The sequence below is a fragment of the Capnocytophaga sp. H2931 genome (assembly GCF_002302535.1).
In the GTDB taxonomy this organism is placed as follows: Bacteria; Bacteroidota; Bacteroidia; order Flavobacteriales; family Flavobacteriaceae; genus Capnocytophaga; species Capnocytophaga canis.
This window is the reverse complement of record NZ_CP022381.1, coordinates 628185-685855: the sequence shown is the minus strand read 5'-3', so window position 1 is coordinate 685855 and position 57671 is coordinate 628185. Positions and strand designations below refer to the sequence as shown.

The following is a 57671-nucleotide window of genomic DNA, read 5'->3' as shown; positions in this document are numbered from 1 at the left end:
TCGTTTTCTCTCCTAATTCGGTTTTTATCCGTTTAAAAATTGACTTTATTTCGCTGAAATGTTCTTCCGATAGTTGAATGTGAGGTTGCATATAAATATTATTGAATAACAGTCCGTTACACGCCACCTCTTCCTTATGGTATTCAATACAATAAAAATCGCCATGGAACTGCAACACTTCAACTTCTCCGGGTATTTCTTTCAAAAATTCTATTTTTTGATAGGGTGATAAGAACAAAATCGTATGTCCATTATATTCAAAATGAACTGAATTTACAGAAAAAGCACCGCTACCTACAAACAAAAAAATACAATAATTTTCTACGCTAAACCCTTCTCTGAGTTGTTGTGTGATATTATTTTTTATTGATATATTCATACGCAATAAAATTTCGTTGAACAAAAATAGTTTTTTTTAGGATTTTGGCAAAATTTTTGAATGAAATATACTTTGATTTTGAAAATGAATACTTTTTTAATTCTTTGTCTATGTAGCTAGGAATATAAACATATAACGGAGATAAACATCAAAAAAAAGATCTCAATTTCAAAAATGAACCCCCAACAAAAAGAAGTTTATACAGATTTTCCTGAAAACGATTGAATTATATTACTAAAAATAGTCATAGAACTAAAAAAATATATACCTTTGCAAAAATATTTTAATTATATCAATAAAAAAATACAATGAATACTCAAAAATCTTTATTAATGATTGCAACAGCTTTCGTTTTAGCGAGTTGCAGTTCTGTGTCTAAGGTGAGCAAATCTTCCCTTGATGTGGCTCCAAGTTCCTATACATCTGTAGGGAAACTAGCTGATGACAATTTAAAAACATGGCCTCATGAAAGTTATTCGGCCAACTTACCGGGGATGAACTTGGGTGGGGCTTATGATTTGTTGAAAAAAATGAAGCCAAAGCAAAAAGTGATTGTTGGGGTGATTGATTCTGGAATTGACATTAATCACGAAGATTTGAGAAATGTGGTATGGACAAATCCAAATGAAATTGCAAACAATGGCATTGACGACGACAAGAATGGCTACGTAGACGATATCCATGGATGGAACTTCTTGGGAGATGTTAACCATGAAAATTTAGAGTATGTTCGTATCTATAAAACCAAGGACAAAAACAATCCTTTGTTCGAAAAGGCAAAGAAAATGTACGAAAAAGAACATAACGAGACTTTAGAAGAAAAAGCTTACATGGAACAATTGTATCAGATGATTTTATCAGCTGATGAAGTGTTAGCTAAGGAGTTGAAAAAAACGAACTATACCAAATCTGACCTTGCTCAACTAAAGACATCGGACGATACTATTGCTCAATATGTTGAATTTATGCAACAAATGTTTAATCGTGTACATGATGTAAATGTTTTAAAATCAGATTTTAATAATGCTGCTAAATACTACGACTCAAAGTTAAAGCATCATTTGAATTTGAATTTTCATCCTCGTAAAACGATTTTAAAAGATGATGAAAATGATTTTTCCAAAAAAGGCTACGGAAATAACAACGTAATAGGGCCTGATTTGGAGGAGTCATTACATGGAACACACGTAGCAGGAATCATTGCAGCTGAACGTGGCAATGGTATTGGAATTGATGGAGTAGCAAATAATGTACAGATTATGGCTTTGCGTGCCGTTCCTGATGGAGACGAATACGATAAAGATATTGCTTTTGCCATTCGTTATGCAGCTGATAATGGAGCTAAAGTAATCAATACAAGTTTTGGAAAAGGGCTTTCTCCTCACAAGGATAAAGTGTATGAAGCTATAAAATATGCCGCTTCAAAAGATGTGTTGATTGTAAATGCAGCAGGAAATGATAGCAAAGATATTGATGTAGAAGATACTTATCCGAATGATGAAATAAATGGTAAAGAAATTTCAGATAACTTCTTGACTGTAGGAGCTTTGAACTATATGTTCAACGAAAATCTAGTAGCTTCATTCTCAAACTTCGGAAAAAGAAATGTGGATGTTTTTGCTCCAGGAGTGAAAATTTACGCACCTGCACCTGACAATAATTACAAATTTTTACAAGGAACTTCTATGGCTTCGCCTGAGGTGGCTGGAATTGCAGCTTTGATCAGAGTTTACTTTCCAAACTTAACAGCGGCTCAGGTGAAACAAATAATTATGCAATCGGGAGTTAAACCAAATTTAGAAGTAAAAGTAGGTGAGGGAGAGAATAAAAAGAAAGTTCCTTTCTCTGAACTTTCAACCTCCGGTACTATTGTTAACGCTCGTAATGCTATCATCTTAGCTGCGAAAATGAGTTTACGAAAATAGGTATAAAAAAAATAGAAAGAGGCTGAAATCTAAAAAAATCAGCCTCTTTCTTTGTTTTTGTGATAAGAATCACTTACGTCGATTTCTTCGCTCCTGTGATATTTTTTCAAAATCAATAAGGAAAGCGGGATCTTGCTCCTCCAATTCCTCTCGAGCAAAAGCTCTAAGCAAAATTTCCTCGATCCAATAATCCTCTTCAACTTCGGCAGGATTATATTCACTTTTTAGTGAAATATCATACAGCCATGCAGTGTTGTTATACCAAAAGGCATTCCAACCGTTTCGAAGTTCTTTTACTAAATTAAAGGCGGTTCTTCCCGTTTGCCGATGAATCAGTTTTACTAAAATACGCCCCTGTGAACGAGAAAGTTGCTTCAATTCGTCTGTAAATCGGTCTTCAATATATTTTTGAGTACGCTTAACATACATTTTTTTTGTGCGATTATTTTTCATCGTATCCATCGTTTGCTCCATAACATACAACCGATCGGCTGCCATTTTCGCATACGGATACACCTTTCTAACTCGATTTCGTAAAATTAAATATTGCTTTCGAGCCTCTTCATTGGGAAATGTGCGTTCTGCTCGCTCAAAAACATACACATCACTCAAACGGATTGTATCAATAAGTTGATAATGTGGTTTTCCAATCGTATCATGCTGTGCGTAAGCATGACTAAAGAAGACAAACCCCAATCCATATATCGTCAAAAGTATTTTTTCTCTCATATAAAATTATTTCAGCCAACAAAAATACAAACTATAATGCGAAGTACCAAAAATCACACCATATCCATTTTTCTGTTACAAAATTCATTTTTTTCAAATGTTTTTTCGAAATAAAATTGTATATTTGTTGTCGGGATCTTAGAAAAAAATGTTTACGAAAATGTATTTTGCTTATGGATAGTTTATTTTCACCGATGTATCTCACGTTATTCATTTTGGCTTTAGCCTCTTTCTTTTTTATGCAAGGAAAAGTACGTTCTGATTTAGTAGCAGTTTGTGCTTTGCTGTGTTTGATGTTTTTTAAGATACTTTCTCCAGAGGAGGCTCTGGCAGGATTTTCAAATTCAGTAGTCATCATGATGGTGGGGCTTTTTGTGGTTGGAGCAGGTATTTTTCGCACTGGATTAGCAAAAATGATAAGTAGCCGTATTCTTCGTTTGGCAGGTAATAACGAGAATTTGTTGTTCTTTTTGGTAATGTTAGTAACAGCTTCTATTGGAGCTTTCGTGAGTAATACAGGTACAGTAGCGGTGATGATGCCTATTGTTGTGAGTATGGCTGCGAGTGCTAACTTGAATCCCTCTCGCTATTTAATGCCACTGGCATTCGCTAGTAGTATGGGATTATTCACACTAATCAGTACCCCACCAAACTTAGTTATCCAAGATGTACTCACCCATGGAGGTTACAAGCCACTTTCTTTCTTTTCTTTTGCCCCTGTGGGACTTATTTGTCTGGTAGTGGGTGGAATAGGAATGTTTTTCTTGAGTAAATATTTAGTAGATACTAAAACAGACGGAGCTACAAACTCTACGAAAAAAGGAAAAACATTACAAGAATTGGTCGATGAATACCGATTGAATCATCAGGCTTTCCGATTTAAAATTCCAAAGGATACGCCATTACTAAACCAATCATTGGCAGAGTTGAAAATTGCCACGAATTACGGAATCACTGTTACAAAAATCACTCGCAAAACCAGTGCTTCGGGCTTCGGTAAGAAATATTTAGAAATAATGGCAACTCCCAACTCCTTAATTTTGCATGGAGATGTTGTCTATTGCAATGGGAGTGAGGAGAATATTCATCGTTTTGCAACAGAAAATGGACTTACGATCGAAGAAGATAAAGAGGGAACTTTTTCTGATTTCCAAGAATCCGGTATCGCTGAAGTGTTTGTAATGCCGAACTCAAAACTGATAAATCATACCATTCGTGAAGCTCGTTTTCGTGAGGAATATAACGTTAGTGTGTTAGGCATAAAAAGGCAAACAACATATCAGCGCGATGATTTTCAAAACATAAAACTTCATTCAGGTGATGCTTTACTGATTCAAGGTACTTGGAAAGACATTGCGGAAATAGGCAATTTACAGGATGATTTGGTTTTGTTAGGGCAACCATTAAAAGAGGCTGCTAAAGTAACCCTTGACCAAAAAGCTCCAATTGCTGCACTGATAATGTTGGCAATGGTCGTAGCAATGGTAACTAACGTTATCCCTACTGTCACTGCAGTTTTAGTAGCATCGGTATTGATGGTCGTCACGGGCTGTTTACGAAATATGGAAGAGGCTTACAACAGTATCAATTGGGAGACCGTTGTACTGATAGCAGCAATGTTACCGATGGCAACTGCTTTTAAAAACACTGGAGCTGCTTCCCTAATTTCAAATGGATTGATTCATCAACTGGGATCTTTCGGGCCTTATGCTTTGTTGGCAGGTGTATACTTCAGCACGTCTTTACTTACTCTTTTTATCAGCAACACAGCCACAGCTGTTTTATTTGCTCCAATTGCTTTAAACGCCGCGGAAGGTATGGGAGTCAGTCCCTATCCGTTTCTGTTTGCAGTTGCCATAGCAGCTAGCTTATGCTTTGCCTCCCCCTTCTCAACTCCTCCAAATGCGTTGGTAATGCAGGCAGGACGATATAGCTTTATGGACTATGTTCGCATAGGAACTCCATTACAGATTATTATGGGAATCGTTTTTGTGTTCCTGTTACCTTTGTTGTTCCCTTTTTAATGAGGTTTCAACAACAATTTATTTAGTTGGTTTTATTTTAGTTTCCGAAAACTGTACACTTAGCTAATTTTAGCACATACAGTTCTCAATTTTTAAAAATATTTCAACTTTATTTTTTGTTTTTTAGAAAAAAACGTATCTTTGCACCTATAAACGAGGATGGGAGGGGACATAAAGTCCCCTCTTTTTATACAAAATGAAATTAATAGAAAAGGTTAAAGAGTTAGTAGACAATGCTTTAAGTGAAAACCCAGCATTGTTTTTGATAGATTTATCAGTGTCGAACGACAATGCCGTTCGAATTGTAATTGACGGTGATAACGGCGTAGGAATTGACGATTGCATAACCTTAAGTCGTTCTGTGGAACACAATTTAGATCGTGAAGAGATTGATTTTTCAATCGAAGTGACTTCATTCGGAGCTACGGAACCTTTCCATTTGGAGAGGCAATATCAAAAAAACATTGGTCGCACTGTGGAAGTGTTGAAAAATGATGGTAAAAAACATGAAGCTCTGCTTAAAGGTATTGTTGATGGGAATGTAATTTTAGAAACCGAAACACGTGAGCCTAAACCTGTGGGGAAAGGGAAAATAACTGTAAAAAGAGAGCTTCAGATAGCTCTAAGTGATATAAAAGAAACGAAAGTAATCATTAAATTTTAATCGAAATTATTATGGACAATCTTGAATTAATAGAGTCTTTTTCAGAGTTTAAGGATAATAAACTTATCAACCGTGAGACTTTAATGGCGATTTTGGAAGAGGTATTTCGCAATACTTTGAAAAAGAAATATGGTTCAGATGACAATTTTGACATAATCATTAACCCAGATAAGGGGGACTTACAGATTTTTAGAAATCGTGTGGTTGTGGAAGATGGAGAAGTGAAAGACCCTAATCAAGAAATCGAATTATCGGCAGCTCAAAAAATTGAGCCTGATTTTGAGGTGGGAGAGGATGTATCAGAGGAAATTAAAATCAACGACTTGGGTCGCCGTGCTATCTTAGCATTGCGTCAGAATTTGATTTCAAAAATTCACGAGTATGACAGTACTACCATCTATCGTAAATTTAAAGATTTAATTGGTCAAATTTATATCGCTGAAGTTCATCACATTAGACATAAAGCTATTATCCTTTTGGACGACGAAGGCAACGAAATCGTTTTGCCAAAAGAGAAACAAATCCCATCGGATTTTTTCAAAAAAGGTGAACACGTACGTGGAGTGATTGAAGGAGTGGAACTAAAAGGTAACAAACCGTCAATCATTATGTCGAGAACATCACCAGTGTTTTTGGAGCGTTTGTTTGAACAAGAAATTCCTGAAGTAGCCGATGGACTCATTACTATTAGCAAAGTGGTTCGGATTCCTGGTGACAAGGCTAAAGTAGCTGTAGACTCATATGACGACCGTATTGATGCGGTGGGTGCATGTGTTGGTGTTCGTGGAGCTAGAATACATGGAATAGTTCGTGAGTTAGGAAACGAAAATATTGATGTTATCAACTATACAAGTAATCCAAATTTGTTGATTGCTAGATCACTGGCTCCTGCAAAAGTAAATTCAGTTACGGTGGATGAAGAAAATAAAACGGCTCAAGTATTTTTATCACCCGAAGAGGTGTCAAAAGCGATTGGGAAAGCGGGTTACAATATCCGTTTGGCTGGTCAATTGACAGGATACGATATTGACGTATACAGAGATGGCATAGATGACGAAGAGGATATTGAGTTAGAAGAATTTGATGACGAAATCGAAGGATGGGTGATCGAAGAATTCAAAAAAGCAGGATTAGACACCGCTAAAAGTATTTTGGAATTAGACATCACTGAGTTAATGAAACGTACTGATTTAGAGGAAGAAACCATCCGTGAAGTTATCAGCGTCTTACAAGACGAGTTTGAATAGACCGTGCTGTGAAAGCGAAGTTATATGGCACATAAGGAGTGCTTAAAACATAAAATTAAAAGTAAGCCATAGGTTCAAATCCTAAGCCTATCGCTTATAGCGTAAAGCAAATAAATATAATATATGAGTGAGGGAAAAAATATACGATTAAGTAAGGTTCTAAGGGAATTTAATATTTCTTTAGAGACAGCTGTGGATTATCTTAAAAAGGATAAGGGAATTGAAGTGGAGTCGAATCCGAATACAAAGATTTCGGAAGACGCATACAAAATGCTTTCTGACAAGTTCAACGCTGATAAAAATAAGCGCGAGGCTTCCAAAGAAATCGTTCAAGACCAACGAAAAGAAAGGGAAGCTATCCGAATTGAGCAAGAAAAAGAACATGAGGAAAAACGCAAACAACAAGAACAGGAGGTTATCAAAGCCCGAGGTACAGTTGTGGGAATCAAAACGGTAGGAAAGATTGATTTAGAGCCTAAAAAAGAAAATAAATCATCTGAAAAAGTTGTTGATAAAATTAAACAATCTACTGAAAAAGAAACTGTTGCACAGATAGAAAATACACCTCAACCTGTTGAGAAAAAAGAAGAAAAGCCTCAAGAAATAGTAGCTACTCAAGAGGAAACTGTTATAGAAGTTACTGAAAAAGAGTCAGTTACGTTTGAAAAAAACAAAAATAAACAAGATAGCAAAAAAGAATTCCCTCAAAAAAACAAATCCCAAAACACTCAAAACGATAAGTATCAATCACTTAATCAACATATTATAAAAGATTCAAAACCCCAAAACGATACTGCCAAAAATCAGGAAAAGGAAGAGCCTGAAGTAGGTGTAATCGAAACACAATATCAAAAATTGACAGGGCCGAAGGTTGTAGGAGAAAAAATCGACCTAAGTCAATTCGATAAGAAAAAGAAGAAAAAGAAAAAAGACAAAGCTAGTAAAGACAAGGAAAAAGTCAATACAGATGCTCCCAAAGAGGATGAAAGTGGCGATAAAAAACGCAAACGTAAGCGTATCAAAAAAGATGATGTAGCCTCATCATCACCTCACAAAGACAAAAAAGACGGTAAAGGAAAGGATAAAAAACAGAAAACTTTTGCAAAAGTAGAACCTACCGAAGAGGAAGTACAAAAACAAGTACGTGAAACTTTAGAAAAATTACAAGGAAAAGCTACTAAGTCGAAAGGAGCTAAATACCGAAAAGAAAAACGCGACTTACACCGTCAGAAAACCGAAAGTGAGTTAGCTCAATTAGAACAAGAAGAAAAAATCTTAAAAGTAACAGAATTTGTTACTGTAAATGAGATAGCTACGATGATGAACGTACCTATCAATAAGGTTATTGGAGCGTGTATGTCACTGGGAATTATGGTAACGATGAACCAGCGTTTGGATGCTGAAACATTGACCATTGTAGCAGATGAATTTGGCTATGAGGTTGAATTTGTAACCGCTGATATTGAGGAATCTATCCCTGTGGAAGAAGATGAGGAAACGGATTTGATTCCAAGAGCTCCAATCGTAACTGTTATGGGACACGTGGATCACGGAAAAACATCACTTTTGGACTACATTCGTAAGGAAAACGTGATTGCAGGAGAAAGTGGGGGGATTACGCAGCACATTGGTGCTTACAGCGTAAAACTTGAAAGTGGGGAAAGAATTACGTTCTTGGATACCCCGGGACACGAAGCCTTTACAGCGATGCGTGCCCGTGGAACAAAAGTTACGGACATTGCTATTATCGTAGTGGCTGCCGACGATGATGTAATGCCACAAACCAAAGAAGCTATCAGCCACGCACAAGCAGCGGGAGTTCCTATTATATTCGCTATCAATAAGATAGATAAACCTACAGCAAATCCTGAGAAGATTAAAGAACGTTTGGCTGGAATGAATCTCTTGGTGGAAGATTGGGGAGGAAAAATTCAATCGCAAGACATTTCTGCTAAACAAGGAATTGGCGTTCAAGAACTATTAGAAAAAGTACTACTTGAAGCTGAATTACTGGAGTTAAAAGCCAATCCAAACAAACGAGCTTTAGGAACTGTTGTAGAAGCATCATTGGACAAAGGTCGTGGATATGTTTCGACAGTATTAGTTGAAACAGGAACTCTACGGGTTGGAGATTATGTATTGGCAGGAACAAACTCTGGAAAAATCAGAGCGATGCACGACGAACGCGGTAAAAAAGTAAAAACTGCAGGTCCTTCAACTCCGATTTCGGTTTTAGGTTTAGATGGTGCCCCACAGGCAGGAGATAAATTCTATGTGTTTGAAGATGAGCGTGAAGCAAAACAAATCGTAGCTAAACGAGCTCAATTACAGCGCGAACAATCAGTACGTACACAACGTCATATCACTTTGGACGAGATTGGCAGACGTATTGCTTTGGGAGATTTCAAGCAGTTGAATATCATCTTAAAAGGAGACGTAGACGGTTCGGTAGAAGCCTTGACGGATTCATTCCAAAAACTTTCAACAGAAGAAATTCAAGTGTCAATTATTCATAAAGGAGTAGGAGCAATTACCGAATCAGATGTATTATTAGCATCAGCTTCGGATGCGATTATTATCGGATTTAATGTCCGACCAATGGCGAACGCTCGTGCATTAGCTGACAAAGAAGAGATAGATATCCGCACTTACTCAATTATATATGATGCAATTAATGACCTCAAAGATGCTATGGAAGGAATGCTTTCGCCTGTATTCAAAGAGGAAGTTACCGGTACGGTCGAGATTCGTGAGTTATTCAAAATTTCAAAAGTTGGAACTATTGCAGGATGTATGGTTACCGATGGAAAAATCTATCGCAATTCAAAAATACGTATTATCCGCGAAGGCGTGGTTATTTACACGGGAGAACTGTCTTCGTTAAAACGTTTCAAAGATGATGTGAAAGAGGTTTCTAAAGGATATGATTGCGGGTTACAAGTGAAAAACTATAATGACATCAAAGAAAACGATGTATTAGAAGCATTCCAAGAAGTCGCTGTGAAAAAGAAATTGTAAGATTTTTGTAACCAAAAAAAGACTTTCCAAGACATTTGAAAGATGTCTTTATTCTCACGAATAGAAAAGTATGGAGTATAAAACTATGATGAAGTAATCTTTACATTATTGATATATTCATAATTAGAGATTACTTCTCTTCAACTCCTTTATGTAGAATCTGTTACAAATTGGTTCTAACGGAATTTTGATTCTTCTGTATGAATACAGAACTTATCTAAAAAATGTCATTTTTAATACAGGACACACTTCTATCTTTAAGTTTTTCTTTAACATTAAAGATAAGATATTAAATATCCTTTTTTACGTTAATATTTGGGTTACATATACGAAATCTTCCCATGACAACTGTTCTGGACGTTTATCAAAAATAGGATTATTTTTTATTGATTCATCTCTGAGAAAGGATTTAAGGCTATTGCGAAGCGTTTTACGCCGTTGTTGAAATCCTGTCTTAACAATAGTAAAAAATAACTTCTCATCGCAATCCAAATGAAATTTTTGTTTGCGAACTAATCGCAGTACCCCACTTTTTACTTTTGGGGGAGGATTGAAAACCTGCTCTGACACCGTGAATAAATATTCGGCTTCGTAAAAGGCTTGTACAAGTACTGACAAAATACCGTAGGTTTTTGTTCCCGCCTTTTCGCAAATACGTTCAGCAACTTCCTTTTGAAACATCCCACTAAATTCGGGTATTAACTCTCTTAATTCTAATGTTTTAAAGACAATTTGTGAAGAAATATTATATGGAAAATTTCCTATAATGGCAAAAGGCTTATGATTGAAATAAGAAGCAATATCATAGCTTAAAAAGTCAGCAGCGATAATTTTATTCTCCAATTCAGGGAAATGTTTTTGAAGGTAAGCTACCGATTCACGATCGATTTCTACCACGTGTGTATCAATGTTTTTTTGCAATAGAAATTGAGTTAAAACTCCCATACCCGCTCCTATTTCCAGTACCTTTTCGTACCCCGAAAGGGATAAGGTATCTGCTATTTTTTGAGCGATATTTAAATCCTTTAAAAAGTGCTGTCCAAAGTGTTTTTTTGCCTTAACGGTATCCATATATTTTTGTCTTTCTGGTAATAAAATACGAAGATTACTTTTAAATCACTCTACTCCAAAGAAGTTTTCTAATTCTTTCAAGGTTTGGTCAGAGGTTTGTATATCTTTAACTACTATTCCTTTGTTTAGAGCTACAATACGAGAAGTTACTTCAACCGTATGAAGCAAATCATGGCTTGAAATAAGTATTGTAATATTGTTATTTTCAGATAGTTCTTTAATAATACGTTTGAGGCGTATTTGAGTTGTTGGGTCAAGATTAGCAAATGGTTCATCAAGGATCACAACTTCAGGGTTGCCGATAAGTGCAGCAATAATACCCACTTTTTTCTGATTTCCCTTGGAAAGGTCGCGTAAATATTTTCGTGAACCTAAAATCTCATCATTGAAAAACTCTTTATATTGCGTCAAAAAATCATTAACGTCAGCTTTGTTTTGTCCGCGAAGTTCTCCAACAAAATAGAAATACTCCTCAGGGGTCAAATATCCGATAAGAAAACTCTCATCAATGAAAGCAGTAGTAAACGGTTTCCATTCTTCATTAAGATTTACTTGAATACCACGATTAGTGATACTTCCCGTCGAAGGTTCAATAAGATCGAGTAGTAGATTAAAAAAAGTGGTTTTTCCTGCTCCATTGTTACCTACAAGCCCGAAACTTTCTCCTTTGTTAATAGTCAGTTCGGGAATATTCAAAACAGTTATTCCGTTATACGTTTTGCTGAGGTTATGTACTTGTATCATAAAGGTTTATGCTTGTTGTTTAAATCCGTTAATGGTAATGTATTTTCTTGATTTGTACTTGTTTGCAATAAATTCAAAAAAGTATTCTCTACATAAGAAACCTATGAATCCTAATCCTGCAAGAATGATGATTGCCCATGTTTCATCGAAGATTGATTTACATAGCCAACCTATCAATAAAGGAAAGACGAGAAAAGGAATCGCTAACAACCATTGAACGATTCCCATTCCTTGGTAGTTCATCATGGTAGATTTGTCCAAATCAATTCGTTTTTTGTTAAATGCACCCATGTAAAGTAGTATGGGTACGTTTACACCAAGGTTGTACAAGGCTGTAGCTAAATTCACCAGCAGAATATGTTTTCCAAAATATACGTAGGGAATAGTAAGTAGTGTGAGCAACAATATAGAGCCATAAATCAAGTATGCTTTGGACTTAACATACTGTTTCATAGGGATATTCTGAGCCATCAGCATTGAATAATAAGTACTGTCCCATGCAGGAATAAACTGCCCGAAATTGATTAAGAAGACTCCTGATAAGAAAATTCCAATAAAAATTGAAAACAAAAAAGACTTACCTATCTCAGGATTTGGATAAAAAAGAAGTCCGTAAAAAACGAAAAACACCATCGTCCAAATAACAGATTTACTACGCTTATTCCGCCAAATAAGCTTCAAATCAAGCTGTAAAAACGGAGCTATATCCCCAAAAAGTCTCACCCAACCGAAATCGGCAGTACTTACGGTTTTGTTCTTTGATTTTAATACGTTATCTAAGTAAAAACTTTTACGTAAGTGATTGAAAATTAATTTGTATGTAAGAAAACATAAGGCTATTGGAATAACAACAAAATAAAATTGTTCTAGCAATATATCCATTAAATTTCCTATAAAATGAGATGTTTTAAATATATCAAAACGCTCTAATCCTACCAGAATTAGGACAATTGCAACGTATGGGAACAATTTTTTGATATTGTCAGAGAAATATCTATTCAACAGAAAGTTCAGAAAATTAGCACTAAACATCAATGACAAAATGGCTATCCACCAGCACAAAATGCTGACCAAAGAATAATCTCCTACATAAATGTTCCACACCCCAAAAGGGAATATTAACAAAGGAGTAAAAAAATTAAATGGTGAAAAGAGAGTTTTTGTCAGTAAAAATCGAATGATTCTTTTTTTATTTATATTATTGATTAATAAAGGTTTAACGTTTATAATAGGAAGTGATTGCCACATGAACCTAACGAAAAATTCTGCTAAGAACCAATAAACTACGAACATATTGACAATTAGCATCGGTTTTTGTTCAGGAAATGCTTCTTTCAAGAGTGGATACAGTCCTATTCCTAAGGAAAAAAATATGATAATAAAATAAATAGTTGAAAAAGCCAATAAAATCTTTACTGCCAAGTTTTTACTGAAACTAGCTGAACGCAAAAATGATTTCCATTCGAGAAATAAAAAACGTTTAAACATATTTTAAATGTAAAGGTGTAAAGGTTATTATTCGTGTATTGGTACTTCATTAAAGCACTATTTTTATGCTTATAAATTAAACTTTTAGGACTTTAAAAAAATCGGTTGGATTCTGAAAAATAGACTACTTTTCGGCAAAAGTAGTTTTTTTCTCTAACAAAATCAATTCTTTTACAAATATTTTGGTATCTTTGTGGGATGCTTATAAAATACGGAAATGTACAAAAAACTAAACTTTTTTGAGAAAATACTTTTTTTAACCAACGTATTTTTTGTGCTATGGCTTTTGGTGTCATACCTCATTCCGTACCTGCCTCCAAAGCGATTTTCAATCATTTCAGTATTAGCCTTGTTAACTCCTATTGTATTGATTGTAAACGTTTTATTTTCTATATATTGGTTAGTAAGAAGAAAGAAAATATTTCTTCTTTCAACCGTAATTTTGTTGTTTGGTTACGAGTCTCTCACACGATTATTTCAGATATTAAACACTTCAGCCGAGGCAGGAAATGGTCTTTCTTTAATGTCGTTCAATGTACGATTATTCAACCACTATCGTTGGCATCCCGACCGAAATCTAAAAGATAAAATAATTGAATTTGTTCAAAAACAATCGGCTGATATAATTGTTTTTCAAGAGTTTTATAACCATAAAAAATATGACATCGCAGGATATCCACATAAAAAAATCATTACTAAAACTCCAAAAGATAATATTGGTCACGCTATCTTTAGCCGGTTTCCAATAATCAATGCAGGATCATTGAACTTTCCGAACACGAGCAATAATGGTGTTTTTGTGGACATCAGGGTACAAAAAGACACTCTACGTATTTATAGCTTACATTTAGAATCGCTACATATAAAACCTGAAAATGAGCTGATTAATCAAGATAAAGAACGTCTTATCAAAAATATTAGTCGTAGGTTTGTACTGCAGCAAGAGCAAATGGAACTTTTCAAAACCCATCAGAACACATCTCCCTACAAGACTATTGTTTGTGGAGATTTTAACAACACTGCTTATTCTTATATTTATCGAAATATCAGAGGCGAAAACCTAAATGACGCTTTTGAAGAGAAAGGTGTGGGATTTGGAAAATCGTTTAATTTTAACTTTTTCCCTTTTCGGATTGACTATATTTTGTTAGATAAATCATTGAATATTCAAGATTTTAACACATTTAGCGAAGTGTTATCAGACCACCGTCCAATGTTAGTGAAATTTTCTATGGAGTAATAAAAGGCGTAAAGACGCAAAATTTTGCGTCTTTACGATGATATTTTAAATCATTTCTGCTTCAAAAAGCTCTTGGAAATATTTGATAATCTTTTCTTTAACCTCTTCTATAGCTACTTCTTTTTGACCTAATTCCAAGTTGAGCGAGGTCACTGCCTTACCACGTATTCCACAAGGGATAATATTATCGAAATAGCCCAAATCTGCATTTACATTAAATGCAAATCCATGCATAGTTACCCAGCGTGAACTGCGAACTCCCATAGCACATATCTTACGAGCAAAAGGCGTACCTACATCTATCCAAACTCCCGTTTCACCTTCGCTCCGAGTTCCTTTAATGCCATAGTCTTTCAGAACTAAGATGATGGTTTCCTCTAACAAACGTAGGTACTTGTGAATATCTGTAAAAAAATTATCTAAATCTAAAATAGGATAACCTACAATTTGCCCAGGTCCATGATAGGTAATGTCTCCACCACGATTAATTTTATAAAAGGTAGCTCCCTTTTTTTTGAGCGTAGCCTCATCAATTAGTAAGTTTGAAATATCTCCACTTTTTCCTAAAGTGTACACATGCGGATGCTCTACAAAAAGGAAGTAATTCGATGTAGGTTCATTGGTATTATTTGCTCTGTTTTTCCGTTTCTTTTCAATGATAGATTCAAAAAGAGACTCTTGATAATCCCAAGTTTCCTTATAATCTTTCGTTCCTAAGTCTTTGAATATGATTTGTTTATTCATTTTTAATGCGTTTATATTCAAACATATAATCTAAAATACAGCAGGATTTCATGTCAACCCTAATTATTTCAGACACTTACATATGTTGCTTGAAATACAAAAAGTGTTATTTTTTATAATATTGTCGGTATTTCCAAAATGAAATCGCCCCTGAAATCAGTACAAACGCTACCGAATAGTAAACAAAGGAAGGCGTAATGATTTTGTCTCCACTTGCATAACTATGCAGTCCTGAAAGGTAAAAATTAACCCCGAAATAAGTCATAAGAATACTAAAAAGAGCTATCGTGCTTGCAAAACTGAACGCCCAACGCCCACGAAGCCCTGGAACCAAACGCATATGGATTACAAAGGCATATACCATGATGCTTACCAAAGCCCATGTTTCTTTTGGATCCCAGCCCCAGTAACGTCCCCAGCTCTCATTTGCCCACATGCCTCCTAAAAAGTTTCCGATAGTAAGCATGACTAATCCTACGGTTAGTGATAGTTCATTTACAATCACTAACTCCTGAGTAGCTAATGACATACGTTCTTTATTTTTATCGGTCGTAAATATCATCAGGTACATGGAAATAATTCCCAGAATAGCTCCCAATACAAAAGGCCCGTAACTTCCGACGATGATTGCCACGTGAATCATTAACCAATAGCTGTTCAACACAGGTTGCAAGGTACCTATAGAAGGATCCATCCAATTCCAATGTGCGATCATCAGAATCATCGATGTAACGAAAGCAGTGGCAGCTAATGACAACAGTGAACGTTTGGCAAATAGTAATCCCATACCCATAGTTGCCCAAGCTACGTAGATCATACTTTCATAAGCATCACTCCAAGGTGCATGTCCTGAAATATACCAACGACATATCAAACCAAGCGTATGAAGTAAGAATAAAATTAAAATCAAGTATTTACATATACGAACCGCGATATTCAAGAAAGGTTTTTTTGAAAATATATCCACAACTAAGAGAATGAACATCACTCCTCCTACGTATAAGTACCACTGAAACAATAGGTTAAAAACATCTATTTTATTATAGAGAATCTCGGCTTTTATCTTACTTTCCGATGGAAGTACCTCCGCTCCGTGATTTTGTTGGTTTTTCTTAAGAGCTTCTAACAATTTATCAGGATTTGAATAATCTCCCGTTTGAATGGATTCACGAAGCATACTCAAATACATCGGCACTGCATTGCTTATAAAATTGGCGTACAATGAATCTTTTTCCAAACTTCTGTCACTACGAAATTCAACACCTGAAACCCAACGGTTATTAGGGTCGTTCAACAAGGGAAATATTTTTAACATTTCACCCGATAAAGCTCTATTTATCAAACCTATGCGTTGATCAGCGTTCTTAAAATCTTTTTGAAACTGATTTGGAGTGTTCGTTGAATAAATTTCATGTAAATAGGGACTTAATTTATAGCTCATATTTTCGTCAAAGAAATCTGCAAAACGAACGTACTTTGTACCTTTTTCTACACCTAAAAATGAGTGTAAACTGTCATTTTGTTTCTTTACGAAAATAAAATCGACCTGTGTCCAAACTCCAGGGTGCAACATCATAGATAGCAGGGCTTGGTTAGGATTCATCCCCCTAAAATCATCAAATTTGGTCATCTTACGCATTAACTCCGAAGCGAAAGTATGTACGGGTTTCATACGCCCTGAATCTTGGATTACCAACTCACCGAACTTTTCAGCGTGTTCTTTGCTTACGGTCGTAGCTTTCAAAATCGAATCAATTTCAGCATCCGATGGTCTTACGGAATGTTGCCCAAACATTACAGAACTTCCTAAAAGAAATAATAGAACACTTAATTTTTGTCGTTTCAATTGCACATCTCTAAGTTGTTTTGCTAATTTTATGAATCGTGATTTACCTACAAACATAAAAGCAATTAACCCTCCGTAGAGTAAAAAATAGCCTATGTAAGTAATCAGCGTACCCCAATAATCGTGGTTAACAGACAATACGGTACCTTTCTCATCGGGGTGAAATTGTGCTTGGAATAATCGGTATCCTTTATAATTCAGAATGTTATTCATGAAAATATCGTAGTTAAATCTTTCGTTTCCATCGGTTACCGTAACTTTACTTTTGAAAGCGGCGTAGCTATTTTCTGTTCCAGGATACTTATCTGCAATAAAGTCATCAAGTTTTACCGAAAAAGGAACCTCTACACGACGTGAGCCATAGCTTAGATGGAAGTCTAATCCATTTACACTGATGCTTTTTGGTGGATGTATAATTCCTTTGCTTCCCATGACAGTAACTTCTTTGCTTTCGTCCCCCGAATTGATTTCGAGTACTACCGCATTCGAACTTTCTTTAGTAATTTCTTTTTCATCCAAGGCAACCACACCTTCATAGCCTCTTACCATAAACTCTGGAACTACAAATTGAATACCTTCCAGTGAATAGAGTGAGCGCATCATGAAAGGTTGCAAACTGTCCTTAGCAACAGGGGTAAACTCTTGAGTAGCCATTGTCATATATTTCCCTTCAAAAGGAGTGCGAATCAATTGTTGTTTATCGTTAATGGTGAGATTTATAGCTCCTTCGGTCGGTCGATTTAATGCAAAAAGTATGTTGTGAACATTAGTTACTTCACCATCTTTCAAAAAATGTTCGTGACGTGTTCCTCCTGAAGATTCCACTAACTTTAGGTATAGCGCCCCTTCAGGTGATTCTACGAATCCTTCCTTAGCTCCACGGATAAATTTTTTGTATTTAACATCAAATCTTTTTCCTTTGAAATCATCATTCCAATGATATGAATTCCGAGTATAGGGTGAAAAAAGAACTTCAGTTTGGTTGCTTTTACGGAGGGGTTGTCCATCATGTTGTCCATCGACAAATACAGATATGTAAGTTCGATCAGATACATAAAAATTGGCTGTATCCCCTTCACGTATTGACATCAATCCCTCGTCACTCATATAGCGGGTAATACCTGCACCAACAATAATAAAGACCCACGAAAGGTGCAACACCAAAACCGCCCAATTTTCTCTTTTCAAAAGATTGTAGCGTTTGATATTACCAATAAAGTTAACGGCAAAAATAAGCATGATTAATTCGAACCACCACGCATTGTAAATCCAGATACGAGCCGTGTCAATCCCATAGTCGTTCTCAATAAATGTCCCTAACCCTAAAGCAATACCAAATACGATGAAAAAAATCGCCATCAAACGAGTTGAAAAAACGAAGTTTACGAATGATTTTAACATAAATTTATTGATAAGTAGTGTTTCGCGCAAAGATACGATTTTAAACCATAAAAAGCAGGAAAATACAGAAAATATTTCCAGTTCTAAAAAATATTATTACTTTTGCCTTTCAATTAAAATTATCATAGACATGAAAAGACTTATTATTGTATGTTTGGCTCTTTTTTCAGGGAAAGCATTTTCACAGGATTACCCAAAGAATCAAATAAACTTGAATGCCTTAAACGCTATTGCTATCGCTTCGGTTGAGTTGGGTTATGAACGCTATGTCGACTTCAATCAATCAATTGAAGTTGAAATGTTTTTTAACGACCGTTTTTCCTACTTTCCAAAAGGAGATAACAGAAAATACAGTGCAACGAGTATCAAAGTAGGATATAACTACTATTTTGATTTAGATAACTTATCAGGCCCCTATATCAATCCGTTTATCAAGCAGCGTTTTGGTAGTTTTAAAGAAACTGTATTGAATGCTGACAAAAAGGAGGTTGTAGAAACGACTAAGCTGGATAGTTTTATTTTTGGAATCGGAATTGGGTATATTTGGAATTATAATGATACGTTTGTTGTGGCTCCATACGTAAACATAGGACGTAATTTCGGTAAAAAAATTGTTGAAAACAAGTATTTTTGGGCTATTGAACCAAACGCAGGTATCAAGATAGGGTATAAATTTTAGGATCATTCCCTTTAATAAAAGTAAAAAAGGCTGTTTAGTAAATTACTGAACAGCCTTTTTTATAAGTACACTTTTATGACTAAGCATCGATTTTTGCATATTTTGCATTCTTCTCAATAAACTCTCTGCGGGGAGGTACTTCATCTCCCATTAACATAGAGAAAATTCGATCAGCCTCACTAGCGTTGTCGATAGTTACTTGACGGAGCGTTCGCTGAGCAGGATTCATAGTTGTTTCCCACAGTTGTGGAGCATCCATCTCTCCCAAACCTTTGTATCGAGTAATGTGAGCCCCTCCTCCAAGTTCCTCACTCACACGGTCACGCTCTTTCTCGTTCCATGCGTAAACTTCTTTCTTGCCCTTTTTCAATGAATAAAGTGGAGGTGTAGCAATATAAACATACCCTTTTTCAATTAACTCACGCATATAGCGGAAGAAAAATGTCAAAATCAGAGTTGTAATATGTGACCCATCGACATCGGCATCACACATGATAACCACTTTGTGATAGCGTAACTTCTGTAAATTCAAGGCTTTAGCATCTTCTTCTGTGCCAATGGTTACACCCAATGCTGTGTATATATTTTTGATTTCATCATTATCAAAAATTTTATGCTGCATTGTTTTTTCTACATTCAATATCTTACCTTTTAGAGGAAGAATCGCTTGATAGTTTCTGTCACGTCCTAACTTAGCTGTTCCCCCTGCGGAGTCTCCCTCCACCAAGAATATTTCACACTTTTCAGGATCTTGTTCTGAGCAATCGGACAACTTTCCTGGAAGCCCACCACCACTCATCGCGGTTTTACGTTGCACCATTTCACGAGCCTTCTTTGCTGCCTGACGTGCTTGTGCAGCTAAAATTACTTTCTCAACAATGGTTTTAGCATCGTTCGGATTTTCCTCTAAATAAGATTCCAGCATATCGGATACCGCTTGTGAAACAGCCGATGTAACTTCGCGGTTCCCTAACTTAGTTTTTGTTTGCCCTTCAAACTGAGGTTCAGCTACTTTCACCGAAATGATCGCTGTTAACCCTTCACGGAAATCATCTCCTACAATTTCAATAGGATTCTTTTTATCTTTACTTGCTTTTTCCAACAAACCGGATTTATCCGCATAGTTTTTAAGCGTACGTGTCAATCCCATACGGAATCCTTGTAAGTGAGTTCCTCCTTCAGTAGTATTGATATTGTTTACATAAGAGTGTAAATTCTCGTTGAACGAATCGTTATAAATCATCGCTACTTCCACAGGAATCTCATTTTTTTCTCCTTCCATAGAGATTACGCGATTGATGATAGAAACCCTGTTTCCGTCCAAATATTTAATAAACTCAGACAATCCATTTTCGGAATGAAAGGTTTCAGAGATATATTCTCCTTTTTCATCCTTATTGCGGAAATCCGTTAAGGTAATGGTAATACCTTTGTTTAAATATGACAATTCACGAATACGAGTAGCTAAGGTGTCGTATTTATATTCCGTTGTTTGTTGGAAAATTTCCTCATCGGGATGAAACGTTACACGTGTCCCTCGTTTGTCCGTATTGCCTATCTGTTTGACGGGAAAGAGTGCTTTCCCTCTTGAGTATTCCTGTTCCCAAACTTTTCCATCACGGAAAACAGTTGCTATCAGATGCGTAGAAAGTGCATTCACACACGAAACTCCCACGCCGTGTAAACCTCCTGAAACTTTGTATGAGCCTTTGTCAAATTTACCTCCAGCTCCAATTTTAGTCATAACCACTTGTAAAGCGGAAACACCCTCTTTTTTATGAATATCCACAGGAATCCCGCGACCATTATCTTCAACAGTAATGGAATTATCCTCATTAATAGATACAGTGATTCTATCGCAGTGTCCTGCTAATGCCTCGTCGATAGAGTTATCCAAAACCTCATATACCAAATGGTGCAAACCCCGTGTACCCACGTCTCCAATATACATCGAAGGACGCATACGCACGTGTTCCATTCCTTCCAAAGACTGAATATTATCCGCCGAATATTGACTTTTGTTTAGTTCTTCGCTCATAAGTTATTTTTGTATTCTATAAGTAATAATAGTCTACAAAGGTACAACTTTTTTCGAAATTAGACAATACGTTCTCAAAAATGTAACCCTAAGAGATGTGAGTCGAAAAAAAGAATATAATAACAAAAAAACTGCCTGAAAAGTTTCAAGCAGTTTTTATTATTTACGACCATATGGAGAACTATTCTCCTAAAATTCTGAATTCTGTACGACGGTTTTTATGATGTTCTTGCTCTGAACACTGAACTCCGTTAGCACATCTGTTGATCAAACGAGTCTCTCCGTATCCTTTTGCAATCATTCTTGAACGTTGTATACCTTTAGAAGCCAAGTAGTTAACAACTGCATTAGCTCTTTGCTGAGATAACGACATGTTGTAATCGTCGTTTCCTCTTGAGTCAGTGTGAGACATGATTTCAACACTTGTGTTTTTGCCATTCAATAGAGGGAATAACATCTCATCAATGATTTTTTCAGAGGCTTTTGTTAATTTAGCACTATTGTATTCGTATAAAATAGGCAACATTGTAGGCTCTAATAATTTACAATCAACTTCTTCCCAAACGGTAACTCCTCCTTTTTTTACCAATACTTGTCTGGTAATAGTTTTGTACTCAGCAGGAACTTCCACTTTACGAGTTGTTGCCTCTCTATCAACTACTTCACGCTTGATGGTAGCATATTCAGCAGGGATTTCAATTTCCTCAACACGAGCAGGGGTTTTAACAACCTGACGTTTGAAAGTAGCCTCAATGCTTGGAATTTCTCTTTCTGTAGTATGAGCGTCTTTCACCAAAGTAACAACATCTACGCTCTCGAAACGAGCAGGTCTTTCAACGAAACATGCAGTAACACAGGCATCTTTATTGATTGAAGGACAGTTGTCTAGATGTTTGTACTCCCAACCTGAAGTTTTAGGATACACTTCCAAAGTTTTAACATCTTTACCAAAAGCAGCAGGAACTACAGTTAATATATTACCAGCTTCTTTTTTCTCATAAGGAACTTGAACCGTCTCATAAACAGCTGGTACGTAGACCAATTTTTTACTTGCTTCTTTTACTAAAACACGCTCTTCAATCGTTTTGAACGTACCAGGAATTACTTCCAATTTGCTGTAAGCGGGAGCAATCTGGATTCTCTCTGTCTCTTCACGAAATTCATCTTTCGTGATACATTTTACATAACACTTACCTGGAGCCGGATTTGCTGGTAAATCTTGTGCAGACACATAGCCCACAAATGAAAGTGCAACTAAACTTAAAGTTGTTTTTTTCATACTCTAAATATAAATTATTTTGTTTAAAATCTGTGGCAAATTTCGGGATTAAAATCGTATTAAAAAAAAAATTAACAGGACTTTATGCTTTTCAACGAAAACTCCTACTATTACTCAATATTTCAAGGTATACTAAAAATTACATACATATCGTGTTTGCTTTTTAAATACCTAAAAATCAACATTAATCATATAATACTAATCATTAAAAACAAGCCTATTTGTTGTTTTTCAATTGTTTAATTTTTATGGCTATACTAAAATTTTTGTGAAGATTATTAAATCTGTATTTTTTGATTTTTAAAAATTTGTGTTCATTCTGTACATTTGTGGTCAAATTCAAACCACAAATACACACAAATTTTCACAAATATGCTTTCAATAAACTAAAATCACTAAAATTATAAGGACTATTTTTTTGAAAGGTCACCACAAAAATTTTACTAATGCCATTTTTATTTAATACTTAATTTAATGTAAGTTTTGAGTAGATATTGATATCTGCTCTACATCTTGAAACTGCTCTTAATTCTCTCAACTTCTGCCCCGATGTCACCTGCTCCAACAGTAAGCAATAACTTGGGCTGTTTTTTGGTTAGTAACGGAATTAAATCCGATTTTGAGACCAAAACTTTCTGTTTGCTTTGAATTTTTTCTAACAACACTTCTGACGTGATTCCTTCAATGGGCAACTCTCTTGCAGGATAAATATCCAACAATACTACATCGTCAAATTTGGATAAACTCTCTGCGAATTCGTTCATAAAATCGCGAGTTCGAGTAAACAAATGAGGCTGAAAAACAATGGTTTTTTCAATTTTTGGATACATTTCGTCCACCGCTTGGAAAAGTGCATTGATTTCCGATGGGTGATGTGCATAGTCGTCAATGAAAACGAAATCCTTTTCTTTGATGATGTATGAAAATCGACGTTTTACTCCTTTAAAAGTTGCCAATGCGGACAATAATTTTTCAGCAGGAAACCCCGCTTGTACACCCATCGCCACCGCCGCCAAAGCGTTCGACAAATTGTGTCTGCCCGGTTTTGGAAACACATAGTTTTTAAGAACGTTGTTTGCATAATGGAAATCAAAGTGATACACACCATTTTCGATACGAATATTTTGAAAGCTGAAATCAGAATTACCTTCCAATCCGTATGTTTTTCCGTTTATTTTCAGTCCGTTACATATAATCCGATTTTCATCAGATTTAATTTTGTCGGCAAAATCACGAAACCCTTTTTCAAATTCCTCTTTACTTCCGTAGATGTCCAAATGGTCGGCATCCATTGAAGTAATACACGCAATATCAGGAGATAACCTTAAAAAAGAGCGGTCGAATTCGTCGGCTTCAACAACGGTAAATTTACTTCCGTTAAGAACTAAATTGCTGTTGAAATTTTCGGCAATTCCACCTAAAAAAGCACTTACCGAAGCTCCACTTTCCACTAAAATATGAGCCAAAATGCTTGATGTTGTGGTTTTTCCGTGCGTTCCTGCCACCGCTAAACAAAAACTATTTTCAGTAATCATTCCTAAAATTTCGGAACGCTTAAAAACTTGATAACCATTCTTTTGGAAGAAAACAAGTTCAACGTGCATTTTCGGGACGGCAGGTGTGTACACTACAAGAGTATTTTCCACATTTTTGAAATCTGATGGAATATTTGCTTCATCTTCCGTAAAGTGGACTTTAATTCCTTCGTTTTCAAGTGTATCGGTAATTTCTGTTGGTGTTCGGTCGTATCCGCAGACATTCTTTCCGATGGCTTTGAAATAACGAGCCAATGCCGACATTCCGATTCCACCAATCCCGATGAAATATACGTTTTTTATGTTATTGAAATTGACTTTCATTGCGTTTTTGTTTAAGGTTTTGAAAGATTAAAAGATTTAAAAATTAAATGATTAAAAGATTAAAAAAACTATTTGTTGTTTTTCTTGTATAAAACTATTCCAACTCGCTCAATATGAGCTTTCAATTCACTATTATCTATATTGTTAAAAACCGATAAATCTACTTTGTATGGTAGTAGTAATTCGTCAATCAAAAGTTCTATTTTAAGTAAATCATCATACGAAACTTCTCCGATGATGCTTAAATCAATATCCGAATTGTATCTAAAATTTCCTTTCGCTCTTGACCCATATACAATCACTTTTTCAATATTTTCAAATTTTTCAAAAATATTTTGGAACGATGTTAAAACGGCAGCTTCTAATCCAAATTGTTTCGTTTTCATTGTGAAAGTGGCTTCATTTTTTCTTCAAAATCTTGAAAAGCAAATAGATAATCTTCTTTGATTTTTTTTAAAATATCCGTTGCCGTACTTTGGTTATAGGTATGGCTACTTTGATTACGGCTGATAATCATCTCTCGCCAAACCATCTGATTTTTTTCATTGATTAACCCCATTGCAAAGGCTTCACGAATGGCATCGCGTGAACCTGCCACGTTTGTAATCCCTTGATATATCGCGTAGTCTTTCATTAAATTCCACGCTAACTCAAAAGAAAATTCGAACGATTTGATTACCGATATTCCGATTATTTCCAAAAAATCATTCTTCTCATTTTTTGCGTTTTCCTCAAAATAGTATAGGGCTTTTTTGAGTTGCTCCAAAGCCTTAGTATAATTGGCAAATCGCTGTTTATATCTGATGTCAAGCTCCATTTCGTTTAATAATTTAAAAAATTAAAAATATTGAAAGATTTAAAAATTAAATGATTAGTTATTGTTTTTGTATTCCATCAAAACAGAGGTTAATCCATTTTTTGTAACTCGTTCTCTTATAATGTTAAATCCTAATTTTTTGTATACTTCAACTGCACTCGTTGATGAGTTAACGATGATGTGATTTGCTTTTGTGTCATTTTGAGCAAATGCAAACAATTTACGTCCAATCTTCAAGCCTTGATATTTTTTATCTACAAAAAATAAGGAAATGTGCTGACCATTTTCTTTAACTCCGATAATCCCCACAAGGTTTTCATTGATAAATGCTCCGTACATTGATAATAAAGAGACTTGTTCCTTATTTTCAATATAACTATTAAAATGGCGATAGCCCTCATCGTTATAGTCCATTTTGTTGCATTTGGTAAAGACTTCTAAGGATAATCTCAAGCCTTTTGCTATCAAATTTTCCGAATTTAATTTCTTAATGATTACCTCTTTCATTTCAATTTTTTTGATTTTTTCAATCTTTTAATCTTTAAATCATTTAATCTTTGAATAATTTAAAAATAATATCTACGATGTCTTTAGTTGCGTTGGGTTGAGCTAATTTTTTTATGTTTTCAGAGAGATTTTTCTGCTGATTTTCGTCAAGAATTAGCTGTGAAAATGTTGTCTCAAATTGGGCGTCTAACTCACTTTCGCGTATTAAAACACAACCTTGTTTTTTTGCTATTGCTTGTGCGTTTTTGGTTTGATGGTTTTCCGCGACATTGGGTGACGGAATGAAAATTACGGGTTTACCCACAATGCAAAGTTCACTTACAGAACTTGCTCCTGCTCGGGAAATAATTACATCGGCTGAGGCGTACGCAAAATCCATTCGGTCAATGAATTGCAATACTCTAATATTTTCAGAGTTGTACTTTTTATATTCTTCAAAATAGAGTTTCCCACACTGCCAAAGTACTTGGATATCAAGCTTTTCAAAAAGAGGCAAATCACTTTCAATGAGCTGATTGATACGTCTTGCTCCTAAACTTCCGCCCAAAACCAAAAGCGTTTTTTTATTTGGATTCAGAGAGAAAAAAGTTTGAGCTTCTTTTCTTTTTTCGGAAATGTTGAGCAAATCTGCCCGAACAGGGTTCCCCGTTTTCACTATTTTTTCTTTCGGGAAGAATTTTCCCATATCGTCATAAGCCACACATATTTTTTCCGCTTTTTGGCATACCCATTTGTTGGTCACTCCGGCATAGGAATTTTGCTCTTGAATTATCGTAGGAATGCCGAGCCATTGAGCCGCTTTAAGGGTTGGGGCAGAGGCATATCCGCCTGTTCCGATAACCACATCAGGACGAAACTTCTTTATGATTTTCCGAGCTTTCCACAAGCTACTGACAAGTTTCAGCGGAAACATCAAGTTGTCAAGCGTTAGTTTGCGTTGTAAACCCGAAATCCACAATCCTTCGATGGGATACCCCGACTGAGGCACTTTTTGCATTTCCATTCGGTTTTCAGCTCCCACAAACAGAATTTCGGCATCAGGCAAACGACGCTTTATTTCATTCGCAATAGCAATGGCAGGATAAATATGTCCGCCTGTACCGCCACCTGATATGATGAATTTAGGTTTCATTAATCTTTATATTTTTTTACGACATCTAACCATGTAAATTTCAATATAGCTGTGGTTAAGGCAAAAACGGCAATTGACCACCACATTTTGGGATAATCTCTGATTAACAGGAAAATAGGAATCAAAATTTGGCTCGATTGCCACACTATTCCAATAACACAATTGCCCATATCTTTCCAAAAATCAGTATTTTTGACAGCTGTGCTATCCTCTTGCTTTAACTGCACATACACGGGATGCCACAAGCCCCACGGACGAATGTTTTTGTAAAAGTTTACCAATACACTCATCTTTGTTGGTTTTGATAGATAAGTACCTAAAAAACAGCCTAATAACGAAAATACAAAGAAAATAGGAAATAAATAAATAGGAGGAATATGTGCTAAGCTATATAACCAAGTTCCTTCTGTGAAATTGGCCTTATTGATATCTAAAATGAATTGAGCAGTAGCGATGAGTAAACCAGCTAACATACCCCAGAAATAGCCCCAACCATTGAAACGCCACCACACCCATTTGAGAAAGTTAGCAGCTACGTACCCCCCATACAAAGCACTTGTAATCCACAGAGTTATACCGTTTATCGAATCGGCAAAAAAGCCCATAATTACTCCAAGAATCACAATCGCAAATGACGCCCAATAAGAAGCATGAATGTAATGTTTCATCGAGGCTTCAGGTTTGAAATATTTTTTGTAAATATCATTTACGATATATGCAGGACCTGAATTTACGAACGCTGAAAAGGTAGACATAAACGCCGCCAACAACCCAGCCAACAACAGCCCTTTGATTCCTACAGGTACGTGGAAATTCACTACTTTTGGTAATATAGTTTCTAAATCGTTGTTGGTAATACCTGTTAACATTTGAGGAGCAATATGTACCAATGCAATCACTACAATTCCTCCGATAAGTAAATATCTCGGTATGAATAAAATAATATTCGTAAATCCACTCATGTAGGAAGCCTCTTTCACATTGCGTGTTGAAAGGATTCGCTGCATATCGTAGCTCGGCGTAGGCCCTGCTACACTAGCAAAAAATCCTTTTAATAGGGACATCCCTATAAAAGCTCCAAACATTTTATACCCTTGAGTATCAATAAAATCATTGAACGCTTGATACTTCGAATCCCAAAATGGTGTGAGCTCTGTGCCGAAGAAAATGTTTTTCCATTCTTCGGGAATAATGGCTGTGATTTGCGCATCCGAAATAGTAAAGAAAGCATATCCTGCGACCAAGATTCCTGCTAATACCATAATTCCGTATTGTAGAACTTCAGTAGCAACCACAGAAAACATACCTCCTTTAATGGTGTAAATAGTTGTAAGAAAGATGATTAACAAAGAATAGCTCTGTTCTGAAGTTAGAAGTACCGAGTTTCCAAAAGCGAGAGTCATATCCCATGGAAGGATGATGGACATAAACTTTCCTACCCCTTCAAAAAAATAGGCTATGAACCCAACCGAAGTAATGATAGCAAAAATAGCGATAATCAAATGCGAGGCTCGTCCTGCTTTATCATTACCAAATCGAGTTAAAATCCATTCGGAACCTGTCATAATATTTGATCTGCGAATCCAAGCTGCTAAGAAAACCATTACAAAAATTTGATTCCATATTGGCCAAATCCACATAAACATAAAACTTTTCACACCATAGAGAAATAAAATCCCTACCATCCAGGCTGTTCCTGCCACATCAAACATCCCAGAACCGTTACTCAGCCCTAAATAATACCATTTTATGGAATTTCCGCCTAAAAAATAGGAATCCAATCCTTTTGATGCTCGTTTTGAAATCCAAACACCTACCCCAATGGTTAAAAGAATGTACAAAACAACGATTAAAACGTCAATAATACTCATAATACCAATGTTTTTATTTTAAATTTTAACTCATTACAAGCACAAATTCCCTATTTGTACTCTTTTATGCTAATTTCGAATCGATTGAATACTCACAGTGATATTGTTCAACTAAAATATTGTCCAAATAATCTGCTAATTTTGGAATGTCGCGTACATGATTTTTAATTTTTTCACTATCTTCTGAAAATAAGTCGGAAAGATGTACGCGATAAGATAAATAAATAATGTTTTCGGAAATCCCAAAATGGTAGGGACTGTAAGGATGTGAAAGCATATACTCGTATAACGGAGCTAAATTCTGTTTCGGTAGCTTCACTAATGGCGAAGTGACAATCAAGTAGTTACTTCTGAAAATAAACATCCGTATCAATGCACTACCCTGATGAAACTCCCATACATCACGTCCAGCACGACACAAAATAGGATTTGCTCCCATGTCAGCGATTGCCGACTCAATGAATGTGGCAAAATTGGACAGTTCAAATTCCTCAAAAACAGAAGCATTCACTTTATTTCCACACTGTGGGCAAAATTTGGTTTCTGTTTCAATAAAATGATCACATGAATTACACTTCACCCTAAAAACATTATCCGAAAAGGTGAAATCACGTAACTCCTTGATTACTTCATTGAAGTGAATAGCAAACCCTACATTGTCCGCCTCTGTAAATTTTGAAGTTGTAACCCCTACCAACATTCCGTCTTGATTCAGCATTGGACCTCCTGAATTACCAGGATTTACGGCAGCATCCGTTTGCACGTAATGGCGATTGTTCATCGGCTGATTTGTGGACGAAATAATTCCTTCCGTGATGGTAAAAGGCATTCCGAAAGGAAATCCATTGATAAACACTTTCTGCGTATTATGTATTTGTAAATCAGGGTTTATGGTGATTGAAGTATCTGCTAATGAAATTCCCTCAACGTGCAAAAAAGCTAGATCTAATTCAGGGTTTGCCATTACCACACGTGCAAAGTAACGATTTCGCTCTTGGTCTTCTACTGCCAACGTTTTTGCTCCTTCCACCACGTGATAGTTTGTAATTAAAAAATCATAACCCTTAACTGCAAAACCACTACCTGTTCCTCCTGAGGTAATGATTTTAAAGATATATTTTTTATGTTGTTCCATGTTCAATTCTTGATTTTATCCAAACAACCGAGCTAAAAAGCCTTTTTTGGTTGTTGTTCCGTTTTTGATGTTTTTCGGTAAGGTTTCATTGAGCAAATGATCAAAAGTTTCCAAGTAAATAGTGGCTGCCTTTTCGTAGGCTTCACCCGAGGCACGTTCAAGTGTTCCGATAATAAAGTCCTTGTAATTTTGATCTAAATTATAGAAATACATCAATCGTAAGTAGATGTAATTCAGGTAATAAGCTACGTTGAAGTGATCGTTCGAATTTTTATACTTGCGTATCTGCTCTTCGAAGTCGGTTACATATTCTTGGATGATTTTTGAAGAAGATCGCCATTTGAGTCCCATCAAGGCTTTTGTGTAATAGATGTCCTTCATAAGATCTTCTTGCGATTTCTCCATCAATTTTTTAAAGAAATTTCTTCCTCGGTCAATGCGGTAATGAAAGTCGATTCGATTATTGCTTATATTTTGTATATATTCCTGTAAATCAACACGCAGAACTCCTTGTATACACGGCATATTTCCTAATTGTAGCAGACTAATCATCAAAATATCCCACTGACTTTCCGACCAGCGTTTCTCTTGAAAATAGTCCATGAAGAGTTTGTATTCATCTAAAATACTTTGGATTTTCTCCCACGCCTGTTGTTTTTCTTCTTCATTAAGATGTTCAATAACAGGAGATTGCACATATTCTACATTGTATTTTTCGATAAATTCATCATCAAAATCATCAGCGGTTTCACAAATTTCACGCAATGCTTCATAGATTTTATTGGGCTGACACACATAGAGTGGAGCTTCGAATTTAAACCACAGCATTTGGTTTTCGAGATGAATCTGAGGGATAGTCAAGTGCGTAAAATTCAGTTCATTAACTTCACGAAGTAAAGCGATTTTGTTTGATTTTTCTGTAATTTTAACGAAAGGTGATTCGATATAAAAATAATCGTTTCGCACACCAAAGGTAACACGAGAAGACCCTTGTGGATACTCAACAGAAAAATCGCCCGAGGCAGGTACTTGCTTTGCTACCTCTGGATTGATGTAGTCCAATAACTTTCGTAAAGATTCTGCATAACGTTTTTCTTCAAAAGCATCGACCGCAGCATACCAACTATCCACTTGAGCGATAGGGTCATTGATGTTTTTTATAGGCCTGTGATACTTCGGGATTCTATTTCTCATATATATATGTTTTCGAAGCAACAAAAGTACTATTTTTTTAGGTTTTGCAAAAATTATGCACCCACGATTTTCAGAAAATATTTTGTTTACTGAGTATGGGCATTGAGGAAAAAACATCAAATGAGAAAAATATCAAAAAAAATCTTTTTATCTGTATTTTAACAATAAAAATTTGAACCACGTAATTACAATGTTAAAAAAATATCATATTAATAAAATTGTTTTATTTTTATTATGTTATTTATGTCATTATTTTCTTATTATTTGAATGATTGTAAAAAAAACTATAAAAATATTTTGTTATTTCAAATGTTAATTATACTTTCGTACCGTTGAATATGCATAATCAATAACATTTAATTAGGTAGCGTATTATTAATTGAAGACCATAAAAATCCAATAACTGCCTTCAAGTTTGGTAAGCATTTAGGATGTTACAATTAGATTCTTATTGAATTTAAAACAGCTTTTATTTTAATAAACTCTTAACAACATATATTTTATGAAAAAACGTTTTTTACTAATCCTCGGATTGTCATTTTTGTTATCGTCGTGTCAATGTACTTTGGTACGATTATTATTTGTTAAAAAATCTGCTGTTAAACATAAAAGAGTACTCGTAAAAGGTGATCAGGAATTTATTTTTATTCCCATGGTTCATTTGGGTAAGCAACAGTACTATGACGAAGTTAAGGAATATATAACAAAAAAACGCTCGGAGGGATATAAAATCTATTATGAAGGTGTTGGGATAAGTCGTGATTCTATCAGTGATGAAAAAAAAGATACTTTAGAACGAAAACAACGAAAAATATTAGGATTTCACCTTACTGTATATAATGATAAAGACAATCAATCGTTGCCTCGATGTGTGAAAAAATACGTGGGGCAAACATTGACGAACACAGGAATCATTCCCGAAATAGATACGAATGCTGACTTAAGCACCGAAGAACTTATAGAAAGATTTGAGACTAAATATGGTAAAATTTTATTAAACGAATGTGATTTTACTACTCCACTGAAAGCCCCGTACGAGTGTAATAAAGAAATGAGTAGGAGAGAATTCTCAAATATAAATTTTACATACACTCACTTGCTACGTGATTCTCATTTGGCAGAGCTTCTTAAAACAACAAAAGACAAAAAGGTGGTCATCGTTTTTGGAAAAAAACATTGGATTATGGGGGTTTACCCTACTCTAAGAGATGAAGGTTTTGAGCTTATTGAAGGGAAAATTTAAGCGACATTCCCCCAAAAAGTATATTATGGGATACTCACAAAGTATATGTTATTTATGAAAAAACGTTTTTTACTAATTCTCGGATTGTCATTTTTGTTATCGTCATGTCAATGTACTTTGATTAAGTTATTTAACGTACAAAGGTCAGCTCTCAAACATAAAAAAGTATTTGTACGAGGAGATCAAAGTTTTATTTATATTCCGATGAATCATTTGGGTCGCCAGCAGTATTATGATGAAATCAAAGCCTATTTAGAAATAAAACGTTCAGAAGGCTATACAATTTATTACGAAGGAATGTATCTAAGTAGAGATACCATAAATCAACAGCGGAAAGATACTTTACTATTAAAAAGAAGAAAACTTATGGGATTTCACCTCACACCTTCCTATAGCGACAAAAACAATCATTCGCTGCCAAAATGTTACAAAAAATATGTTGGGCAAACGATGGAAAACACAGGAATCATTTATGGAACAGACGTGAATATTGACATGACTACGGAAGAAGTCATTGAGGCATATGAGGCTAAATATGGAGAAATTCCGTTGAATGAATGTGATTTTACCACACCTTTGAATACTCCTTACAAATGTGAGCAAATAAAAGGGGTGCACCCAACAAATTTGCTTTATAGATACTCTCATACATTCCGCGATGAACATCTTGAAAACTTTATAAAAACCGTAAAGGACAAAAAGGTAATTTTAATTTTTGGAAGAGCCCATTGGCATCACGGTATTCGCTCTACTTTAATAGATGAAAACTTTGAAATGATTGAAGGGAAAATCTAAAAATCCTTTTAGTGGTTTTTTGTATTTGTCATGCCACTCATCCCTCCACTGAGGGCAAATTCCATAGCCTTATGAGCGGAAAAGCCTTCAGCTGGTTTTATATTGTTAGCATTGGTGACAATCACCCAACCCGAAATCGCATAGGAATGGGGTAGGTAAACGCTAACCATATCAGGCATATTTGCCAAGTCCATGTTTTTTTGAGTTAAAAAGCCAATACGCCAAGTTTCGGGTTTTTCTTGTACTTTAACCCACACAGGATTATTGAATTTCCGTTTATCACCTACAAATGAAGTCAGTACATCTTTGATAGAGGAATAGATAAACTTGATACCTGGGGTATGCTCCAATAGATAATCTAAACTATTGACAAGTATCCGTCCTAACAAAAACTTATTGCCTATAAATCCTACCAAGGTAGTCCCAATAGTAATCATAAAGAATACCAGTCCAGGGTATTTTTTTGATATATCAGGTATTAGATTGTCTATGCTCGAAAAAATAGACCATATAATCCATATGGTGGCACTCAAAGGCCCTAAAATTAAAATCCCTTGTAGGAAATAGCGAATGAATGTGGCAAAATGATTGTTTTTCATATTTTTTTGTAGCAAAAATAAAATAAAAATCACTACGGATATGTTTTCCGTAGTGATTTTTTAGATTTTTTTCATTGGATATGAGTTATTCTTCCCATTCAATGTCGTCAAAAACAATTTGTCCCAAAGTGGATTTTATGGTAATGACCACATTTCCAGATAGATTAACATCTATTTCTTTGGTGCCACCTGCATCTTTGGAAAAATCGTCTTCTGGACCGAATGCAGTTGTACTGTTTTCATCTCCATTCAACACCACGAATTTTCTATTGGTACCTCCTGTTAAAGCTCCTTTATAACTGAATTTCAATTTCTTAACTCCATTAGAGAATGTAATTTTGATGTAAGGTGATGCCGATGAATTATGCAACATCAATCCTTTTCCGTTGATAGCATAATCCGTACCTCCTTGTACTAAATTCGTACGTGCTTTGTATTCCAATTTGGCATTATTGACAGTGAGAGTAGCCGTTGACCCATAACTTGTTGAATTGGTTGTAACATTTTCAAAATCAAACTTATTTGCGGGAGGTGTTACGGTACATACTTGGTAAGCTTCCGTAAAATTAACATCGCCTAAATTTCTTATTATAAGCTGAATATCAGAAGAGTATACGGCCATTACTCCAGTAATTGTTCCTCTTTTATCACTTACAGTTTCATTTGCAAAGACTGCTTTATTTCTGGTATAAACTTTCAACGCATTGTCACAATTCGTAGTGATAACCTGTGTTCCTTTGTAAGTTGTCGAAGTAACTTTAAACTGAGCATTTTCAATACGCACCAATTGGCTTTCGTAGTTTCCTGTCAAAGCATCTGCAATAGTGATTGTTTTCGGAGTAGGAGCTACCGCGCTGGTATTTGTATTGATAACGTTGCTAACTTCGAGACTTTCAATTTGTAATAATCCACTGTATTTTTTCAGTTTAGTACCTTTTAGGTTTAATTCTAACTCAGTACCCAATGCATAGGAATGATCTGAAGTAAACCGCAAAGCAATACCCGCTGTGTTGTCCTGAGCAAAAGCGTTTGTCTGTGGCACATTTTTCCCGTCTTTATCAGATGTTATTACTACTTTGATTTTGAGGTCTTCCGCTATATCAACATCCGCTGAGGTATGCATATCACGGATTTGTTTCACGGTTTTCTCCTCATACGTAGGCGTACTCGGGTCTCCTGAGTCGCCACAATCTTGATAGGCTTGCGTAAAGTTTACATCGCCTATGTTTCTCATTATGAGTTGAACACCTGACGTATGAATGCCCATAACTCCCGTAATCGTACCTTTTTTATTACTCACATCTTGATTTGCAAAGGTTGCTTGGCTTCGGGTGAAAACATTCAAAGCATTATTACAATCCGTAGTGATAACTTGTGTCCTGTTGTAAACGTTTAAAACATCTTTAAACTGAGCGTTTTCTATACGTACTAACTGGCTTTCGTAGTTCCCTGTTAAAGCTTCCGCAATAGTAATTGTTTTGGGGGTAATAGGTGTCGCACTATTGTTTTTGCTGAGTACGTTACTGGTTTTGAGTCCCTCGATTTGTAATAACCCATTATACCTTTTCAATTTAGTACCTTTCAAATTTAATTCTAATTCCGTACCCAACGCATGGGAATGTTCCGAAGCAAATCGCAAGGTAATTCCCGCTGTATTGTCTTGAGCAAAAGCGTTTGTCTGTGGCACATTTTTCCCGTCTTTATCAGATGTTATTACTACTTTGATTTTGAGGTCTTCCGCTATATCAACATCCGCTGAGGTATGCATATCACGGATTTGTTTCACGGTTTTCTCCTCATACGTAGGCGTACTCGGGTCTCCTGAGTCGCCACAATCTTGATAGGCTTGCGTAAAGTTTACATCGCCTATGTTTCTCATTATGAGTTGAACACCTGACGTATGAATGCCCATAACTCCCGTAATCGTACCTTTTTTATTACTCACATCTTGATTTGCAAAGGTTGCTTGGCTTCGGGTGAAAACATTCAAAGCATTATTACAATCCGTAGTGATAACTTGTGTCCTGTTGTAAACGTTTAAAACATCTTTAAACTGAGCGTTTTCTATACGTACTAACTGGCTTTCGTAGTTCCCTGTTAAAGCTTCCGCAATAGTAATTGTTTTGGGGGTGGGCACTCCTGCATCTACTTTTTTATTAATAAGGTTGCTGGCTTTGAGTCCCTCAATTTGTAGCAAACCACTATATTTTTTCAGTTTAGTACCTTTCAAATTCAATTCCAATTCCGTACCCAACGCATAGGAATGCTCCGAAGCAAATCGCAAAGCAATACCCGCTGTGTTATCTTGAGCAAAGGCATTCGCACCTGGCACGTTTTTCGCATCTTTATCAGATGTTACTACAACTTTGATTTTTACGTCTTCTGTAAACTCAAAAGTTTCTGCTGTAAGTAACTCACGGATTTGTTTCACGGTTTTCTCCTCATACGTAGGCGTACTCGGGTCTCCTGAGTCGCCACAATCTTGATAGGCTTCCGTAAAGTTTACATCGCCTGCATTTCTCATTATGAGTTGAATGCCCGAAGTATGGACGCTCATAACTCCCGTAATCGTACCTTTTTTATTGCTCACATCTTGATTTGCAAAGGTTGCTTGACTTCGGGTGTACACAATCAAGCGGTCGCTACAATCCGTAGTGATGGTTTGAGTTCCGTTATACGTTTTTAAAACATCGGTAAACTGAGCGTTTTCAATGCGTACTAATTGACCTTCATATTTCCCTGTTAAAACCTCCGCAATAGTAACTGTTTTTGGTGTAGGCACTCCCGCATCTGCTTTCTGGTTGATAAGGTTGCTGGCTTTAAGTCCCTCGATTTGCAATAGCCCATTGAATTTTTTCAAAGTCGCACCTTTCAAATTCAATTCCAACTCCGTACCCAACGCATAGGAATGAGCCGAAGCAAATCGCAAGGCAATACCCGCTGTGTTATCTTGAGCAAAGGCATTCGCTCCCGGTACGTTTTTCGCATCTTTATCAGATGTTACTACAACTTTGATTTTTACATTTTCCTCAAAAACAAAAGTTTCTGCTTTAAGTAATTCACGTATTTCTTTTACAGTTTTGAGAGTTGCCTCTGTATCAGGATTATCGGGAGTATCTCCTTCACATTTAGTGTAATCATTTTCAAATTTCACATCATTTATATTTCTCATTATGAGTTGAATGCCACTGGAATGAACTCCCATTACCCCAGTGATTGTACCTTTTTTATCGCTAACGTCTTTTCCTGCAAAAGATGCTTCTTTTCGGGTGTATACAACCAAATGATTGGTACAATCCGTAGTTATAGTTTGAGTTCCGCTGTAGATTTTTAAAACATCCGTAAACTGAGCATTTTCAATACGCACCAATTGGCTTTCGTAGTTCCCTGTTAAAGCCTCTGCAATAGTAACTGTTTTTGGTGTAGGCACTCCCGCATCTGCTTTTTTATTGATAAGATTGCTGGCTTTAAGTCCCTCGATTTGTAATAGCCCATTGAATTTTTTCAAGGTAGCTCCTTTCAAATTCAATTCCAATTCCGTACCCAACGCATAGGAATGAGCCGAAGCAAATCGTAAAGCAATACCCGCTGTATTATCTTGAGCAAAGGCATTCGCTCCTGGTACGTTTTTCGCATCTTTATCGGAAGTTACTACAACTTTGATTTTTACGTCTTCTGTAAATACGAAGGTTTCCGCAGTAAGTAAGCCACGAATTTCTTTCACGGTTTTCAAAACTACCTCAGTATCAGGATTTTCCGGTGTTCCTCCTGCATTTTTTTCTATATGTACGTTTTGCAATTGAACCGTTGTGCTTATTTTTCCACCACTTTCGTACACAAAGGCAATATAAATCTCTCCTTTTGGAAGTGCAATCGCAGCAGACTCTTCGTAGTTGTTGTCATATCTTCCACTGTTGTTTATCAATGCCTCCACTGCTGATTTTCCTATTTCTCTCCATGTAGCACCATTGACATCGTTACTTCCGTTGTAATCACTGCTGTAATATATTTTTAACGGATTTCCATTTTGATGAGCGTCTGCTAATTTAATTTTTAGAGCCAGATCTTCAGTTGTAATGTTAAATTTTGGCGTAATTAGCCATGTAGTTACATCAATCACAGCATTTTGCTTAAATGCCGACATTTGTACATAATTAACTTTATTGAAAGTTTTTATTTCCCACAGTCTATCTCCCTTGGTAGCAATAGTTTTCCATCCTTTAGGCATTCCTGAAGAGAAGGATTCATCAAAAGGGAATTGCGAAATGGTAATTTGTTCTGTTTCCTCCTCATTATTTCCTTCTCCAATAACCTTAATATCACTGGTTGAACTTACCATAAATTGATAGGATGAGCCATATTTTGTTAATACTCCTGTGACATCTAAAATACCTGCAGGTACTTTCTCATCAATAAAATTAGCATATCGGCTGGTTCTAAATGTAATTTTTTGACCTTGTTTGTCTATCAAATTATAGTTTGTTCCTTGCTGTGCATCATTGGCTTTTAAGTGATAGGTTTTTCCGATTGCAGCGGTTTGGAAAGATACATTTTTTAATGTAATTAATTGATTTACATTAGAATTTACTTTTAAAGTCTCAATAGAAGCATCTGCTTTTGCTAACTCTTCAACGGTTTTACTCTGATCCTTTAGAACAAAAAGATGAGATGAATAAACGGCAGGGGGAATACTTCCCACACTCACTCTTCCACTGCTACTTGTATAAGTTTTGTAGCCAATTTCCAATCCTCCGTTGTTAATCTGAGTGCTAAGTCCTTTCAAACGAAGTTGTACTTTACTTCCAACAGGGAACTCAGTGTACAAAGCAGTTTTATCAATACTTACTGCTACTCCAGCTGTTTTTTCTTCGTTCTGGATATACAACTTCTTATAAAAGTTACCTCCTTCATCACTTGAAACGATATATCCTTCAATAGCCTCATCTTTGGCATAGTCAGTAACTTCGGCTGTAGCTGAGCTATTTGCTTTTGTGAAACTCACAATCTCTCCATTAAAAGGAGTTAGTTGTCCTTTGTCATAATCTGGAAGTTCGTAATCTGTATCTTTTACACAGGCAACAATTGCAACCAATGATAGTAAAAGCATACTAAAAATAGAAATTATTTTTCGAGATTTCATAATCATTTTCTTTAAAGGTTTATATACTTATAGCTAAATTAATCATATAGGTTCGTCCGTAGCCCAAAAAGTAACGAGGGCCAAACGATGGTACGCCGTGAGCATTGTCTCTGAGCATACTTCCGTAGTTAGCAGTGCGTGACTGTTCGAAGCCTCCTGAGACGAAATTTTGACCGAATAAATTGTTGACACTACCAATTAGGCTCACGTACGTTTTTTTAATACGCCATGATTTTCCTCCTACAACATTTACCAAAAAAACATCTTGTAAACGTTCCTGTTTTAGTAGTTTGCGAGCGAGTTCTTCATCAATATCTGTAAATGTTTTTCTAGTATCTGGATTGATAAAAAAACCGCGTGTTCTATTAATAGCAGATATAGATACGTAATTATCAGTCAATAGATTAGCAGTAGCAGATACCCACCAATATTTTTTATTTCGATGCTCGATCCCTATGGAATAAGCCTGTTGCGGCCCACTTGGAACACGGTAGTTCTTCAACGATACTTTATCTACTTCAATTACTCCTATTTCTCCCGATGACACATACATTTTAGGATTATTGATATATGTATGTTGTCCGATAGCTGCGGCTGCTGTAACCTTCCACGTAGGAAAAATCTGAGCCTCCGCACCAAATTCCAAACCAAAATGTCGTTTTTGAATGTTGTCAACCGTTTGTGAAATAAAATCACTTGAAATTTCATCGGTCAAAGCCATTTCTGTAAAGAAAAAGTTGGTTTCAGAAGTATTTTCAACATGAGTGTAGTATCCTGTCAAGCGTGATTTGAAGTAAGGTACTCGGAGAATATAGCTTCCATCAAAAGTGTAGGCCGTTTCATTTTTTAAGTTCGGCAGTATTCTGTTGGAATAACGAATATTAGCAAAACTATTTCGTATGGATTGTGGAGTATTAAAATAGCCGGTATTCAGCTGGAAAATATGTCTTCCTGTGAGAGCATAAGTCAATCCAGCTTTGGTACTCACGCCTCTAAATATTTTTCGGTCACCCTTGCCAAAAGAATCCGCAAAAAGAGCATAGCTATATTTTCCTTCGCGTTGATATTCAGCATGATGTAGCCTACCTGTAACAAAAAAATCAACCTTATGAAACTTAAAATCCACCTGCGAAAAGAATTCTCCTAAAGAACTTTTCAATCCGTATTCATAATTCCATTTATCTCCTTTGACTTTTTGTAAATTAGTATCATTCTCATCATACGGTTTATTCGCAAAATAGTCGTAATTCATAAAGAAAGAACCTCCCAACAAATCATCTATCTGTGCATAATTTTCAGAAGTTATATTTCGGTAGACTAATCCTGATGTCCATTGAATGTTTTCCTGTAGAGGAGTTGAAAAGTTTACATTAGCAGAAAACGTACGTTCATCATTCACATCATTACTGATAATGAAAGCGCTACGATCATTACGAGTATTCATATTGGCACGGTACAACGATGACCAATCCAATTGTTGATGCTTCAAAAAATAATCCTTTTGCAAATTTGCCATTTCCCAATTTGGCCCCGTACGTTGGTTTATATAGTAACTGGGTAAATTTCGGTAATAATTTGGTTCAGGATTAGACGCATTACCATAGCTGATACGTGTGTTCCCCATATTTCCAAACTGATAACCCAAATCAACATTCAAGCGAGTATTATTCTTATGAAAATCATACGACAATATAAAAATAGGTTCATCAATTATTCGATTTCTTGAATTTCGTATCTCTCCTGCTTGATTTCCCCAGTAAGGGTTGTATTTATATCCTGCCAAATCAATTACCTCACGAGTCAATGGAGCTGTTTTTCCTCTTCGAGTAAGTGAATACATTCCGAGGAGCGTAAAATTATGGTGTTGATTTAGGTGATATTCAACCGCACCAAATGAGGCATATGAATTATAGAGCGTTCCATCAATGTACGACCTATTTCCTGCCCATCGACGCGATGTGGAAAAAGAATAGGCGAATCCTTTTTTAGATAATCCCGAGTTGTAGGTGTACATAATCCGCCCAGCATAGCTTCGATTTCCTGCGGAAGTTGTAAATCGGAATCCTGGACGATTCAATGATGGTCGTATGTTGATATAATTTGACCCTGCTATTCCTCCGAAAGTATAATCTGATTTGGCTATACCGTGCTGTGACTCTTGGGTTCTTGTGACATCGTTAAGCCCCCCCCAATTACTCCATTGAGCCCTTCCATTTTCTATACGATTCATCGGGATTCCATTCATTAAAACTGTAACATCTTTAGAATCATATCCTCGAGGCTTAAAAAAAACAGCACTAAAATCAAAAGCTGCCCGACGCATAAAAATGTCCTGTGAACTATGTAAAAGTCCAGACATAGAATCAGCACCGCTTTCATCATCTTCCAATTCACTTTCGGTGATAACTGCCATTTGTTCAGATTCATGGACAAAATCGGCATCCATAAAAACTACCGGCAAGGTAACTTTCAATCCAGAGAGTTCTATCAACATGCGTTTTTCAACATAAGATTCCTTTGAAAAACGCAATACATAAGATCCTTCCGGAAGTTCAATACTAAAAAAACCGTTGATGTCCGTAACCCCAACAATGGTAGTACCCTCAACACGAACCTTTACATCTTGTAATGCATTTTTCATTTGATAATCAGACACATATCCCTCAATAACTGATTGAGAAAATATAGGTACTGACACCAAACACAACAAATAAAAACAGAGTGTTTTATACATGATTTTATTTTTTTAAGTTTGTAAAAATCTGAAATAAATTACTCCCACAAAGGTAACATAAAAATAACAAATAACAAATTATTGAAGTTTGTTTAGCCTAAAAATTACCAAATTTAGAAGCTTTCTTTCTATTCTAATGGAAAATAAAATTTAGAAGCTAATGTACTAAAAAATCTCTTTTAAGGTAAAACTTATTGATAATAAGGCGTTAATATCATCCGATAGTACAGAAAAAATGAAAAATAATTTTTATATCTATATTTTTTTTCTATTTTTGGCGAGAAAAAATATGTCACATTATGAAATTACGTAAATTAATCCCTATGACAGCTCTGATATTTTCAGGAGCTGTTTTCTCATCAGGAGAGCTATATGCTCAGAAAAAGAAAAAAGAAACCCGACAAGCTAAAACAGAAAAAGTAAATTACGGAAGTCCCAGTGAAGTTAAAGCCAATGAAGGAGCCTTTAAAATCGTACCTCTAAACTATGGTTACGATGCGGTTAGTTCTTACATTGACCAGGAAACTATGTTCATACACTTTTCGAAACATTACGTAGGATACTTGAACAATCTAAACAAAGCTGTTGAAGGCAAAGCTCAAGCAAATCAATCCATTGAACAAGTGCTTAAAACTTTGGATATGAATAATGCGACCTTACGAAACAATGCTGGAGGCTATTATAACCACAATCTCTATTTTGATGTAATTTCTCCAAAAGGAGGAGGTATGCCAACAGGAACTTTGGCAACAGCTATCAACAATGAGTTCGGAAGTTTTGAAAATTTTAAAAAACTTTTTGCAGAGGCAGGAGGTAAACGCTTCGGATCAGGATGGGCGTGGCTAGTTGTAAATAATGGTAAATTACAAATCGGAAGTACAGCTAACCAAGATAATCCTTTGATGCCAGGATTGGAAATTTCTGGAACACCTATCTTAGGAATGGATGTGTGGGAACATGCGTACTACCTAAAATATCAAAATAAAAGAGGAGATTACATTCAAAATTTCTTTAACGTAATTGATTGGAATAAAGTAGCAGAATTATATAATAAGGCTAAATAAAGATATTTCATCCGTAAAAAACAATACCTCTGGATTTGATTCTTACCAAATTTTCAGAGGTGTTGTTTTTTATGACATATCTTTCTTTTCGAAACCTCCTAAAAAATGGTGTTTTTAATTTGGTATATTTCATATAATTTAGCCGAATGAAATGTACCAGATGCGAATCGTTAAATAAGATTAAGGCAGGTTTTGTTGGAGGAAGACAGTAATATAAATGTAAAGAGTGTGGTTATTTTTTCAGTGTTGAGAAAAAATATGATGTAAAACGCCAGAACAAAAGCGTCTTGCTTTGCAAATGTATTTGGAAGGATATTGAATATTGTGGCAAGCAGTATACAGAAACTTTTTTGAAACTTTGGCAACAATTGAAAAGCAGAGATATCAATGGTTTTTGTAGCGATTATTGGAAGAGTTATTCAGGGGTAATTCCAAGTGAAAAGCATATGGAATCCAAAGCAGAAATCTTTACAGTGGAGGGATATAATAACAGAATAAGACATCATTTGGCAAGATTTAAAAGAAAAGGAAAATGCTACTCGAAGTCAAAAAACAATGTTAGAAAACTCCTTGAAACTTTTATTTTTGAAGCTGAATAATCAATTAAATATATAATAATTCAAAAAAAACTTTACTCTCCACTCTTTGCCTTTGTGAGGCTCGGCAGGTTTACAATCTACGAATATTTTTGCCCTATTGAGGGCTTGAAGATTTTTTGAGTGATTTTTAGGCATTTTTTTATTTAGGCTAAAATCGTTTTTAGCCCAAAATCCTTGTGACACAAATCTGACACAGTTATTTTAAAAAATCAAGCGTAACAAACTGAATTACAATTTATTACGCTTAAAAAGTAGCGAAGACGGGATTTGAACCCGTGACCTTTGGGTTATGAATCCAACGCTCTAACCAACTGAGCTACCTCGCCAATTCATATCACTCCATCCGAGTTTGCGGGTGCAAATATAGGATTTTTTTTTATTATGACAAACTTTTTTAAAAGATTTTTTAGTTATGCAATTATTTATTACCTTTGCGGACATAAGTTAATGAATAAAAAGCAATGGATATACTTAGGTTTTTAACAGCAGGAAGTGTTGATGACGGAAAAAGTACATTAATCGGAAGGCTTCTTTACGACAGTAAAAATATATTGATAGACCAAATGGAGGCCTTGGAACGTAGTTCAAAAAACCGAGAAGACGGAAGTGTCGATTTAGCACTACTGACTGATGGGCTTCGTGCCGAGCGTGAGCAAGGTATCACCATTGATGTGGCATATAAATATTTTTCAACACCTAAGCGTAAATTCATTATCGCTGATGCACCAGGACATATTCAGTACACTCGAAACATGGTCACAGGAGCTTCAAATGCTGATCTGATAATTATCCTAATTGATGCTCGAAATGGAGTTATTGAACAGACTAAGCGACACTCCATCATAGCTTCTTTGTTAAATATTCCTCATGTGATTGTTGCTATCAATAAGATGGATTTGGTAGATTTTTCACAAAATCGTTTTCAAGAAATCAAGCAAGAATATGAAGAAGTAGCCAATGCCCTGGAACTTAAAGGAGTAGAATTTATACCCATTAGTGCCTTGAATGGAGATAATATTGTTGAAAAATCAACAAGAATGGATTGGTACAAAGGTTCTTCATTGCTTAATCAATTAGAAAACATTGAATTAGCCACGTCCACTAACTTGACAAATGCTCGTTTTCCCGTGCAATTGGTGTTAAGACCACAAACGGAAGAACTTCATGATTATCGGGGATATGCAGGGAAAATTGAAAGTGGCATATTTAAAAAAGGAGATAAGGTAGTGGTTTATCCTTCCAAAATAGAGGCGACCATTTCCGCTGTCGAAGTTAATAATCAAGAGGTTGTAGAAGCATTTGCTCCCCAAAGTGCTGTACTTCACTTGGAGGAAGATGTAGATGTCAGTCGGGGTTCATTAATTGCTAAAGATGATGAACTTATCAAAGTTTCCAATGAGTTGGAGGCCACCATCTGCTGGATGGATGAACGTCCGTTACACCTTGGAGGGCGTTATTTATTGCAACATAATACCCAAGTGGTTAATGCTATCGTTAAGGAAATTAGAGAGCGAATTGATGTGAATACTTTAGAGCGGTTTGGAGGCGTTTCGTCCGTTTCGTTGAATGAGGTAGTAACTGTAAAAATCAAAACGTCAAGTCCTTTAGCATATGACAGCTACAAGAAAATACGAGAAACAGGAAGTGCAATTCTGATTGATACTACAAGCTACGTAACTGTGGCAGCTGTCCTTTTGAAGTAGGAGTAAAACATCTGATAAAAATCAAAAAAAGAGGTTGTCTTGAAAAAAGAACAACCTCTTTTACGTATAATTATGGAAACAATTCTTATTTTCCTTTAGCGTAAAGTTCCGCTACTTTCTCCCAATTGATAACATTAAAGAATGCTTGAATGTAATCAGGACGACGGTTTTGGTAATTTAGGTAATAGGCATGCTCCCAAACATCTAACCCTAAGATTGGCAATCCCCCACAGCCTATGTTAGGCATTAGAGGGTTATCTTGATTTGCAGAAGAACATACTTCAACTTTGCCACCCTTGTGAACGCAAAGCCAAGCCCATCCTGAACCGAAACGTGTAGCTGCTGCTTTTGCGAACGCTTCCTTGAAAGCTTCAAAACTTCCAAAAGCCTCGTTAATAGCGTTAGCCAATTCGCCCGTAGGTTGTCCGCCTCCTTTTGAAGACATCACTTCCCAAAATAGGTTGTGATTGTAGAAACCACCTCCGTTATTGCGAACAGCTCCGTTGTTCATATCTAAGTTTTTCAAAATTTCTTCGATAGACTTTCCTTCTAAATCCGTACCAGCAATGGCTGTATTTAGATTAGTAGTGTAAGCATTGTGATGTTTCGTATGGTGAATTTCCATAGTACGTGCATCAATATGAGGCTCTAAGGCATCATAAGCATAAGGTAATTTTGGTAATGTAAATGACATAGTGTAATGTTTTTTTATGTGTTAAAACGCAAATATAAGTATAAAAAATGAAAAATCAAAGAAGAATTTTCAAAAGTACTGGATTTAGTTTGTTAGTCTTCGGATGGAAATAATCCTGACAGGTTCTTTTAATAGTTGTTCCTGTCCGTATCCCTCCCATAGAACGGTTTTGCCTTTTTGGATTTCTTTGACAATCTTCATCCCTTTGACTACTTTTCCAAACACAGCAAATCCATATCCATCAGGATTTCGTTTACCACCGTAGTCCAATTGGGGTTGATGTTGGTTGAGTACGATGAAAAATTCTGTTGTAGCACTGTCGGGAGAACTTCGAGCCATTGAAATAGCTCCAATTTTGTGTGATAATCCTGTCTGTTGGGTAGTTTCGATTTTAATGGGAGGGTAAACGTTGAGAGTATCGTTATAGAATCCTCCTTGAATTACCTCAATAGGATTTGTACTTTGTTTCTGATTATTAAGCCTTACAACCCGATAGAAACTTTTTTCGTCATATCGTTTTTCATCGATATATCTAAGGAAGTTGGCTACTGTTTTTGGAGCTTTTTTGGGGAATAATTTCACAATAATATCGCCTTTTGAGGTTTTTATGACCACTTTTTGAGCAAACGATATTCCCGAAATAAGCAATAGAAAAGTAATAATAAGGGGTTTCATATTTACAATTTTTTATTTATAGCTTCATCAGGGTAAGGTACTTGTTTTCCAGTAATTTGAACAGTTGGCATTTGAGCTTTTGCCTCTCGTAAATAATTTGCTAAATCATGAGCTAATTCCTCTGTTTTAGTCTGATTTTCAGTAGCTATATTATGTTTTTCACTAATATCTGTTGTTATGTTATAAAGTTCAAAATCTTGAGAGTCATGGTAATATATGAGTTTGTAATTACCTTTACGAATAGCACTTGATGCTCCCAACCCTAATGTGCGATTGTAACCAAACCAATTATTAGGCAAATGCCAGTAAAGATTTCTTTCAGGAATGTTTTTAGTTGGGGTAAAAAGTTGATTTACAAAGCTTTTTCCGTCAATAGTTTGTATGATATTTTCTTTTTCTATATTGCAAATTTCTAATAATGAAGGGAAAATATCTTCGATACTTACAATATTATTATTTGTTTGATTTCCAATGATTTTTCCTTTCCAAGATACCAAAAATGGAATGCGGATGCCTCCTTCTTTTAACGAACCCTTGCCGCTTGCCAATGGATGGTTAGCACTGTTCTTTGACAAGCCTCTTGCCCAAGCGTCTAATCCACCGTTATCGGAGATAAAAATAATGATTGTATTTTCACTTAACTCTTCCTGTTCTAAAAAATTCATCAAGTCTCCTAAACTTTTGTCCATACCTTCAATTAGGGAGGCATATTTAGCTTCAACAGGATGCATTCCTTTGTCTAAATATTTGTTAACAAAACGTTTGTCCCCCATTATTGGAACATGAATGGCATAGTGTGACATATACAAAAAGAAAGGTTTCTCTTTCGGGCGTTTCTGAAGTTTCTCAATGGCTTTTTGAGTCAAGGCTTCTGTAACGAAAATATCTTTTCCATGAAATTCTTCTAGATGCGGGACGGCAAAAATGTTTTTTTGTATCGTGTCGTTCCCAAAGTTGTCTACTCCTTCATAAGATTTCAATCCACCTGCTGCATGTCCACCCACATTCACGTGGAATCCCATGTTAATAGGATCTTCGCAGGGAGTGTCTTTGGCAGCAAAATGAGCCTTTCCTATATGAATGTTATGATATCCCGATTTTTGTAGTAGCTGAGGTAGGGTAGTGGAAACAAATGTACGCGGAATGCCACTTTCGGTAGCAATGCCATTAACGTTCCATTCCGGATAGGTAAGTAAAGTATCTTTTTGATCCGTAGAAGTGTCTCTAAGCAGAGTCCAGTTCGTTACTCGATGTCTTGCTGCGTTTGTTCCCGTGAAAAGACTTACTCTCGAAGGGGAACAAATTGGGGTAGCGTAAGCCTGGGTGAATTTCATTCCTTGTCTCGCTAGCCGTTCCATATTAGGAGTTTCGTACATGTGATTGAAATCCGTAGTTTGTTCAAAAAAATCAACCGAAGTATCCTGCCACCCCATGTCATCAACTACAAACAAAACAATATTGGGAGGTGTTTCAGTTTTATTGCACCTCAAAAAAAGAATTGGTAAAAAGGCGATAATTGATAAAATGTATAGCTTTTTCATAAAAAATAAGAGAAGACAAAGGTACATTTTTTTGGTGAGAATACAAAGAATGGGGAGCCGTAAGGAGACGTATTTTTCAGAACAATAAATTTCAAAACATTTTGGATAAAATAAAAAAAAATAGTAACTTTGTCCCAGTTAACTTAAAAAAATAAAAATATGATAGGATTAATCATTTTAGGGGTTGTTGTAATATTGATAATTTGGTACGTGATGACCAACAATAGATTGGTTGCTTTGTCAAACAATCGAGAAAATGCCTTTGCCGATATTGACGTTCAGTTAAAGCAACGTCACGATTTAATTCCTCAGTTGTTAGGAGCGGTTAAAGGATATATGCAACACGAAGCCGATGTTTTGACTCGAGTGACGCAAGCCCGAAGTAAGGCCATGAATGCTACAGACGTCAATTCAAAAATAGCAGCTGAAAAAGAATTGGGAATGGCAATGTCGGCATTTAATATTCAGGTAGAAGCATATCCCGATTTGAAAGCGAATACTAATTTCATGCACTTACAGCAAGAGATAGCTGATATAGAAAACAAATTAGCTTCGGTGCGAAGATATTTCAATTCAACGACCAGAGAATTGAATACAGCCATTCAGTCAATTCCTACCAATATTGTAGCGGGAATGAAGAAAATGACTGTACAGCCATTCTTCGATTTAGGAACAGAGCAACGAGCAACCCTCGACAAAGCTCCAGAGATTTCATTCTAAATCCAACGAAATGCAGTACGTCGGAATACAGTCTCAGATATCCCGAAATAATTTTAAATCCATACTTTTAATAATTGCCTTTCCGCTATTGGTGTTATTGGAAGTGTACGCTTTCTTGTATTTTACAAACGAGCAAAATGTTACTACTACCAATAGCTTATTTGTAGGAGCGACACCTGTCGTCTTGGTTGTTGTTGGAGTTTGGTTTCTAATATCCTACTTTTTTCATGCACAAATGATTCAATTCGCTACTAATTCCAAACCTTTGGAACGTAGGAATAACATGAGGGTTTACAACTTGACCGAAAATTTGTGTATGTCGGTTGGTATGCAGATGCCCAAACTGTACATCATAGAAAGCGAAGTTTTGAACGCATATGCCTCAGGAATCAATGAAAAAACATATGCAGTAACCCTTACCCGAGGACTTATAAATACACTAGATGATGCAGAATTAGAGGGGGTTATAGCACACGAGCTGATGCATATACGTAATCGAGATGTACGCTTGCTAATAGTTACTATTGTTTTTGTAGGTATTTTTGCTGTTTTGGCAGATTTAGCTTTTCGTATGCTCCTGAGCAATGGACTTTCTTCAAGGAAAAAAAGCAGTAATGATAAAGGTGGAGGTGGAATGATCATATTAATCTTTTTGATAATAGCTTTTGTCGTATACATACTATCTATGGTCTTTAAATTTGCTCTATCTCGAAAACGAGAATATATGGCAGATGCAGGAGCCGCTGAAATGACTCGAAACCCTTTAGGTTTAGCCAGTGCTTTACGTAAAATTTCAGGAAACTCAGAGCTGGATATCAAAAATGATGAAGTAAAAGAGATGTTCATAGAACATAAAAGCAAAGGGATAATGTCATTATTTGCTACACATCCACCCATTGAAAAACGCATTCAGGTGTTGGAGCAATTTTAGAATCAGATACAGCGGAGGGTAAAGTTTCATTTTTGTCGTAGCTTTGGTAGGCAGAGAATTAATAGAAATATGATAGGGGGGGAGTTAATTCATTCTCTTTCAAATGATGATTTTTATAACACTCTGTATGCAAATCTTTTTTTATATAAAATATTGTTTTTCAGTGTTTTGTGTAAAATGATGGATAATTATGAGTAAAAAAAACGTAAAAAATTTTGCTAACAAAAAAAATATATATACATTTGCACTCCGTTAGAAATAACGAAAGAGTTATGCCGATATAGCTCAGTTGGCCAGAGCACGTGATTTGTAATCTCGGGGTCGTGGGTTCGAATCCCTCTATCGGCTCGAAAGTTCATACTTTTAATAATTGTGGCAAAGGGAAGATACTCAAGCGGCCAACGAGGGCAGACTGTAAATCTGCTGACTATGTCTTCGCAGGTTCGAATCCTGCTCTTCCCACCAAAAAAATGCGGGAGTAGCTCAGTTGGTAGAGCGTCAGCCTTCCAAGCTGAATGTCGCGAGTTCGAACCTCGTCTCCCGCTCACAGAAGGCTATAAGCCGGTGTAGCTCAGGGGTAGAGCGCTTCCTTGGTAAGGAAGAGGTCACGAGTTCAAATCTCGTCATTGGCTCTTGAATTGCACACATTTAACACTGAATTATATAACTAAGATTTAAAAAAAAATTATTAATCATGGCAAAAGAAACATTTGATCGTTCCAAACCCCACTTGAATATTGGTACTATCGGACACGTGGATCACGGTAAGACAACTTTGACAGCTGCTATCACTAAAGTATTATCTGATGCAGGTCTTTCTGAAGCAAGAAGTTTCGATTCAATCGATAACGCTCCTGAGGAAAAAGAAAGAGGTATCACCATCAACACTTCACACGTTGAATATCAAACAGCAAACCGTCACTACGCACACGTTGACTGTCCTGGTCACGCGGATTACGTTAAAAACATGATTACTGGTGCTGCTCAGATGGACGGAGCAATTCTAGTAGTTGCTGCTACGGATGGTCCAATGCCACAAACTCGTGAGCACATCCTTTTAGGACGTCAGGTAGGTATTCCTCGTATCGTTGTTTTCATGAACAAAGTGGATATGGTAGACGACCCAGAATTGTTAGAGCTTGTTGAGCTTGAAATGAGAGAGTTGTTGAGCTCTTATGACTATGATGGAGATAACGGACCTATCGTTCAAGGTTCTGCTTTAGGAGCTTTGAATGGTGAGCCAAAATGGGTTGATACAGTTATGAAACTAATGGAAGCTGTTGATAACTGGATTGAATTGCCAACTCGTGATATTGATAAGCCATTCTTGATGCCAGTTGAAGACGTGTTCACTATTACAGGACGTGGAACTGTAGCAACAGGACGTATTGAAACAGGGGTTGCTAAAACAGGTGAGGCTGTTGAAATCATCGGTATGGGAGCTGAGAAATTGACTTCTACAATCACGGGGGTAGAGATGTTCCGTAAAATCCTTGACAGAGGAGAGGCTGGTGATAACGTAGGTCTATTACTTCGTGGTATTGATAAAAAAGATATCAAACGTGGTATGGTTATTTGTAAACCAGGTTCTGTTAAGCCTCACGCTAAATTCAAAGCAGAGGTGTATATCTTGAGCAAAGAAGAGGGTGGACGTCATACTCCATTTAAAGATAAATATCGTCCTCAGTTCTATGTACGTACAACTGACGTAACAGGTACTATCTCATTACCTGAAGGAGTTGAGATGGTTATGCCAGGAGATAACGTAACAATTACAGTAGAGTTGTTACAAGCTATCGCTCTTAATGTAGGACTTCGTTTCGCTATCCGTGAAGGAGGACGTACAGTAGGTGCAGGTCAAGTAACTGAAATTCTTGACTAATAAGAATTGATATTTCAATTTAATAATATTAAAGAGGTTTTGAACTTTATGGTTCAAAACTTCTTTATGAAAGACGGGTGTAGTTCAAGGGTAGAATAGCGGTCTCCAAAACCGTTGATGGGGGTTCGAATCCCTCCACCCGTGCAAAAACGATAAGATAATGGTAAATTATATTAAAGAATCTTATGAGGAATTAAAAAATCACGTTACGTGGCCAACCTTAGCTCAGGCTCAAAAGGAAATGGTTATCGTAGTGGTTTTTTCAGTTTTGTTTTCACTCCTAATTTGGGGAATGGATTCTTTCTTTGAGTGGCTAATGGCTTGGTATTTTAACTTTATGAAGTAAAAAAATAACGGGATGTCTGGAATATTAGAGAAAAAATGGTACGTTGTTAAAGCTGTTACTGGACAAGAAAATAAGGTTAAGAACTACATAGAAAATGAAACTACTCGTTTGGGGTACGCTGATTATGTGGAGGAGGTTTTGGTGCCTACCGAGAAAGTTGTTCAGATTCGCAACGGAAAGAAAATAAATAAAGAGAAAGTGCATATGCCGGGCTATGTTATGGTAAAAGCAAACTTAGCAGGTGAAGTTATCCACATAATCAAATCAATTCCAGGAGTTGTTAGTTTTTTAAGTGAAACTAAAGGAGGAGATCCGCTTCCACTGAGAAAATCAGATGTGAACCGCATGTTGGGACAGGTCGATGATCTTGCCGAAAATGTAGAAGCTGTTGCGATTCCGTATACGGTTGGAGAAACAATTAAAGTAATTGATGGGCCGTTCAATGGTTTTAATGGAACAGTTGAAAAAGTAAATGAGGAAAAACGTAAACTTGAGGTAATGGTTAAAATTTTTGGACGAAAAACGCCACTTGAGTTGAGTTATATGCAAGTAGAAAAAGTATAAGACAAAAAAGTGTAATTTTATTTACACTTTAAATTTTTTAATTAATAATAAACAATGGCAAAAGAAATTAGTAAAGTAGTTAAGCTACAAGCTCGGGGAGGTCAAGCGAATCCGTCGCCACCAATTGGACCCGCATTAGGTGCTGCCGGTGTTAACATTATGGAGTTCTGTAAGCAGTTCAATGCTCGTACACAGGACAAACAAGGGAAAATTATCCCAGTTGTTATCACTGTTTATAAAGACAAGTCATTTGACTTTGTTACTAAAACCGCACCTGCTGCAGTTCAGCTATTGGAAGCCGCGAAGATTAAAGGAGGTTCAGGGCAACCTAACCGTAAAAAAGTAGGAAGCATTACTTGGGATCAAGTAAGAGCTATTGCAGAGGATAAAATGGCGGATTTGAATGCGTTTACTATTGAGTCTGCAATGAGTATGGTTGCTGGTACAGCACGTTCTATGGGTATAACAGTAACTGGTGATAAACCTTTTTAATCTGAAAAATTATGGCAAAATTGACAAAGAAACACAAAGAGGCTTTATCAAAGGTTGATTACAATAAATTGTACTCGTTGGCTGAGGCTTCTGCACTATTGAAACAAATCACATATACAAAGTTCGATGCTTCGGTTGATATTGCAGTTCGTTTGGGTGTTGATCCTCGTAAAGCAAATCAAATGGTTCGTGGTGTGGTTACGCTTCCACACGGAACAGGTAAGGACGTGAAAGTACTTGCGTTGGTAACTCCAGACAAAGAGGCTGAGGCCAAAGCTGCTGGTGCTGATTATGTTGGATTGGATGAATATCTGCAAAAAATTAAAGACGGTTGGACTGATGTTGACGTAATTGTTACAATGCCAAGTGTTATGGGTAAATTAGGTCCTCTTGGGCGCGTTTTAGGTCCTCGTGGTTTGATGCCTAATCCAAAAACAGGAACAGTAACAATGGAAATCGGGAAAGCAGTTCAAGAAGTGAAAGCAGGTAAGATTGACTTCCGTGTTGATAAAACAGGTATCGTTCACGCTGCTATTGGTAAGGTATCTTTCTCAGCGGAGCAAATTATTGACAACGCTCATGAGTTGATTCAGACATTAATAAAATTGAAACCTACTGCAGCAAAAGGAACTTATGTGAAGTCTATCTATTTGTCTTCAACAATGAGCCCAAGTGTGCCAGTAGATACGAAATCAGTTTAATTGGTAGTTAAAAAAGGAAATTATGACAAGAGAAGAAAAATCATTAGTAATAGAGGATTTGACTGCACGGTTAGCTGAGAATAACGTAATCTATGTTGCTGACCTAACTGGTTTGAATGCAGATGAAACAACAAACTTACGTAAGGCTTGTTTCAAGGCGAATATCAAATTGGCAGTTGTTAAAAATACGTTGCTTGCAAAGGCAATGGAGGCTTCTGAAAAAGAATTTGGTGAATTGCCGTCAGTTCTTAAAGGAAATAGTACTTTGATGTTTTCAGAGGTAGGAAATGCCCCTGCGAAACTTATCAAAGAATTCAGAAAAAAATCAGATAAATTGGTTTTAAAAGGTGCTTTTATTGAGGAAGCTATCTTCGTTGGAGCAGACCAATTAGAGACTTTGGTTGCAATCAAGTCGAGAGAGGAGCTTATTGGCGATATTATCGGATTGTTGCAATCACCTGCTAAAAATGTTGTTTCAGCTCTTAAATCAGGAGGTGGAAAATTGGCAGGTATTATTAAAACTTTGTCTGAAAAATAGTAGATTGAACGCACAAAATTAAATTTTATAACAAACTTAAAAAACGATAGAAAATGGCAGATTTAAAAAATTTCGCAGAACAATTAGTAAACTTAACAGTTAAAGAAGTAAACGAACTTGCTCAAATTTTAAAAGATGAGTACGGAATTGAGCCAGCAGCTGCAGCGGTTGCAGTAGCAGCAGGTCCAGCAGCAGCAGGTGAGGCTGTAGCTGAAAAAACAGAATTTGATGTATTCTTGAAATCAGCAGGTGCTAACAAATTAGCTGTTGTTAAATTGGTTAAAGAATTAACAGGTCTTGGACTTAAAGAAGCTAAAGAAGTAGTTGATGGAGCTCCTTCAAAAATTAAAGAAGGTGTATCTAAAGACGAAGCAGAAGGTCTTAAAAAGTCTTTAGAAGAAGCTGGAGCTGAAGTAGAATTGAAATAATTTTACGAAGTTTAACATATAAGGTTTAGGTCTTTTCTTGTACAGAATAGGCCTAAACCATTTTGCGTATTATATCGGTAATAAACTATTAGTTACAAAAACTTAGCTTTAATAGCTTGATAATTAATATGTTATTTCGTTGATTTATAGAAATCAATATTTGGGTTTTGAACAAAAAGTTTTAAAATCTGATTTTTTTTAATAAGGTTGCATATTGTTGTAACTTTAAAACGTTAGGCTTAAAGAATTAAATTTATAAAAATAGATGCTTACGAATCAAACTGCAAGAATCAATTTTGCTTCTGTAAAACACACACCAGACTATCCCGATTTTTTGGATATTCAGATTAAATCGTTCCAAGATTTTTTCCAATTGGAAACTAAATCGGAGGAGAGAGGCAATGAAGGGTTATATAACACATTTAAAGAGAATTTCCCAATAACAGACACGCGTAATCAGTTTGTGTTGGAGTTTTTAGACTATTTTATTGACCCACCTCGCTACACTATTCAGGAGTGTATCGAAAGAGGTTTAACTTATAGTGTGCCGTTAAAAGCAAGATTGAAACTATATTGTACAGATCCTGAACACGAAGATTTTGAAACTATTGTACAAGATGTCTATTTGGGAACTGTTCCTTATATGACTGCCAGTGGTACGTTCGTTATCAATGGAGCTGAGCGTGTAATCGTTTCACAATTGCACCGTTCACCAGGAGTTTTCTTCGGGCAGTCGTTCCACGCAAATGGAACAAAATTATATTCAGCCAGAATTATTCCTTTTAAAGGTTCTTGGATTGAATTCGCTACAGACATTAACAATGTGATGTATGCGTACATTGATAGAAAGAAAAAATTACCTGTAACAACTTTGTTCCGTGCTATTGGTTTTGAGCGGGATAAGGATATTTTAGAGATATTTGATTTGGCTGAAGAGATCAAAGTTTCTAAGACAGGTTTGAAGAAATATATTGGTCGTCGTTTAGCTGCTCGTGTGTTGAATACGTGGCACGAAGACTTTGTTGATGAAGATACAGGAGAGGTGGTATCTATTGAGCGTAATGAAATTATTCTCGACCGAGATACTGTTTTAGATAAAGATAATATAGAGGAAATTGTTGAAGCTGACGTGAAAACTATTCTTCTCCATAAAGAGGATAGCCAAGCAACAGATTATACAATTATTCATAATACTCTACAAAAAGACCCTACAAACTCTGAAAAAGAGGCTGTAGAACATATTTATCGTCAGTTGCGTAACGCTGAACCACCTGATGAAGAGACAGCTCGTGGCATTATCGATAAATTATTCTTCTCTGACCAACGTTATAATTTGGGAGATGTAGGGCGTTACAGAATTAATAAAAAATTAGGAATAGATATTCCAGAAGATAAGCAAGTTTTAACAAAAGAAGATATCATAACAATTGTTAAGTACTTAATTGAGCTTATCAATTCAAAAGCGGAAGTTGATGATATTGATCACTTGTCAAATCGTCGTGTGCGTACGGTAGGTGAGCAACTTTCGGCTCAGTTTGGTGTTGGACTTTCTCGTATGGCTCGTACGATTCGTGAACGTATGAATGTTCGTGATAATGAGGTGTTTACTCCTATTGACTTGATTAATGCTAAAACACTTTCATCGGTAATCAATTCGTTTTTTGGAACGAATCAGCTTTCTCAGTTTATGGATCAAACCAATCCACTCGCTGAGATTACGCACAAACGAAGATTGTCAGCTTTGGGGCCAGGAGGACTTTCACGTGAACGTGCAGGTTTTGAGGTGCGTGACGTTCATTACACACATTACGGACGCCTGTGTCCTATTGAAACTCCTGAGGGACCAAACATCGGTTTGATTTCATCTTTGGCTGTGTTCTCAAAAGTAAATTCAATGGGATTCATTGAAACTCCTTACCACAAGGTTACTAACGGGAAGGTAGACTTGAAAGACATGACCTATTTGAGTGCTGAAGAGGAAGAAGGACTTAAGATCGGTATGGCAAACATCAGTTTGGATAAAGAGGGTAATATTACAGAAGAGAGAGTTGTTGTAAAAGAAGATGGGGATTTTCCTGTAATTGAACCTAATCAAGTGGAGTTTATTGACGTTGCTCCTAATCAGATTGCTTCTATTTCGGCTTCGTTGATTCCTTTCTTGGAGCATGATGATGCTAACCGTGCTTTGATGGGATCGAATATGATGCGCCAAGCGGTACCTTTATTGAAACCAGAGGCTCCAATTGTTGGGACAGGTTTGGAGCGTCGCGTGGCATCCGATGCACGTGTTCTGATGAACGCAGAGGGTGATGGTGTAGTAGAATATGTTGATGCTGAGAAAATTATAATTACATATGACCGTACTGAGAATCAAAAATTAGTGAGTTTTGAGGAAGAACAAACGGTTTATGATCTTATTAAATTCCAAAAAACGAATCAAGGAACTTGTATCAACTTGAAGCCTATCGTTCGAAAAGGAGATAGAGTGACTAAAGGTCAGGTACTTTGTGATGGATATGCTACTGAACAAGGGGAGTTAGCCTTAGGGCGAAATATGAAAGTAGCGTTTATGCCTTGGAAAGGATATAACTTCGAGGATGCTATTGTTATTTCAGAACGTGTGGTTCGTGAGGATATTTTTACGTCTATCCACATTGACGAGTATTCGTTGGAAGTTCGTGATACTAAGTTAGGTGCAGAAGAGTTGACCAACGACATTCCAAACGTTTCAGAAGAAGCTACCAAAGATTTGGATGAAAATGGTATGATTCGTATCGGTGCAGAGGTGCGACCTGGAGATATTCTTATTGGGAAAATTACTCCTAAAGGAGAGTCAGATCCTACACCCGAAGAGAAATTGCTTCGTGCGATTTTTGGAGATAAAGCAGGAGATGTAAAAGATGCGTCGTTGAAAGCATCGCCTTCGCTTTACGGGGTTGTTGTAGATAAGAAATTGTTCTCACGCGTTGTTAAAGATAAGAGAAAGCGTGGAAAAGAAAAAGAAGATGTTGCAGTGGTTGAGGCTTCTTACAATTCTAAATTCCAGGCTCTAAAAGATAAATTAATCACTAAATTGTTTACACTGGTTGAAGGAAAAACATCACAAGGTGTAACCAATGATTTGGGAGAAGAAATTATCCCGAAAGGTAAAAAATATTCGGTAAAGGCTTTAGAAGCAGTTGACGATTATGCTCATATAGTTTCTGGTGGTTGGACGGATGACAAAGAGGTGAATACGTTGATTGATGACT

Annotated in this window: 44 protein-coding genes, 6 tRNA genes and 1 pseudogene (2 of these 51 cut by a window edge); 27 read left to right on the top strand and 24 right to left on the bottom strand. The window is 36.1% G+C overall.

The features are described from left to right. Positions 1 to 379, bottom strand: the beginning of a protein-coding gene (locus CGC52_RS02890; protein WP_095894430.1) for an AraC family transcriptional regulator. Its footprint begins 437 nt before the window's first position; 379 of the gene's 816 nt are visible here — the first part of the coding sequence; its start codon is at positions 377 to 379; its stop codon lies beyond the left edge, outside the window. 308 nt (positions 380 to 687) lie between these two features. Between CGC52_RS02890 and CGC52_RS02885 the strand changes: the two genes are divergently transcribed. Continuing rightward, complete coding sequence (locus CGC52_RS02885; protein WP_095893389.1) at positions 688 to 2304, top strand: S8 family peptidase; 1617 nt, start codon at positions 688 to 690, stop codon at positions 2302 to 2304. A gap of 69 nt (positions 2305 to 2373) precedes the next feature. Here the strand turns inward: CGC52_RS02885 and CGC52_RS02880 are convergent, their stop codons facing one another. Then, positions 2374 to 3033 (bottom strand): DUF4294 domain-containing protein, encoded by a 660-nt coding sequence (locus CGC52_RS02880; RefSeq protein ID WP_095893388.1) that lies wholly within the window; start codon positions 3031 to 3033, stop codon positions 2374 to 2376. 194 nt (positions 3034 to 3227) lie between these two features. Here CGC52_RS02880 and CGC52_RS02870 point away from each other — a divergent pair, with 194 nt between their 5' ends. The 4 genes from CGC52_RS02870 (at position 3228) to infB (ending at position 9986) form a co-directional block, all read left to right on the top strand. Next, positions 3228 to 5057, top strand: coding sequence for an SLC13 family permease (locus CGC52_RS02870; RefSeq protein ID WP_042005425.1), 1830 nt, complete (start codon positions 3228 to 3230; stop codon positions 5055 to 5057). A gap of 196 nt (positions 5058 to 5253) precedes the next feature. Next, positions 5254 to 5721, top strand: coding sequence for a ribosome assembly cofactor RimP (rimP, locus tag CGC52_RS02865; protein ID WP_042005424.1), 468 nt, complete (start codon positions 5254 to 5256; stop codon positions 5719 to 5721). Between the two features lie 11 nt (positions 5722 to 5732). Continuing rightward, positions 5733 to 6968 carry a transcription termination factor NusA gene (gene nusA, locus CGC52_RS02860; RefSeq protein WP_042344132.1) on the top strand — a complete coding sequence of 412 codons (1236 nt, stop codon included), beginning with the start codon at positions 5733 to 5735 and terminating at the stop codon, positions 6966 to 6968. 123 nt (positions 6969 to 7091) lie between these two features. Next, the gene (gene infB, locus CGC52_RS02855; protein WP_095893386.1) at positions 7092 to 9986 is read left to right on the top strand and encodes a translation initiation factor IF-2; all 2895 of its coding nucleotides are present in this window, start codon (positions 7092 to 7094) and stop codon (positions 9984 to 9986) included. Between the two features lie 303 nt (positions 9987 to 10289). On the opposite strand, the gene rsmA is transcribed toward infB, so the two are convergent. Genes rsmA through CGC52_RS02840 form a run of 3 tightly spaced genes read right to left on the bottom strand, consistent with a single transcriptional unit; the run spans position 10290 to position 13289 of the window. Next, a complete protein-coding gene (rsmA, locus tag CGC52_RS02850) occupies positions 10290 to 11057 on the bottom strand; it encodes a 16S rRNA (adenine(1518)-N(6)/adenine(1519)-N(6))-dimethyltransferase RsmA (protein WP_095893385.1) in 768 nt (255 codons plus the stop codon). 45 nt (positions 11058 to 11102) lie between these two features. Next, on the bottom strand, positions 11103 to 11801 hold the full coding sequence (locus CGC52_RS02845; protein ID WP_042344135.1) for an ABC transporter ATP-binding protein: 699 nt from the start codon (positions 11799 to 11801) through the stop codon (positions 11103 to 11105). Between the two features lie 6 nt (positions 11802 to 11807). Next, entirely contained in the window at positions 11808 to 13289 is a 1482-nt protein-coding gene (locus tag CGC52_RS02840; protein ID WP_095893384.1) for a DUF5687 family protein, read from the bottom strand. A 217-nt stretch (positions 13290 to 13506) separates the two neighbouring features. On the opposite strand from CGC52_RS02840, the gene CGC52_RS02835 reads away from it, so the two are divergent. Further along, on the top strand, positions 13507 to 14529 hold the full coding sequence (locus tag CGC52_RS02835) for an endonuclease/exonuclease/phosphatase family protein (RefSeq protein WP_095893383.1): 1023 nt from the start codon (positions 13507 to 13509) through the stop codon (positions 14527 to 14529). A 45-nt stretch (positions 14530 to 14574) separates the two neighbouring features. Here CGC52_RS02835 and lipB read toward each other — a convergent pair whose 3' ends face one another. Next, positions 14575 to 15273, bottom strand: a complete 699-nt coding sequence (gene lipB / locus CGC52_RS02830) for a lipoyl(octanoyl) transferase LipB (RefSeq protein WP_095893382.1) — start codon at positions 15271 to 15273, stop codon at positions 14575 to 14577. 106 nt (positions 15274 to 15379) lie between these two features. Then, on the bottom strand, positions 15380 to 18520 hold the full coding sequence (gene ccsA / locus CGC52_RS02825) for a cytochrome c biogenesis protein CcsA (protein WP_095893381.1): 3141 nt from the start codon (positions 18518 to 18520) through the stop codon (positions 15380 to 15382). Between the two features lie 130 nt (positions 18521 to 18650). Here ccsA and CGC52_RS02820 point away from each other — a divergent pair, with 130 nt between their 5' ends. Beyond that, a complete protein-coding gene (locus tag CGC52_RS02820) occupies positions 18651 to 19199 on the top strand; it encodes a hypothetical protein (protein WP_042007332.1) in 549 nt (182 codons plus the stop codon). A 79-nt stretch (positions 19200 to 19278) separates the two neighbouring features. Here the strand turns inward: CGC52_RS02820 and gyrB are convergent, their stop codons facing one another. The 10 genes from gyrB to CGC52_RS02770 form a co-directional block, all read right to left on the bottom strand. Further along, entirely contained in the window at positions 19279 to 21237 is a 1959-nt protein-coding gene (gene gyrB / locus CGC52_RS02815) for a DNA topoisomerase (ATP-hydrolyzing) subunit B (RefSeq protein ID WP_042007316.1), read from the bottom strand. 181 nt (positions 21238 to 21418) lie between these two features. Beyond that, complete coding sequence (locus CGC52_RS02810) at positions 21419 to 22516, bottom strand: OmpA family protein (protein ID WP_042007312.1); 1098 nt, start codon at positions 22514 to 22516, stop codon at positions 21419 to 21421. Between the two features lie 506 nt (positions 22517 to 23022). Beyond that, positions 23023 to 24375, bottom strand: coding sequence for a UDP-N-acetylmuramate--L-alanine ligase (gene murC / locus CGC52_RS02805; protein WP_095893380.1), 1353 nt, complete (start codon positions 24373 to 24375; stop codon positions 23023 to 23025). A gap of 68 nt (positions 24376 to 24443) precedes the next feature. Next, positions 24444 to 24761, bottom strand: a complete 318-nt coding sequence (locus CGC52_RS02800; protein ID WP_095893379.1) for a nucleotidyltransferase domain-containing protein — start codon at positions 24759 to 24761, stop codon at positions 24444 to 24446. Next, positions 24758 to 25192, bottom strand: a complete 435-nt coding sequence (locus CGC52_RS02795) for an HI0074 family nucleotidyltransferase substrate-binding subunit (protein WP_095893378.1) — start codon at positions 25190 to 25192, stop codon at positions 24758 to 24760. The genes CGC52_RS02800 and CGC52_RS02795 overlap by 4 nt, the downstream gene beginning before the upstream one ends. A 54-nt stretch (positions 25193 to 25246) precedes the next feature. Continuing rightward, entirely contained in the window at positions 25247 to 25699 is a 453-nt protein-coding gene (locus CGC52_RS02790; protein ID WP_095893377.1) for a GNAT family N-acetyltransferase, read from the bottom strand. A gap of 43 nt (positions 25700 to 25742) precedes the next feature. After that, positions 25743 to 26831 carry an undecaprenyldiphospho-muramoylpentapeptide beta-N-acetylglucosaminyltransferase gene (gene murG, locus CGC52_RS02785; protein WP_095893376.1) on the bottom strand — a complete coding sequence of 363 codons (1089 nt, stop codon included), beginning with the start codon at positions 26829 to 26831 and terminating at the stop codon, positions 25743 to 25745. Then, the gene (locus tag CGC52_RS02780; protein ID WP_095893375.1) at positions 26831 to 28702 is read right to left on the bottom strand and encodes a sodium:solute symporter family protein; all 1872 of its coding nucleotides are present in this window, start codon (positions 28700 to 28702) and stop codon (positions 26831 to 26833) included. Before CGC52_RS02780 ends, murG begins: the two co-directional genes overlap by 1 nt. A gap of 64 nt (positions 28703 to 28766) precedes the next feature. Then, complete coding sequence (locus CGC52_RS02775) at positions 28767 to 29837, bottom strand: trypsin-like peptidase domain-containing protein (RefSeq protein WP_095893374.1); 1071 nt, start codon at positions 29835 to 29837, stop codon at positions 28767 to 28769. Positions 29838 to 29852: 15 nt separating this feature from the next. Next, positions 29853 to 31031 (bottom strand): hypothetical protein, encoded by a 1179-nt coding sequence (locus tag CGC52_RS02770; RefSeq protein WP_157908985.1) that lies wholly within the window; start codon positions 31029 to 31031, stop codon positions 29853 to 29855. 502 nt (positions 31032 to 31533) lie between these two features. Here CGC52_RS02770 and CGC52_RS02765 point away from each other — a divergent pair. Continuing rightward, positions 31534 to 32274 (top strand): hypothetical protein, encoded by a 741-nt coding sequence (locus tag CGC52_RS02765; RefSeq protein ID WP_095893372.1) that lies wholly within the window; start codon positions 31534 to 31536, stop codon positions 32272 to 32274. Between the two features lie 54 nt (positions 32275 to 32328). Beyond that, positions 32329 to 33069: a hypothetical protein gene (locus CGC52_RS02760; protein WP_157909094.1), complete on the top strand. Its 741-nt coding sequence runs from the start codon at positions 32329 to 32331 to the stop codon at positions 33067 to 33069. 8 nt (positions 33070 to 33077) lie between these two features. Here CGC52_RS02760 and CGC52_RS02755 read toward each other — a convergent pair whose 3' ends face one another. The 3 genes from CGC52_RS02755 to CGC52_RS02745 all read right to left on the bottom strand — a co-directional run bounded on the left by CGC52_RS02755 (position 33078) and on the right by CGC52_RS02745 (position 41542). Further along, entirely contained in the window at positions 33078 to 33668 is a 591-nt protein-coding gene (locus tag CGC52_RS02755; protein ID WP_095893370.1) for a DUF502 domain-containing protein, read from the bottom strand. Between the two features lie 85 nt (positions 33669 to 33753). After that, the gene (locus CGC52_RS02750; protein WP_157909093.1) at positions 33754 to 38808 is read right to left on the bottom strand and encodes a DUF5689 domain-containing protein; all 5055 of its coding nucleotides are present in this window, start codon (positions 38806 to 38808) and stop codon (positions 33754 to 33756) included. Between the two features lie 19 nt (positions 38809 to 38827). Next, the gene (locus tag CGC52_RS02745; protein ID WP_095893368.1) at positions 38828 to 41542 is read right to left on the bottom strand and encodes a carboxypeptidase-like regulatory domain-containing protein; all 2715 of its coding nucleotides are present in this window, start codon (positions 41540 to 41542) and stop codon (positions 38828 to 38830) included. Between the two features lie 299 nt (positions 41543 to 41841). On the opposite strand from CGC52_RS02745, the gene CGC52_RS02740 reads away from it, so the two are divergent. Both CGC52_RS02740 and CGC52_RS11405 read left to right on the top strand, forming a co-directional pair. Further along, the gene (locus CGC52_RS02740) at positions 41842 to 42606 is read left to right on the top strand and encodes a superoxide dismutase (RefSeq protein ID WP_042005289.1); all 765 of its coding nucleotides are present in this window, start codon (positions 41842 to 41844) and stop codon (positions 42604 to 42606) included. A gap of 146 nt (positions 42607 to 42752) precedes the next feature. After that, a pseudogene (locus CGC52_RS11405) lies at positions 42753 to 43221 on the top strand (IS1 family transposase). 236 nt (positions 43222 to 43457) lie between these two features. Here the strand turns inward: CGC52_RS11405 and CGC52_RS02725 are convergent. Then, positions 43458 to 43531, bottom strand: a tRNA-Met gene (locus CGC52_RS02725). Positions 43532 to 43666: 135 nt separating this feature from the next. Between CGC52_RS02725 and CGC52_RS02720 the strand changes: the two genes are divergently transcribed. Next, a complete protein-coding gene (locus CGC52_RS02720) occupies positions 43667 to 44908 on the top strand; it encodes a sulfate adenylyltransferase subunit 1 (protein WP_095893365.1) in 1242 nt (413 codons plus the stop codon). 85 nt (positions 44909 to 44993) lie between these two features. Here the strand turns inward: CGC52_RS02720 and CGC52_RS02715 are convergent, their stop codons facing one another. The 3 genes from CGC52_RS02715 to CGC52_RS02705 all read right to left on the bottom strand — a co-directional run bounded on the left by CGC52_RS02715 (position 44994) and on the right by CGC52_RS02705 (position 47767). Beyond that, positions 44994 to 45602: a superoxide dismutase gene (locus CGC52_RS02715; protein ID WP_042005291.1), complete on the bottom strand. Its 609-nt coding sequence runs from the start codon at positions 45600 to 45602 to the stop codon at positions 44994 to 44996. An 84-nt stretch (positions 45603 to 45686) separates the two neighbouring features. After that, positions 45687 to 46277 carry a peptidylprolyl isomerase gene (locus tag CGC52_RS02710; protein ID WP_095893364.1) on the bottom strand — a complete coding sequence of 197 codons (591 nt, stop codon included), beginning with the start codon at positions 46275 to 46277 and terminating at the stop codon, positions 45687 to 45689. 2 nt (positions 46278 to 46279) lie between these two features. Continuing rightward, complete coding sequence (locus CGC52_RS02705; RefSeq protein WP_232751831.1) at positions 46280 to 47767, bottom strand: sulfatase; 1488 nt, start codon at positions 47765 to 47767, stop codon at positions 46280 to 46282. Between the two features lie 210 nt (positions 47768 to 47977). On the opposite strand from CGC52_RS02705, the gene CGC52_RS02700 reads away from it, so the two are divergent. The 15 genes from CGC52_RS02700 to rpoB all read left to right on the top strand — a co-directional run. Further along, a complete protein-coding gene (locus CGC52_RS02700) occupies positions 47978 to 48538 on the top strand; it encodes a LemA family protein (protein WP_042005293.1) in 561 nt (186 codons plus the stop codon). Positions 48539 to 48548: 10 nt separating this feature from the next. Beyond that, positions 48549 to 49469: a M48 family metallopeptidase gene (locus CGC52_RS02695; protein ID WP_095893362.1), complete on the top strand. Its 921-nt coding sequence runs from the start codon at positions 48549 to 48551 to the stop codon at positions 49467 to 49469. A gap of 274 nt (positions 49470 to 49743) precedes the next feature. After that, positions 49744 to 49817: transfer RNA gene (locus tag CGC52_RS02690), tRNA-Thr, on the top strand. A 32-nt stretch (positions 49818 to 49849) separates the two neighbouring features. Next, a tRNA-Tyr gene (locus CGC52_RS02685) sits at positions 49850 to 49934 on the top strand. Between the two features lie 7 nt (positions 49935 to 49941). Next, positions 49942 to 50014 (top strand) — tRNA-Gly (locus tag CGC52_RS02680). A 15-nt stretch (positions 50015 to 50029) separates the two neighbouring features. Then, positions 50030 to 50101: transfer RNA gene (locus CGC52_RS02675), tRNA-Thr, on the top strand. A gap of 62 nt (positions 50102 to 50163) precedes the next feature. Beyond that, a complete protein-coding gene (gene tuf, locus CGC52_RS02670; RefSeq protein WP_042344887.1) occupies positions 50164 to 51351 on the top strand; it encodes an elongation factor Tu in 1188 nt (395 codons plus the stop codon). A 73-nt stretch (positions 51352 to 51424) separates the two neighbouring features. Continuing rightward, a tRNA-Trp gene (locus CGC52_RS02665) sits at positions 51425 to 51495 on the top strand. Between the two features lie 16 nt (positions 51496 to 51511). Next, positions 51512 to 51697: a preprotein translocase subunit SecE gene (secE, locus tag CGC52_RS02660; protein ID WP_042005296.1), complete on the top strand. Its 186-nt coding sequence runs from the start codon at positions 51512 to 51514 to the stop codon at positions 51695 to 51697. A gap of 12 nt (positions 51698 to 51709) precedes the next feature. Continuing rightward, positions 51710 to 52261 (top strand): transcription termination/antitermination protein NusG, encoded by a 552-nt coding sequence (nusG, locus tag CGC52_RS02655; RefSeq protein WP_042005297.1) that lies wholly within the window; start codon positions 51710 to 51712, stop codon positions 52259 to 52261. A gap of 54 nt (positions 52262 to 52315) precedes the next feature. Beyond that, positions 52316 to 52753 (top strand): 50S ribosomal protein L11, encoded by a 438-nt coding sequence (rplK, locus tag CGC52_RS02650; protein ID WP_042005298.1) that lies wholly within the window; start codon positions 52316 to 52318, stop codon positions 52751 to 52753. An 11-nt stretch (positions 52754 to 52764) separates the two neighbouring features. Then, a complete protein-coding gene (rplA, locus tag CGC52_RS02645; protein WP_042005299.1) occupies positions 52765 to 53454 on the top strand; it encodes a 50S ribosomal protein L1 in 690 nt (229 codons plus the stop codon). Positions 53455 to 53476: 22 nt separating this feature from the next. Further along, complete coding sequence (rplJ, locus tag CGC52_RS02640; RefSeq protein WP_042005300.1) at positions 53477 to 53992, top strand: 50S ribosomal protein L10; 516 nt, start codon at positions 53477 to 53479, stop codon at positions 53990 to 53992. Positions 53993 to 54045: 53 nt separating this feature from the next. Then, positions 54046 to 54420, top strand: a complete 375-nt coding sequence (rplL, locus tag CGC52_RS02635; RefSeq protein ID WP_095893361.1) for a 50S ribosomal protein L7/L12 — start codon at positions 54046 to 54048, stop codon at positions 54418 to 54420. Positions 54421 to 54685: 265 nt separating this feature from the next. Next, positions 54686 to 57671 carry the 5' portion of a DNA-directed RNA polymerase subunit beta gene (gene rpoB / locus CGC52_RS02630; protein WP_042009083.1) on the top strand. It continues 824 nt past the right edge of the window, so only the first 2986 of its 3810 coding nucleotides appear in the window; the start codon lies at positions 54686 to 54688; the stop codon falls past the right edge of the window.

What these genes read in the sequence shown, in the direction of transcription:
- CGC52_RS02770 (WP_157908985.1), bottom strand. Translation starts at nt 31,031, where the DNA reads ATGAGAAATAGAATCCCGAAGTATCACAGGCCTATAAAAAACATCAAT.
- CGC52_RS02750 (WP_157909093.1), bottom strand. Translation starts at nt 38,808, where the DNA reads ATGAAATCTCGAAAAATAATTTCTATTTTTAGTATGCTTTTACTATCA.
- CGC52_RS02790 (WP_095893377.1), bottom strand. Translation starts at nt 25,699, where the DNA reads ATGAAAGAGGTAATCATTAAGAAATTAAATTCGGAAAATTTGATAGCA.
- CGC52_RS02780 (WP_095893375.1), bottom strand. Translation starts at nt 28,702, where the DNA reads ATGAGTATTATTGACGTTTTAATCGTTGTTTTGTACATTCTTTTAACC.
- CGC52_RS02775 (WP_095893374.1), bottom strand. Translation starts at nt 29,837, where the DNA reads ATGGAACAACATAAAAAATATATCTTTAAAATCATTACCTCAGGAGGA.
- lipB (WP_095893382.1), bottom strand. Translation starts at nt 15,273, where the DNA reads ATGAATAAACAAATCATATTCAAAGACTTAGGAACGAAAGATTATAAG.
- secE (WP_042005296.1), top strand. Translation starts at nt 51,512, where the DNA reads ATGGTAAATTATATTAAAGAATCTTATGAGGAATTAAAAAATCACGTT.
- gyrB (WP_042007316.1), bottom strand. Translation starts at nt 21,237, where the DNA reads ATGAGCGAAGAACTAAACAAAAGTCAATATTCGGCGGATAATATTCAG.
- rplJ (WP_042005300.1), top strand. Translation starts at nt 53,477, where the DNA reads ATGACAAGAGAAGAAAAATCATTAGTAATAGAGGATTTGACTGCACGG.
- CGC52_RS02745 (WP_095893368.1), bottom strand. Translation starts at nt 41,542, where the DNA reads ATGTATAAAACACTCTGTTTTTATTTGTTGTGTTTGGTGTCAGTACCT.
- murG (WP_095893376.1), bottom strand. Translation starts at nt 26,831, where the DNA reads ATGAAACCTAAATTCATCATATCAGGTGGCGGTACAGGCGGACATATT.
- CGC52_RS02755 (WP_095893370.1), bottom strand. Translation starts at nt 33,668, where the DNA reads ATGAAAAACAATCATTTTGCCACATTCATTCGCTATTTCCTACAAGGG.
- CGC52_RS02720 (WP_095893365.1), top strand. Translation starts at nt 43,667, where the DNA reads ATGGATATACTTAGGTTTTTAACAGCAGGAAGTGTTGATGACGGAAAA.
- nusG (WP_042005297.1), top strand. Translation starts at nt 51,710, where the DNA reads ATGTCTGGAATATTAGAGAAAAAATGGTACGTTGTTAAAGCTGTTACT.
- CGC52_RS02810 (WP_042007312.1), bottom strand. Translation starts at nt 22,516, where the DNA reads ATGAAAAAAACAACTTTAAGTTTAGTTGCACTTTCATTTGTGGGCTAT.
- CGC52_RS02845 (WP_042344135.1), bottom strand. Translation starts at nt 11,801, where the DNA reads ATGATACAAGTACATAACCTCAGCAAAACGTATAACGGAATAACTGTT.
- rplK (WP_042005298.1), top strand. Translation starts at nt 52,316, where the DNA reads ATGGCAAAAGAAATTAGTAAAGTAGTTAAGCTACAAGCTCGGGGAGGT.
- infB (WP_095893386.1), top strand. Translation starts at nt 7,092, where the DNA reads ATGAGTGAGGGAAAAAATATACGATTAAGTAAGGTTCTAAGGGAATTT.
- murC (WP_095893380.1), bottom strand. Translation starts at nt 24,375, where the DNA reads ATGAAAGTCAATTTCAATAACATAAAAAACGTATATTTCATCGGGATT.
- CGC52_RS02715 (WP_042005291.1), bottom strand. Translation starts at nt 45,602, where the DNA reads ATGTCATTTACATTACCAAAATTACCTTATGCTTATGATGCCTTAGAG.
- CGC52_RS02710 (WP_095893364.1), bottom strand. Translation starts at nt 46,277, where the DNA reads ATGAAACCCCTTATTATTACTTTTCTATTGCTTATTTCGGGAATATCG.
- tuf (WP_042344887.1), top strand. Translation starts at nt 50,164, where the DNA reads ATGGCAAAAGAAACATTTGATCGTTCCAAACCCCACTTGAATATTGGT.
- rsmA (WP_095893385.1), bottom strand. Translation starts at nt 11,057, where the DNA reads ATGGATACCGTTAAGGCAAAAAAACACTTTGGACAGCACTTTTTAAAG.
- rplL (WP_095893361.1), top strand. Translation starts at nt 54,046, where the DNA reads ATGGCAGATTTAAAAAATTTCGCAGAACAATTAGTAAACTTAACAGTT.
- CGC52_RS02870 (WP_042005425.1), top strand. Translation starts at nt 3,228, where the DNA reads ATGTATCTCACGTTATTCATTTTGGCTTTAGCCTCTTTCTTTTTTATG.
- CGC52_RS02885 (WP_095893389.1), top strand. Translation starts at nt 688, where the DNA reads ATGAATACTCAAAAATCTTTATTAATGATTGCAACAGCTTTCGTTTTA.
- rimP (WP_042005424.1), top strand. Translation starts at nt 5,254, where the DNA reads ATGAAATTAATAGAAAAGGTTAAAGAGTTAGTAGACAATGCTTTAAGT.
- ccsA (WP_095893381.1), bottom strand. Translation starts at nt 18,520, where the DNA reads ATGTTAAAATCATTCGTAAACTTCGTTTTTTCAACTCGTTTGATGGCG.
- CGC52_RS02765 (WP_095893372.1), top strand. Translation starts at nt 31,534, where the DNA reads ATGAAAAAACGTTTTTTACTAATCCTCGGATTGTCATTTTTGTTATCG.
- CGC52_RS02820 (WP_042007332.1), top strand. Translation starts at nt 18,651, where the DNA reads ATGAAAAGACTTATTATTGTATGTTTGGCTCTTTTTTCAGGGAAAGCA.
- rplA (WP_042005299.1), top strand. Translation starts at nt 52,765, where the DNA reads ATGGCAAAATTGACAAAGAAACACAAAGAGGCTTTATCAAAGGTTGAT.
- CGC52_RS02700 (WP_042005293.1), top strand. Translation starts at nt 47,978, where the DNA reads ATGATAGGATTAATCATTTTAGGGGTTGTTGTAATATTGATAATTTGG.
- CGC52_RS02880 (WP_095893388.1), bottom strand. Translation starts at nt 3,033, where the DNA reads ATGAGAGAAAAAATACTTTTGACGATATATGGATTGGGGTTTGTCTTC.
- CGC52_RS02760 (WP_157909094.1), top strand. Translation starts at nt 32,329, where the DNA reads ATGAAAAAACGTTTTTTACTAATTCTCGGATTGTCATTTTTGTTATCG.
- nusA (WP_042344132.1), top strand. Translation starts at nt 5,733, where the DNA reads ATGGACAATCTTGAATTAATAGAGTCTTTTTCAGAGTTTAAGGATAAT.
- CGC52_RS02795 (WP_095893378.1), bottom strand. Translation starts at nt 25,192, where the DNA reads ATGGAGCTTGACATCAGATATAAACAGCGATTTGCCAATTATACTAAG.
- CGC52_RS02840 (WP_095893384.1), bottom strand. Translation starts at nt 13,289, where the DNA reads ATGTTTAAACGTTTTTTATTTCTCGAATGGAAATCATTTTTGCGTTCA.
- CGC52_RS02695 (WP_095893362.1), top strand. Translation starts at nt 48,549, where the DNA reads ATGCAGTACGTCGGAATACAGTCTCAGATATCCCGAAATAATTTTAAA.
- CGC52_RS02740 (WP_042005289.1), top strand. Translation starts at nt 41,842, where the DNA reads ATGAAATTACGTAAATTAATCCCTATGACAGCTCTGATATTTTCAGGA.
- CGC52_RS02835 (WP_095893383.1), top strand. Translation starts at nt 13,507, where the DNA reads ATGTACAAAAAACTAAACTTTTTTGAGAAAATACTTTTTTTAACCAAC.
- CGC52_RS02800 (WP_095893379.1), bottom strand. Translation starts at nt 24,761, where the DNA reads ATGAAAACGAAACAATTTGGATTAGAAGCTGCCGTTTTAACATCGTTC.